The organism is Nocardia sp. NPDC002869 (assembly GCF_046764065.1).
Classification (GTDB): Bacteria; Actinomycetota; Actinomycetes; order Mycobacteriales; family Mycobacteriaceae; genus Nocardia; species Nocardia rhamnosiphila.
On sequence record NZ_JBKOOL010000011.1, the window covers coordinates 1 to 57,671 of the forward strand.

Here is a 57,671-nt window from a genome sequence, read left to right on the forward strand (position 1 = left end):
CAAACCACCACGAGCCACCGCACCGAACCGCAGATGCACACCCTCCACCCGCGGCGAATACACGAAGATCTCGTACTTCGGCCGCGGCTGCGGCAACAGGGTGATCGACTGCGGATCGAATTTGAGGGAGAGGTGCGCGGGCGGTTCGCCCTCACCGTCGCGCCGGAAATAGTTCGTGCGCAGGGTGGCGGTGACCACATTGAGCACCGCGCGCAGCACCCGGTCGGTGTCGAGACTGACCACCGCGTCGATTTCGGCTTCCAGCCATTCCGCGATACCTGCGGCCGAATCGGCGTCGCCGTCCGGATCGAAATACGCCTCGAACAGGCGCACGAAACCACGGGCCATATCCGGATTGGCCAGCAGCACCCGGGTGATACCGGCGGCGCCGTAGGAGAATCCGGCCTGCTTCAGATATTTCGCGTAGGCACGCAGCACCACGACCTGACGCCAGTGCAGGCCGGCTCGCAGAATCAATTCGTTGAGCGTATCGACCTCGGCGACACCGAACCACATGGCTTCGAATGCCGCGGTGAATCGCTGTGCGATTCCCTGGGCGCCGTGGCTTTCGGGCTGATCGAGGTCTGCCTCCAGCTCGGGATCCAATTGAGTCCGTAGCACGGCCGAGACCACGCGTAAGCGGAAGTCATAGATCCAGTCCGAACGGTCACCGTCGGATTCCAGCTGATAGGGCCGTTCGTCCACGACCTCGACGCCGAGGCTGTGCAGCACCGGGAGTACCCGGCTCAGCGAAACACCCTCGCCCGCGGCGTAGAGCGTGAATCGCCACTCACCCGGCGGCGCCTCGGCCATGCGGTACAGCGCGGTCCGGAAACGCGCCGACCCCAGTTCGTCCGGATCAATCCGGAATCGCATCGGCGAAACTGTGTCCTGCATTGTCGTCACCGTGATCCGCGCCTTTCCGCTTCGGTTTCGAACTTCTTCACCAGGCACTCTACGCGTTTATTGTGCCGTTGTATAGCGGTACGTTACGCGTGTGTAAACGGTCACCGAATCCGGCGCGCCGGTAAGAAAGCACACCGATGAGATGTTCGCCACGACACGGCTGCTGGATGGCCGCACTACGGATGCAGCAACCCGGACCGGATCAAAAAGGTACGCGCGCCCGCGCTGTCGGTGAACGCACCGGTGTCCACCCGCAGGCCCGACTGCGTGTCGGCGTACCAGATCGCCGCGGAGGCGCTGATCGCCGCGAACACCTCACCGTCGGCCACGACGGTGCCGCCGGCGGAACGCCATTGCGCCACCGCCTGGGCGAGAGCACCGGGTGCGGCGGTCTGCACCTGGAACGCCAGCTGACGCCCCCCGGTGATCTCCCCCATCAACAACGGGCTCCCCGCGTCGAGCACGCAGCTCTGGACACCGTCGGTCTCGTCGTGCGGACGGCAGGACGCGGTGCGCAACGGGCCGGGCAGGGCCGATACGGCGTCGGTCGCCGCCACGGGACCGCCCCCACCGAAACTCGACGGCCCGGTGAGCGGCGGACCCGCCAGAGTGCAGGATTTCACCATCAGGAAAGCGAGCACCAGCAGAACCGCCACCGCTATACCGCCGGCCGCGCGCCATTGCCATTTCGGATGGTGTTTCTCGACTACGGTTTCCGCTTCGTCGACCAGATGGGAACGGATGAATCCGAGCACCCCGTGAAGGTGCCGGTCGCGCCGAGTGTGAGCGTGGTACTCGGGGTCCCGATGCTCCGGCCCGGCCGTCCCGTGGTTGCCGTGGTGCCCGTGCCTGTCCGGTATTGCCTGCGCCCCGGACCAGCCACTCATCTCGGCCAGATGTCCGGCTGCCATACCGTGCTGGGCCACCGGCGCCGCGGGACGGTCGTGCCCGGCCGCTGATACGGGGAGAGGCGCACCGCAATTTGTGCACGCCGAGACCCCGGCGGCCGCGGAATGACCGCAGTATTGGCATCGCGCCGTCACCATCGCGCCCCGTCTCCCATGACCGGCCTCACTGCCCGGTGATGACGATCGAGGAGATGGCCACGGTGTTGGCCGAGGTGTCACCACTGGATTTCAATACGGTGAGCGTGATCTCCGACGCTTCGATCGGCGGCTCGATCTGCGTCACCACCAGTGACCGCTGGTCCAGCGTCTCCTGGGTGTAGGTGGTCTTGTCGTCGTCGTTCAACTGGTAGGACACACGGCTCACGGTGCGGAATTTCGTCCACTGGTCGGTGCCGTCGGTGCCCACATGGTCCCAGCCGGGCACGATGGCGATCGAATCGATCTTGTACTTCTTGCCCAGATCGATCCGCAAAACCTGCCCGTCGATCTTGTACGCGCGGGGGCACGACCAGGCCTTGTCCGGTTCGCCGGAGAAGGCGTCCATACCGTCGGTGCCGCCGGCCGGGCACTTCGACTCCGCCGACTCCGGTTCGATGGTGCCGCCGCCGGGCGGCGCGGTGGCCTGGGGCACCGGCTGGGTGGGCGCCGGCGTGACGGCCAGCGGCTGGGTGTCCGCCTCCTCCTTGCCCCCCGTCACCACCAGCAGCACCACGATCAGCAGCGCGACCACCGCCGCGACCGCCAGCACGACCCGCGGTTTGCGCAGCTGCTCGACGACCTCGCGGGCCATTTCCTGCGGCGACTGCCGTTCGGGACGGGCGGGTTCTGGGGCGGCCGCCTGCTGGGCCTCGGCCTCGGGCGGGGCCGCCGAGTTCAATCGGTCCGCCACCCGCTCGGCGTTGTCCGAGGCGAACGACGAGTCCCGGGTATCGGGCAACTGCCCGCTGAGCAGTGCGTTGATCCGTTCGCTCGCCGAAGGTCCGGCCGTCGACCGACGCGGCCGCGATACCGCGGGACCGGAATCGGGTTCGACCGGAGTCGAGCGGACCCCCACCGGCGGTGGCGTCTCATCCATAGGAGCCGACGCCTCACGTGCCCGGGGCGCCGGGGCGAGTAGAGATTCGTCGAAGGCAATTTCGGAAGCAGGCAGGCTGGAAACCGGCGCCGGTTCGGGCGCGGGGGACGCCGTTTCGGGCGCGTTCCCCGTGAGCCCGAAAGCCGGATCCGACAGCAGCGCATCCAGAATCGCACCTCGATTGCGGAGAAATACGTCTCCGGAATCCGCATCGGGCATAGCCGGAATGGTATCGGCTATGAACCCGCGGACGACGCCATCATTCCCACCATTGGGGACCCGATCGAGCCCTGCGAACTGCCCGCGCGGCGTTCTCCTCGATCCGGCTCAGCGAGTCTTCTCCGCCGTCACGAAATACTCGGGCGGCACGTCGAAGACCCGCGCCAGCGCGATGATCAGGTCGAGTCGGGGAATGGCATCGCCGTGGATCAACCGGTACAGACCGGACTGCGAGACCGGCACATCCGGATAGGCGAGTTCCAGGTGCTGGGCAAGCGAATACAAGGTCAGCCCACGGGTCGAGCCGTCTTCGGTGGACACGACAGATTCGGCGATCAGTTCCGACAGTCGGCTGGAGAAGATCGCCGCGGCGGCCTGCCGTGGTGTCTGCTCCTGCGCGCCGTCCGGGTTGTCGAATCTGCCACTGTCAAATTCGGGATCCGCTACCACGGTCATCGAGATTACCTGCTCTGTCCTACTCACCGGGCCGGATATCCCTGAGGCCGGGTCACCGGGACGGTCCGTTCGGAATTACCGGACGGCGGGGCCACCGTCGGCGGTCGATCGCTGTGATCGAAAAAGCGGGTCTCGCCGCGTGGTTCGACCAGGTTCACCCGGACGGTGCGCATCGGGATCCGTACATCCAGTTGAGCTTCGCCGACCTGTTCGATCGACAGATCCACCGACCCGCGACGCGGGCTTCCCGGATCGCTGATCGAGACGGTGGTCGGCGCCGCGGATGCCTGCGGCGGCAGCTGGTCGAAGACCGTGATGGTGGCGCCCGCGCCCGGCTCCTCCTCACCCGCCTCCACCAGCCGCAGCGATCTGGCGTCGCCGACCGCGCTCACCAGATGCTGCCAGCGCTGCGGTCGGCTGGTATGGACCTCGACATCGGCCCCGACCACGGTCGCGCGCAGCACCAGCTGCTGCGCGACGGGCAGCAGCGCCTGCACATCGACCGTGCGGCGACGCGGATTATAGGGGGCGGGATCGAAGAGCGGCATCGCGAGCTGATGGCGCGTCTGGCCGCTGATCGCGCCCAGGATCTGGCCGTTGGGCCCGATCGGCACGGCGAGCACGGCACTCAACTCCTCGGGCGCCTCCTCGAGAGTGTTCTCGTCGCGGGTCAACTCACGCAGCGAGTCTCCGGTGGGCAGGGTCGAACGGAGCGCCACCGACTGACGGCCGGGCAATCGGCGTAGATAGTCGGGCAGTGCTTCGGTCATGGCCGGGCCGATATAGCGTACGACGGCCCTGGGCCGGCCCGCCCCGGAAAGGCTGACCACGAGCGTGGTGCGCCCACTGTTCCAGGTCCAGCAGTCGTCCAGGCCGGAATCGTCGAGCTGCTTCCAGTCGATTCCGAAACTCGTGACGAACCGTCCGGGCACCGAGGTCTTCAGACGGTCCCACTGTTCGGTCAGATCACCGAGCTCCGCTCCGGAGTGCAGCAGCCGGGTCGCATCCAGCAGGGCAGCCGCCGGGAGCGGATGGGCCGCCACGCCCCGCTCACGCAACCGGCCCGCGATCCGGTGCGCCGCAGTGGCCAGGGTGCGCGGCGCGACCACCGCACACGGTCCGCGTTTGGCCAGAGCCCGTAGATTGCGTTCCTGATCCAGCCGGAGGACCAGCCAGGTCAGCCGGTTTCCGACCACGGGATGAGACCCGATCAGCTGGTCGTACAGCATGCTGTAGCTGCCGGCCGCCCGCACCCGTTGACCGGTGGTCACAATGTCGATATCGATACCGACGCCGTAATGGTCGAGCATCGGTAGCAGGCTCTCCACCGAGACGGTGTCCTCGGTGTAGATGGTCTGTTCGGCGATCACCGTCGGCAGGTCGAGGTTCGGCGCCAGCTGGATCATGGCGACGAGCACGTCACCGTCCTCCGCGATACCGCAGAGTCCGGCGGCGACATCGATATCGCGTACCGGAAGCGGCGCGGTGAGCAGCTTCGCGCGGCCCGATCTACCGGTCCGGAAGTCGAGCCAATCGATGAACCATCGCACCGGTGTCCGGCCCCGGATCCGTACGACCACCGTGAGCAGCAACCCGGCGACGATCGATGCGGCACCCCACAGCGGTAGATACGAGGACAATCCGGCCATCACCACACTGCCTCCGATCGCCATCACTGCGAACGGGCCACGTTCCACCCCGGCGACCCGGCGGTCCGGGGCACGGACGGCCCGTTCCGCGGTAATCGTCACTGCCGCTGCCTCCGCCACGAGTTCACGCCGTAGGTTGTCGCCGCGCCGATCAGCACCGCCGCGATGATCACGATCGCCGCGGTGATACCGGGTTTGGCGTCCGGTGCCCGGGGCGGCGGCGGCAATTCCAGCGGCCCGGCCTGGAACAGGCCCTCCGGTGGTTCGGGTGGCGTCCGGTAGCTGAGGGCCGCGACCGGATCGATGATGCCCGCGCCCACCGTGTTGTCGATACCGCGTGCCGGGGCGTGCGCGCTCGCGGTGAGCCGGGCGGTGATTTCCGCAGGGGTTTCGTTGGGGTACCGCGAGCGCACCAGTGCCGCGACACCGGCGGTATACGCCGCGGCGAAGGAGGAACCACCGACGGGACCGAGTTTGTCGGGTTGCCCGACGCCGTTGATCAGGCCGGCCGACCCCGGCCCCAGCGATTCGATGCCGGTACCGGGCGCGGCGACGGTCACCCATGGACCCATCAGGGATCCATCGGTGACCCCGCCGTAGGCGGTCGTGTACCCCACCGTCAGCACGGACTCGCTGAAGACCCCCGGAAGCGAGGCCGTTTTGACGTACTTCCAGTTTCTCGGGTCGCCGGGCCGTCCGGGATCGAAGCCGGGATTTTGGGAGCAGCCACTGCTCTCGGCGTTTCCGGCACCGGCCACGATGAGTGATCCTCGGGTGTGCACGGCGTACCCGACCGCCTCGGCCAGGACCCCCAGATCGACACCCGAATCCACCGCCAGGCATATCGGCAGTGGTACCGCGATAATGCCCGCACCCAGATTCGCGGCGTGGGTGATCGCACGCGAAAGAGTCCGCACTTCCAGCGCCTGGCGTTCCCTCTGATCGGACATGCCACGCTCCACCCGGAACGCCGCGGACCGATAGCGAATGGAAATGATCCGCGCGTCGGGCGCCACACCGGTGAAGCCGTCCGCGGGATCGGCCGTGCTGCCGATTATCCCGGCGATCAGCGTGCCGTGCGCGTCGCAATCCTGAAGCCCGTCGCCGCCGGCCGCGACATAGTCACCACCGGCCACCACATTGGGCAGCCGCGGATGCGGAGAAACGCCGGTATCCACGACGGCGACGGTGACCCCGAGACCACGACTGAGGGTCCTGGCGTCGGCCAGGTTCAGGGCCAGCTCCGACGGCGGTGTCCGGGAGATATCCGTATCCTGCAGGACACCGGTGGCCAGGCAACCGCTTTCCTGCTTGGTCGGCGCTTCCGGGGCCGGCGGGCCATCCGGCGGCGCGACGCCGACCACCACCTCCGGTGGCACCAGGGCAGCCGCCGGGGCGGCGGTGGCGCCCAGCACCACGGCGGCCAGGGCTGCCGCGGCAGCCCTGTTCAGGCGAAGGGCCATCAGATTCCCCGCATGGCGGTGTACACGCCCATGATCCAGAAGGCGATCACCGGCACCACGAGGATCAACGCGTACTCGATGAGGTCGGTGATCCGGCGGGTGACCGGAGTCAGCCGCTTTCCGGGCAGGCGCAGCGCCGCGGCCAGCGCGCCACATGCGATCAGCGCGACCACCAGCACGACGGTGAGCCGCGCGAGCGATGTCTCGTACGCCGTCACGAGCACGGCCGTCACACCGAGCACGGTGACCGCGGACCCGAGCACCAAGGCGATCGCCTGAACACGGTCGGGGTACCACCGGGATCGCATAGCCAGAATTCCGGCCACCGCTGCCGCCATCACGATCTCCCGGATCCCGCCCGGGCTCACCGCCGCGCAGATCACCGTGGCCACCGACAGCAGACCGGACACGGCCACGATGAGTCCGCGCAGGCTGGTGACCGCGAGCCGCGCCCGGCTCTCGATGCCCGCCTCCGCGGTGCGGCGCGTCTCTTCGGCAGCCGCGGCAACCGCGGCATCCTGCTCCACATCGCGGTGGGTTTCCGCGTCGAAGATATCGGTCAGGGTGGCCGGGTTCACCTCGTTGCCCGGGTCGGGCAGATCCGGTGGGCGGATCTTGGCAATCACCACCGCGATCCGGGGCGCTGTGGTGAGCACTATCAGTCCCACGAAGACTGCGGCGCCCGCCACCTGGCGAGTCACCAGGTCGAAGTAGGCCAGCGGCAGCACGACGGCGGTCACCACGATGCCGAGCACAGCAATGCTCATCAGGGTGGCGATCCCACTGCCCGTCAACCGCATCATGGCCATGGCGGCAACAGCGGTGACGACCGCGCCGGCCACGATATTGGCCGGCGCGAAGGGTCCCGGCTCGCCGTAGGCGGGCGGAACCAGCATGGCGCTACCCGCGAAGAGAAGCGGGATCGCGGCCAGTCCCGCACCCAGCGAAATCCGGCGCGCCGCACCACTACCGCGGATCGCCACCGCTGCCGCCCAGCACAGCGCGCCGAGCAGCAGCGCGGGCAATCCGCACCACAGCAGCGAGCCGGACTGGGTCCATGCCCAAGACAGCATGGTCGCCATCCCGATCGCGCCGGCACCGAAAACACCCAACCCCACGATCGCGGCGGTATCGGGATCGAACTCGGCGAATTCGCGTTCGTTGATCAGCGCCAGCGCGTCGGTGATGTCCTCGACCACCGGGGTGAAGACCTCCGACGACTCCACCGGTGCCAGCATGAGCACCGTCCCGTCGACGATGTCGTGGTCGGCGAGGCTGCGCCAGCGCGGAATCGGCGGTTCGCCCGGCCGCGCGAGACTCCACTGGCCGTGAGGCGGAGTGAAATCGACTTCCTCGTCACCGATCGCATTGGCGAGTACCGCGACCAGGTCGTCGATGAACGTCTCGACGGTGAACTTGGTCGGCACGACCACATCCACCTGGTAGGTGGCGACCATGACGGCGATACGCGCTCGCGCCACCTCCGCAGGTGCGGCGTCGCCGGACGGAGCTGCCGGCGCCGTCTGCACAGATGTCACCGCATACCTCCGCGGTCGCCGCCGGAGGGCTCCGCGACATAACCGGGGAAGTCGTCGGCCAGGCCGGCCGCCAGATTCTCGAAGGCCAGCGCGGTCTCCCTGTCCAACATGCGCAGATCGATCTCGCCGCCTTCGGCGAGATGAGGATCGAACGGGATCTGAACGGTGGGCCGTTGCGCCGAAGCGAACAGTTTCTCGATGGCCTCGATATCCACGGTGGGTTTCACGGGATGCTGCCGCACGATGGCCACCATGGAGGCCGCGATCAGATGATCGAAGCCGTGCGAACTCAACCAGTTCAGGGTCGCGACGGCTCCGGTCACCCCGCCGACGGTCGCGGGTGTCACGACCACCACGGCGTCGCTGGTACGCAGCACAGTGTTGGTCGACGAATCGAGCACACCGGTTCCACAGTCGACCACGAGCAGATTGTAATGGCGACGCAGAATTTCCACACCGGTCTGATATTCGGTACCGGTCAGCGCCTCCCCCGCGTCCGTACTCCAGGGCGACGCCACCACGGCGAGGTCGGCTGTATTGACAGCTGTGTAGGAGTGCACGGCAGAGAAGGAGTCCAGACGACCGCCGGCCTGAGCGAGATCGCGCAGCGTCAAACCGAACTGATGACGCGTGGTGCGGCTGGACAGATCACCGAAATCCGGGTTCGCGTCGATGGCGATCACCCGGTCCGGCCGAAGCTTGGCGAAGGTGGAACCGAGACCGGCCGCGGTCGTGGTCCTGCCGACGCCGCCCTTCACGCTCACCACCGCGATCTGGTACGGCACGCTGAGCTGACGTCGGATCCGGGTACGCCGGTTCTCGGCCTCCTGTTCGGCCGGTGAGAGGCCGAGGTTGAAACCGACTTTGTTCAGCGCACCACGGACACCCTTGTTCGAACGCAGATGTGCCTGGCGCACCGCGGCGATCTCGGCGAGCAGTTCCGCGGAGGCCAGGGCGGGCGGAAGCACCTCGATACGCCCGGTGGTGTCATAGGCCGGTCGATGGATCCGGTCCGGCACCCGGGATGCGTCGGCGGCCTGCTGCGGAGCCGCCGGTTGGGCGCCCGGGGCCGAGGAGTAGCCGGTGTAGGACTGCTGTGGCCCGGCGTACCCGGCAGGAGTGGTGGAGTATCCGCTCGTAGGCGCGGACTGCGTGGGAGCGGTGTACGGCGGCGCGGCCGGGGATGGCCCCGCGACCGCCGGTGACGTCCAGGTATCCGACGCGCCCGCACTCTGTTCCGGCGCCGCGACCGGGGGGCCGGCGGGGGGCGGCGGCGCTACGCCCTGGGTACCCTGCTGCTGCCGCCGCGCGATGGCCTGCTGTTCCTCGGCGGCCGCCTGCTGGTGAGCCGTGGCCGCGCGCTGCCGCAGATCGGCGAGTTCGCCGTCGTCCACGACCGGCGCCTCGGGCGCCGAGGGTGGGGGGCCGGTGAGTTGTGGCGGCGATACCGCGGCCTGCGGGGCACCGGCCGACGGCGATTCCGCCGACGGCCCGGGCGCCGGAGGATGCGGTATCGCCGAACTCATCTGATCGGTCCCCGTTTCCGGTGCTGTGGTCGGCACGGCCCCGACAGCCGTGGATGAGATCTCGGGAGGGCCGGAAGTGGTCGCCGCCGTGGCCGCTCCACTGCCGGGATGTTCATCGAGCTGCGCGAAGTAGGCGTCGTAACCACCTCTGGCGAGCGCGGAGGTCGCGTCGCCGTTCGTTGTCGGTGCCCGGTTCATCTCACCGTCCTCTCATCCAGCACTGGAACGTCAACCGGTACGTGCGGTATCGAACCAGCTACGGCCGGGCAGCAGCTCGGCCAGAGTGTTGATACCACTGCGCAGGGCAGTGTGGTCGCCCGGCCGGAAGGTCGACCGGGTCCGGCCGTCCAACGTTACGCTTGGTGTGATCATGAACCGCCCTGAAAACGTGTCCAGTACGTTCATACAGATTGTGAAGTCGGGTGTTTCAGGTCCGCCATCTCGATGCTCCATCATGAGGACCTCGGTCTGGCGGACGATTTCGCCCAGAGCTCGGGTGAGCACGTTCGCGGTCCGCGGGGAGGCGCCCAGTTCACGCAGGCCGGCTCGCACGCCGTCCGCGTCCTCGGGCGGCGGCTCGGAATCTGCCGGATCGCTGTCGGCGCGGGTGAACGGTTCGAAATCGAGGACCGGGTAGTCACCGAGGATCGATCCCAGTACCGCGGTGAGCGTATCCAGCTGCCGGCCCTGGTGGAAGACCGGCTGGATGACGATCTCGTCGTCACATCGGACGGCAAGAACGTGCTGCTCCCCGCTGCGAACCAGCGAGGCGCGCAGCATGGTCGGGGTTTCCCCTCCACGGCCGTTGTCGAGCACTCGGATGGCCAGCTCGGTATCCGGACGGTTCAGGCACCGGAGCCAACCGGCGACCACCGGATCCACCTCACCACCGGAAATGATCCCGTCCGCGGCGAGCTGTTCGGCGACAACCGCCCGGACCCGGTCGCGGTCGGAGACTCGGTAGATGTTCGGCATGATCGCCAGGACCAACGGATAAGCGTCGATGCCGACCATGTCTTTCAGGACAAGGGCGGCATCGACGTTCAGATCCACCGATACCGGATCGCCGGATTCCACCTCCGCCGATGTTGTGGCCATCGACGTATGATCGGTCAAACCAGCAATCTCCTCAGAGAAGGTTGGAGAACATATTGGCGACAGCTTGGTCTGCCTCGCCGATAAGCCGCGCGGCATGCTCCGTCGAATTGTCGAGCGCAGTAATGCTCTCATCGAAACTGGTGAGCCGCCTCCCCAGTTGATCCGCCACATCCTTGTAGATCTGGGCGCCCCCACCGTTGAAGGTGTTCAACAGTTCGGTCTGCATATTGGTCAGCTCTGTCTTACTCTCCTGCAAACCTTGAACCACGCTCTTCGACCGAGTCAGCGATTCTTCGATCTCGGCCTTGTTTGTATAGATTGGCATGCTCATTGAAATCGAACCTTTCGAATATTATGTACGAACGCATCCAGGACGCTGGGTCAGCGCCCCCCTGTCACACCCAATCGACCTTCGCCTTCGGCGGACCAACGGTGCTTTCCTGCGCATCGCTCTGCCAGCCGCCATCCTTGACACCCGTGTTGAAACTCCCATCGGCCGCATCGCCCATCGCAGTCTTCACCTGCTGGAAAGCAGCCCGATCGTCCTCATCGAACTTCGAACTTGCCTGGTTGATCTGCGCCATGATGTCTTCCAGGTATCGCGCGATGCCGGTACCGGTGGAGTGCACATTGCCGAATGCGTTGTAGACCGCTTGACCGGCATTGCCTTTGAACGCGGTCTCGAGGGTACCCTGAATGCTGGTAAGGTCTTTGAGGTGCCTTTCCAGGTTCTGCAGTGGGCCATTCATCTTCTTCGCGATCGCGATCAGATCATCCGGATTCGCCTGAAATATTGCTGGATTGGCGCTGACCATGGTGTTCTTCCTTTCGATGTTCAGTGAACCCGGTCAACTCACCGGGCGTTGTATCCATTCTCCGACTCGTTCTCTTCGTCGAGCCGGTCCAGTACTCCCACGAGTGAGGAGTCCACGAGCAGTTCGGTCTCGGGCTCGTCATCCTCGTATTCGATGACACCGATCACCGGCGGCCGCTCGAGCTCCGGGACCTCGAACTGCTCGCCCGGGGTGAAGACCTTCCCCGTTCGCGTTTCCTCCTCCCGGCGGCGACGCCGCATCCGCGCGGTGGGCGCCGATACCCGCCGTGCCGCACCGCGAGCCGGCGCCGCCGAAGACGCGGCGGGGTTGGATGCGCCGAAAGCGGTGCCCGAGGCGGGGTTCCAATTACCCGGCAACCGGAAACCCGTCGCGGCACCGGCCATAGAACCGATACCCCCGCGGGCGATGCCGAAGCCGGCCAGCGCACCACCACCACCGAGGGCGACCAGCGTCGAGGACTCCGAGGAAACACCCGGCAGTGGACTCGAATACGACGACTCCGTGCCGTAGCCGGTGGACCCGGAATCGAGGCCGGATTCGGATCCGACCGCCTGTTGCGGATCGGTGAGCGACTGTTGTTCCGGACCCGAGGGCCCCGGATCCGTCCCGTCCCCACCGCTGCCCGGATCGGAACCACCCGAATCGGAACCGCCTGAATTCGAATCACCCGCCGAGTCCGACCCGTTACCGGTGTGCTGCCCGGTATCGGTCGTCGTCGGTTTGTTTCCGGGATAGTACGAACTGTCGGGCCCCTTGGTGATCAGGTCCTGTAGCGGGGCCACCGCGTCGTGCCCCACCGGTGGCGGCGACCCGGCACTCGGTAGGACGATCGGCGGAGGTGGCGTGAACGAGCCCGCCACCCCGACCAGGTTGACGAGCAGACCCAGGGCTCCGATCTCGTAGCCCATCATCGTCGCGGCGGCCTGGACCTTGAGGCGGTTGTACTCGATCTCGGCCATGGCGTGCCACGCGCTAGCTCCAGCGAAAACCAAAAGAGCTGCGGCGGAAGCGGGCCCGGCCCCCGCGGAGGCGACCGTGCCGGATGAGGTCATCAGAGCAGCGGATGCGGCCAACTGCGCGATGGCGGCTTCGATCTCGAACCGCGACGGCATCGCCCGGAGCGCGCTGTTGTGCAGATGCGCCCCTTGATCGGCCAATTGGGCGATCTTCGACGCGTTTCCTGCCTGCTGACGTACCCACTCGTTGTGCTTCCCGAATGCCGCCTGCGCGCGCTGGGAACTCACTCCACGCGGCCACGCGATGCCCATGTTCCTGATCAGGCCATCCGTATTGGCCGCCATGGATTCGAGCGCGCTGTCGATCGCCGAGTAAGCACGTGAAGCATTGGTCAGTGGTGCCGCACCGGCCCCGGAATCGATCAGCTCTCGATTCTGCAGCGGCTCCAGGGCGAAATATTCGAAAAACGGCATAGCATCCCTGCTCCGAACCAGTTATCGATCAGCTGCCGAACACCCGGCCCGCAATGGAATCTCCAACCGCCGCCACTCCCACGCCGCCGGCTACATCGGTGGACTCGAAGGTCACCGATACGGGGCCGAGACTGGACCCGAAGAGACCGCTTTCGGTGTTGCAGGCCGCGAGGTAAGCGTTCATCACGGCGTCGACGACGCCGAGACCTGCCGTCATGTAGAAACCCGGCGCACAGGCAACCGAGGGTTCCGGCACCGTATACGGCGCCACCGATTGCAGGAAGGAGGCCAGGCCGGCGCCCTGGGCATTCACCGCGGCGCCGATTGCCGGAAGCTCTCCAGGGTTGACTTCGAAGGGGATCATCGATAACTCCGATCGATAAACGTCCGTGCCCGTTGCCGGTCGTCGCAACAGAGCGGTACATGAAGTACGTTAGGCCATTCCCATCTATGGGGAATCCCCTCGAACGGCCGAGGGACGGAGCTCATTCGGGGATCCAGGCCGACTGTACGAGGTCCTTCGTCGAAGTCAGCGGCTCCACCAAAATCCCCCGGCCCGGCGGCTGTTTGGTGGGCTTCACATCGCCGATGAGCATGCCGTCCATTTTCGTCCCGTCCATGATCAAACCCGAGGAGTTCAGGTTCTTCACCTGGCCGAGGACGGTGTCGTACATGGCCGTATCGGCCTGTGCGATATTGCGGGCGGCGATCAGGTGGAAACCGGTGTCGCGGCCGTCGACGATCAGCTCCCGCAGCGGGTCGAGCGGGTTCATCTGCCCACGCTGAGCGACCATGTGGTAATCGTCCACCACCACGAAGATCTCCGGCCCACTCCACCAGGACCGCTCTTTGAGCTGCTGGGAGGTCACCCCGTCCGGGGCCCGGCGAGCACGGAGCTTCTCCGCGACGAACGGCAGATTGTCCACCACATCGCGGGCGCTGGTCAGGTATCCGATCGACTGTTCCTCGGGTACCGCGTCCATATGCTGGCGGCGGTAATCGATCAGCAGTACCCGGGCCTCATCCTTCGTGAACCGGGTGCGGATGGATTCCAGTAGTGCCCCCAACACGGTCGATTTTCCACAGCCGGTCGAACCGAGGATCACGAAATGGGTGGAGACACCGAAGTCGATGACGGCCGGCCCCAGATCGGATTCACGGACACCGAACGGAACCGCGAGCCGTTCGGCCAGATTCGTCGGCTGCGGAACCCGGGCCAGGATCTGCGGCATCGTCACCTGGGCCGGCAGCAACCGGACCTCGGGTGCCTGCCGGCCCGCGTAGGTCTGGCTTACCTGGGTTATCGCGGCACTCAACCCCGCGGCCGCGGTTTCCGCGTCACCGTTGCCGTCGGTACGAGGCAGCGCGGTGAGCATATGGAGGGCCTCGCTCGAAACGCAGCGGCCGGGACGGTTCGGCGGCACCGCGGCCACCACGGCACGGTGGGCGTTGAACACCGTATCGGTGAGGTCGCCGAGACGCATCTCCAGGCGGGTCTGGATCAGGTCCTTGAGCTGGGGCCGGATCGCGGCCCAGCGGGAACTGCTGACCACCAGGTGCACACCGTAGTTGAGGCCCTGCAGGGCGACGGACTCCATGGTCGGCATGTACTCGTCGTAGTACGGCCCGTTGATGGCGAACCCGATATCCCAGCCGTCCACGACAACGAAAACATCGCCGTGCTCATCGCCGTAGGACGACAACTCGGCCGAGCCCTCGGGGGTGTTCCGGCGCCGCCGGAATTCACGCATGGAATCAATACCGAGGTGATCGAACAGTGCCTGCCGGGATGTGATCAGATTGCGGATCAGCGCGAAAGTCCGCCGAATGCGGTCCACATCGCGCGCCGAGGCCACCGAGCCCACATGCGGCAGTGCGCGCATCGCGGACAGGCCGCCGGAGAAGTCGAAGCAGTAGAACTGCGCCTGCTCCGGCGTATGGGTCAGCGCGGCCGACAGGATGAGCGTCTGCAGCGCCGTGGATTTACCGGACTGCGGGCCGCCCACGACCGCGACATGGCCGCCCGCGCCCGAGAGATCCACCGACCAGACGTCCTGGCGCTGCTGGCGCGGTTTGTCGATGATCGCCCACGGCAGCACGAGCGTGCCGGGTTCGGCCGCGGCGGTCAGCCTGTCCAGCGTGGGCGGAACGCCCAGCGGCGGGAGCCACATCTTGTGGGCCGGACGGCCGTGCCGCGCGAACTGCTGCAGCACGGTCTCCATCACGCTGACCGGTTCGCTCTCGGTGTCCTCCGGTTCGGGCGCGCGCACAGCCACCGCCGCAACCGGCGCCGGGCGCGCTTCGGCGATGTAGTCGGCCGTGAACCGCTGCGGCGGTTTGTATCCACCGCCGGGCCGGCGGGCGCGCTGTGCACTGGAAGTGGAAGCCTGCGCGGGCGCGGTATACGGCCCACCGACATAGGCCGCTTGGAATCGCTGGAGATCGCCCGCGCCCACCCGTAGATACCCGGAACCCGGTTTCTTCGGCAGGTGGTACGCGTCCGCGGTGCCGATGGCGTCACGCGAGTCGCTGGTCTGGTTGGTGCGCAGCGCGATCCGGTAGGACAGATGCGCTTCCAGCTCACCCATGCGGTTGGCCGGGACCTTCTGCGAGGACAGCAACAGGTGGATCCGCAGCGAGCGGCCCAGACGGCCGATCGCGACGAACAGCTTCGAAAAGCTCGGATGCTGCTCCAGCAGTTCGGCGAATTCGTCGAGAATGATCATCAACGTGGGCAATGGCTCGAGCCGGGCGCCCTGCTCCCGCGCCTTCTCGTAGTCGGCGACGCTGGCGAAGTTCCCCGCGTCGCGCAGGATGCGCTGGCGACGGGCCATCTCGCCGTTGATCACGTCTTCCATACGGGTGACGAGATCTGCCTCCTCCTCCATGTTGGTGACGACCGCGGTCACATGGGAGAGTCGGTCGAAACCGAGGAAGGTCGCGCCACCTTTGAAGTCGACGAGCAGCAGGTTGAGTACATCGGGGGAATGCTCGGCGATCGCGGAGAGGACCAGGGTGCGCAGGAATTCCGATTTACCGGAACCGGTGGCGCCGATACACATCCCGTGCGGGCCCATGCCCTCCTCGGCGGATTCCTTGATGTCCAGGTGCACCACCTGACCGGTGGGGTCGTGGCCGAACGGGATGTTCAGCCGGTTGCGGTCGGCGTCGCGGCGTACCGGCCATTGCCGGTCCACCCGGATATTGCCCGGATCGGAAATGCCGACCAGGTCTTCCCACGAGGTGCTACCACTGGCCTGCTCGGCGGCCACCGCCTCCACCACGGTGGACAGTCGATAGGGGGACAGTGTCCGCGCCACCGCGGTGACCTGCGGGATCGACATATTGTCGGCGGTGCCGACCAACCGGCTACCGCGTGGGGTCAGTTCCTGGAGAGTACGGTCCGCCGCGACGGCGAACCTCAGCGACCGTGGCAGGGTCTGCTCGGACTCGCCGAGCCGCAACCAGGTGCAGCCGTCGATACCGGAGATATCGCGATCGGTGTTCGCACCACCGGGCTCCACGATCAGCACGTAGTGCGATTTGTCCAGCGCCGGCTCGTTGTTCGCCGAGAACGGGCCGCGGTTGAGCCCCGCGAGTACTTTCGTCCGCAGTTCGGCCACGGTCCGATACACCATGCGGCTCGATCCGACAGCGTCCGTTTCGGTGGGATGCTGGCTATGCGGCAGCCACTTCAACCAGGCCCATTGCGGGTCGTCCGGATTGTTGAGCACCGCCGCCACCGCGACCTGGTCCGGTCCGTGCAGGACAACGATCTCGGCCAGCATGGCCCGGATCAGACCCGCCACCGCGTCCGCGTCACCGTCGAGGCCGACCAGCGGCGCCGACAACAGATTGATCGCGACCGGCATTCCGCCGACCGTGGAATAGGCTTTCGCGAATCGGGTCAGCTCGACCACACCGACGGGGTCCAGATCCGAGGTGGGCGCCGCCTCCGGCACGATGACCCGGACCTGGTTGGCGATCCGTCCCCGCCCCATCCGCACACGCAGGAACTGGGGATTGGCGACCTGCACCTCCCACATCCGCTTACCGCCGACGAGACGGCCCAGACCGGCCGGGCCCGGGTGGGTGTAGGACAGATAGTCGTACAGTTCGGTTTCGGCCTCGTGCACCGTCTTCCGGTTGTCGGTGATCGAGCGCAGATAGTCCTTGCGTTCCTCGTTCAGCCCCGCCGCGGTGCTGTTGGTTCCCCCACCCCCACCCAACTGGCCGCCGAGCATGCCGACCATCGACACGATCATCATCATGGGGAACATCAGCATCATCGGCGACATGGCACGGCCGCCGGAGAACATCATCGCCATCATGCCGACCATGGCGCACGCCATGATCACGGGCATGATCATCTTGATCTTGGACATCGGCACCGGCCGGGGCAACTCGGTCGGCGGCTGCAGCCGGAGTTCGGTGACGGCGGGAGCCTTGGGCCCGCGCACCATACGGGCCGGCCGGACGAAACGGCGCGTCGCGGTCATCTGTTCCCCGTCATCTGCGCACCCGTCATGTTCGGCGGTATCCCGTCGTGTTGGATCATGGCGTCGCCGACCGAGAGCGCCGGGCCTACGGCGAACAGCGAGACGATGCTCCACGGCGCCGGGACGGGGTCACGCAGTGCCAGTGCGGTAAGCGACGGATCTTTCCCGTTACCGCCCTTCAGATCCGCATCGATGCCGTAGCGGACACCGCTGTCGGATATCCAGAACAGCGATTCGCGCAGCGGTGAGCCGGGTTCGGCACCGGTGACCTGCACGAATTTTCCCGAGGTTCGGGGCAGGTAGGCATAATCGGCGGTCATACCGCCCGAGTAGGGGGCGGTGACCAAGCCGACGGTGCGGCCCTGTTCCTGTTTCGTGAGCGGCAGCTGCCTGCCGAAGAGCAACCGGGTATGCGCATCCGGATCGGTACCTGTGCGCTCCCAGTGGTAGCAGGTGATCAGGTCACGAATGGGATCGAGGACTTCGACCGATTCGGCCGGATAGGTCGCGGTGCCCGGCCAATCACCGGGACGTAGGTTCGCCGCCGCCACGTCCGGCCCGATCGTTGTCGTAGCGACCGCACCGTGTGAGTTCGCGTTTCGCACGATGGACGCCAGCACCCCGCTGACCCGGACCAGGCCGGAATTGGACACCAGGTAATAGGCGGCCGGCTGATTCGGCGTGGCGACCGTGACGATGGACCCGACCACCGCATCGAGCGCCGGTTTCAGTGTCGTGGGGGTACCGGAGCCGGGGACATCCGGCACCCGGATCGGCGCAACTTCGGGTATCGCCCCCAAGAGCCCGGGCGACGCGGCGGCCACCTGTGCGTGGCTGTCGATTCCGAGAGCAAGCATCACCGGTGAATCGGCGAGATTGATCTCGGCGCGTACCACGCCCTGTTCCGGATCGGAATACACAAGCCAGGTCGCATCCTCACCGCGGAGCAGCCGGGCCTGGCGGCCGCTCAGTTCGTGCACGGCATCGCCGTCGACGGTGAGCGGCCCGGCGATGGCGGTGGTGAGCACCGCCGAACGCAACAGTGTCGGCAGGCCGGTCTCCTGGTCGACCGGTGCCGCGGCCCCGGTTCGGGCGGTATCACAGACCGTCCATTCGGAATCCTTCTCCGCCTCGTCGTTGATCTGCCCGGGCGCACCGGGTATCCCTACCCAGGGGCCACGCGGGTACTTCGCGAGCTCGGACTGCGAAACCTCCACCGGTTTGGCCGGCTGTCCCACGATCAGCCGGGCCGAGGTGAGATTGAGGGCGGGATGTAGGCGTTCACCGAGCTTGACATACAGCGCACCGCTGTCCTTCTCCGCGAGGATCGGTGAGTCTCCCACCGGTTTCGCGGGTTTGAAGAACGCCAGCACCGCGGCTCCGGCGATCCCCATGCAGGCCAGCGCGACCCCGACCGCCAGCGCGGTGGACCGGCCGCGGGAGGGGTCGTCGATCATCGAGGCGTCACGACGGACCAGGGCATGCTCGATCCGGTGTAACAGAAACCGCCAACCCGAAACCTGGTGCTTGGTCACCACCCGGAAGCGTGCCACCGGTAACCGTTCCTTCCGCCGACCTCGGCCACAACCTAACGCGCACGCCCGAACCGACCACTCCCCAGAATTGGGGATAGTCGGCCGGGCGGGAGGCGGGTGCTACTTTCCGACCGGCGCCAGCCCCTGCAGCGCGGCGGTGATATCGAAGGCGTCGATGGTCATCAGCTCTTCGTCGGTGAGCGCGGCGATATCGACATTGTCGCGGGTGAACCGGAAATCCCGTTCCGCCTCGGCGGCCTCCACGACATTGCGCACGAAGCGACCGTTACCGGCGAGGTCGATGAGGCGGCGGCCGTTCCTGCTCTCCTCCGACATCGTCGTGCAGCGGTCGCGCAGCACCTCCCGTGCCTGATCCGACAGGATCGAATCCTTCTTGCCGGCGATGTGATCGGCGATCTGGACGAGTTCGTCCGGATCGTAGCTGGGGAACCGGACCCGCTTGGTGAAACGTGACGACAGGCCTTCGTTCGACTGCAGGAACCTGTCGATCTCGGCCTCGTAGCCGGCGATGATCACAACCAGCTTGCTCCGGTCGTTCTCCATCCGGGCCAGCAGCGTATCGACCGCTTCCTTACCGAAGGCGTCACCACCGGACAGGCCCTCCTGGATCAGGGTGTAGGCCTCGTCGATGAAGAGCACGCCACCGAGCGCGGAGTCGATCAGCGCATTGGTCTTGGGTGCGGTATGGCCGAGATGGGTGCCGACCATATCGTTACGCGATGCCTCGATGACCTCGGCGTTCTCGACCACGCCGAGCCCGGCGAAGATCTTGGCGATAACCCGCGCGATGGTGGTCTTACCGGTACCGGGTGGCCCGGAGAAGATGAGGTGATTCGATCGTGAGTCGACCGCCAGGCCGCGCTTGGCCCGGACCTGGTCCATCAGCACACCGGATTTGAGCCGATCCACCTGCTCCTTGACCGAGTCCATGCCGATCTGCGACTGCAGCAGCTTGGATGCCTCTTCGAGCAGTTCGTCGCGCTCGGCCTTGGCCGCGCTCGCCGCCACTTCGGCGGGATCGTCACCGGATTTGGGATCCCAGATATCGGTCCGGGAGGCGATCACGGCCGGAGTGGTGACCTCGAGCCGGAAATTCTTGTCCCGCACCGCCTGCTGCCAGTCCGGCCGGTTGGGCCACAGGCCCGACCCCTGCAGGCCCTTGAGGATCTTGTCGGACGCGTCGTGCTCACCGTTGTGCCGCATGATCATGCCGAGCAGATAGTGCGCATCGGCCCAGATGTAGGACAGACTCCCGGACTGACTGTCCTCCACGATCCGCTGCGCACGCGGCAACGCCTCCCCGAACCTGCCGAGATGCGCGAGCGCAGTGGCCGCCATCAGTTCGGCGGCGATATCGAGCAGACCGTCCTCGAGTACGGTTTTCGCGGCACGGGCGGTGAGCACATCGGGCCAGCGCCCGGTCCGGTAGAACAGGGCGATCCGCGCGAAATCGGCGACATCGTCACCGCGCACCTCGTCCAGAATCGCGGCCGCTTCCTGCCATTCGCCCCCGTCTGCGTACGCACACGCCTGCGCGATGGCGATCTGATCGCGATCGGCCATCGCGACCCGCAGGCCGAAGACACCTATTTCGACCTGGCACCACAGTGCCCGGTCCACCAGGCCGGCACGCTGCTGATCGCGGTAGAGATTGTGCGAGGAGCGGTAAGCACCGTAGATGACCTCGGACGTGACCTCCCCTGCCATGGCTCGTCCCAGCCATGCGTCGCACATATCCGGATCGATATCCGTGGCCGCCGTGAACGCCGCGCGGGCGTGCTCTTCGTTGCGCACCCCACCGGCGACCAATCCCAAACTCTGCACGCCCGTGTAGAACGCGTCCTCGGCCGCTGACAACTCGGACTTCCCTTCCGCCGACCCTCGCCTGCTGGCAGGGTAAGCCACCTGGAGGCGACGGTAGGCGCCGGGTATTTCCCGACACTGGGAAGTAGGTCCGCGAAACGCGGCCGCCGGTCGAGTATTCGGCGCCCGAATCGGACGGGCGGGCCGATGCGAGCGGCAATACGGATGAAAGCCGCAAAACCCAAAAAGCGCACATTCCCATCAGGGAACGAGCCGTAAGCCAGCGATAAAGTACCAGCCGGTTTCGTGCCGGACCCAAGTACTCCACCGCCGAAAGCGGCCGAAAACCACATTTCGAGGACACTGTTCGGCGCATGAAATAGCTTGACAACACCTACTTTTGACGTCGGTCTGACAGCGAGGGCCCGGCCGCCCGCCCGCTGGCCAAACCGGGCAAAATTCCCTCTCCTGACAATAGTGCCGTTGTTGAACGGCACATCATTCGTAGCTATAGTCGGCGGCAGGTCACCAGTTCCCTCATCCCTGATGACCTACTTCGCGGCGGCCGATGGAAACAGCGAGCCATCGGCCGCCGCACCCGGAGGGGCTCGATCGAGCGAAGACCGATTGCGATCCGGGCTCAACCGGAGATACGCGGCAAGCGCCCGGCCGAAGCGGCTGCGGAGCTACGCGGTCTGTTCACCCGCGCGGCGGCGGACCTTCGTCCGTGCGAACCGGCGCGGACACCACCGGCCCGCCGGTATCCGGTGAGTGCGCCCGCTCCGCCGAGTCCCGTGCGGCGCCGTCTTTCCCTTCGGCGCCATCCTTCCGATCCCGGTCGGCCGGTACAACGGGCGGTGGCGCATCCCCCTCCGCCGCCACGGCGGGAACCGCAGGCTCGGTGCGCTCGGCCGGTTTACCCCACGGCGTACGCGCCGGTGTGGACGGCGCAGCCGGTCGAGCCGACCACGGGTTCTGCCGGGCGGCCCGACGACGCCGACCGCCCGCGGTACGGCCCGGCTTATCGCCATCGGCCCCGCGGCGGCGACCACGTCCCCCGGGCGCGGTGTTCCCGGATCCGGCGGCCGATCCGCCCGGCGCGGACGACTGACGATTCCACGGACTGACCGGGCCGCCGCCACTTCCGGTCGACGCGCCGCCGGGATCCCCGATCCGGCCGGGCGGAACACTCGTGGCTTCCACGCCCCGGGCCGAATCCGCACCACCCGCACCGGCCCCCTGCGCCGATTGCTCGGCCCGACCTGCCAGGTCGCCCGGGTTCGCGCCCGCCATATCGTCGCCGGACGCCGCCGATGTCCGGGTGGCCGCGGAACCCGGCTCCTGGCCGCCCACAACCGGTGACCGTTCCCCACGGGACTCCGTCGTTTGCGCGTCGACCGCGGGACTCTCGACGGTCGGGCCGCCCGGGGCCCGCAGGTCCCCGGTCTGCCCCGTTCCGGTTCCGGCGCTCGCACCCGGCACACCGCTCTGCCCGCCGGCGGCCGGCCCCGCTGCGGGAGAGCCCGGCGTACTCTGCGGCGGAGCCTCCGCCGCAGGGGACCTGTCGTCGGCACGCGCAGGCGCTCCCGCATCCTGGGCGGGCACTGCACCGACGGTGGACTCAGGTATCCAGTTCCGCGGCGTAGCAGCGACTTCCTGCGGCATCTGCCGAACCGGTGCGCTCGCAGCCGGGCTGTTCGGGGGTCCACCGTCCTGGGTCACCGGAGCACTCACAGCGGGTAGGCCGACCGGCGTCGTGAAATCGAGCGCGGCGACACCGTTGGCGAACTTCTCCGCGTGTTTCATGATGTCGTCCGCGTGGTCGTCGAGGACCTGGGCGTAGCGGCGCACCTCGTCGGGATCGATGTACACGACATCGTTGCCGCCGGTGTCGACGCCCAGCAGATCGGCAGTGGCGTTGTAGACCACGCCGTTGATCATGTCCGCGACCGCGTCCTCGAGCGGCTCGATGGCCTTACCCAGTACCTCGGCCATGATGTAGCCGATGAGCATCTCCTCCATGGCCTTGACCAGCCGCCGGGCGGCAAGTGAAATAGACTGACTCAGTGCCATAGAGGCCCCCGAAGTCACCACGGTGGCCGCCATCGACCCGGCATAGGCGGCAGCCAGCACCACGAGTTCGGTCAGTACCGCCACCTTCACCACGGTGATCACTTCGGCCGCGATCTCCAGAGCCGTCGCCACGGCCCGGCACAACTCGTCCAGCCTTTCCATATGTGACGAACTCATGTTCGCCCAAGACGCCACCAGCGCGCGATACGACTGCCCTTGGTAAACCGATCCCATATCGGTGATCGCACCGGTCGCCGCGCCATGGGTACCGGCGACCTCGTCGGCGAAAGTGCGGACGTGACCGGCCAGTTCCCGAACCTGGTCCTCGTTGATATCCGGATACGGGACGCCGATGAAGTTCAGGAACGTCGCCACTTCGTGTGGTATCTCGATAGCCAAAGGCGAGAGTTCCGCTCAGACGATTCAGACGACCCGTACCACGACAGCACTGGGCGGCATGGGCGAATAAGTAACCGTGGCACCGGAATAGGGCGCCTCGATCACCATACCGTTGCCGGCGGCGAGTTGAACGTGTTCCGGCCCACGAGAGCTGAACGACGAAGCCGGGAACACAAGATCCCCGGCGCGCACCTCACGGGGATCGATCCGTTCACCGGCGTAGATCTGATCGTAAGTGGTCCGCGGTAGGACCACCTCGCCGTTCGTGGCCTGCGCGATGGCGTACTGGGTCAGCCCGGAGCAATCGAAACCGCCCCCGCTGGGTCCGCCGGCGCCACCGCCACCCCAGATATAGGGCAGGCCGAGCGCGCCGTCGGCCGCCTGCGCGGCCCGTCCGCCTCGGGTCTTGTCCCAGTTGCGGCGTATACCGCGTCGGGTCGGCTGATTCGCGACCTGTTGCCCGGAGACCATGCGAGGTCGCCGCCGTCGCCTTTTCCGGGGCGGGGAGGACGCTTTTCGAGTGCGCTCGGCGAGCGCCACCGGCGGCATTATCTGAGCCGCCTGTCTGCGTGCCGCGTCGATATCGGCGTTCACCTGCCTGGTCGCGTTTGTGATGGTCTGCTGGGCCGAATCGAGTAGGGCCGGACCGCTGAACCGGGTGTCACCGATAGTGGTGATGGCCTGGATCCGCGCCTGGAGATCGGAGATCTGACTGCTCAGTACCCCGCGCCCGGTCAGCGTCCCGGCTCCCGACTCACCGACGGTCTTGGTGACGAGACCGTCCCGGCCGTACTGTGTATCGAGCACCGTACGCTGGATGCCCAGCGCGTCACCGTAGCCGCGAGCACCCCCGCCGGACAGCCGGGACAGGTCCGCCGCCATGGATTGCGCAAGCACCGTGGCCGCGCGTTCGGACGGCTGCCCGGCCCCGTACAGCCCGAGCAGCTCGCGCAACACACCGTGCACATCGTCGGTCAGTGCCGGCATGCGATCAGCTCATCATCGCTCATCGCACCGACTTACCTCTCTGCCCCAGCACCCCGGGCAATTCCTCGGCAATCAAGCCTATGTTGTCCGTTCGACTATGCGACAACACACGGATGAACGGCATTCCTCCTATTCCCATCTCTAGGAAGACAACACAATGAAGAAGACATCACGGGAGGCGGCGACAGCGGATGAAAACAGCGACAGCAGACGCGGATATCGACACCCCCGGAACGAAACCGGACGATCGGCGGCCGCCCGGCGGCCTCCGGCCGGCTGACCCACGCCTCGGGCAGCCGGTTCCCGATGCCCCGGCGGACCGGCCGGCCACCCTGATGAGCCGCACGGACCCCGCCACCGGCAAACCCGTCGCGGCGAGCGCCAACGATCCGGCCGTCGAGCACCAGTTACCGGCCACCGGCCGATCGGGCCCCGCGAAACCCTTGCACAAGGTCAAGCTGGTTCGGATGAAGGTGGGCTCCGAAACCAACAGTATCGTGAACAATTTCATAGCCGACGCCGAGGACACGATGCAGAAATCGGTGGACGTGCTCGGGTTCGGCCGGTCCGACCCCCCGCCCCCGCCGCGCGGCGGCAGAACGCCGATCAAGGTCCAGGCCGCGAACATGCCCGGCTGGGGTAAGGGCGTCGAGCTGTACAAGCAGCAGGTGTCCTCGGCGAGCGCGCGACAGGATTCGCTTGTCGATATGGATGCGCAGGTGGACGGAACCTCGCAGGTGGTCGCCGCCGAACAGGCACAGACCCTGTTGAAGATCGTGCATATCGAGGGGGACCTGAACGCCGCCTTGCTGACGGTCGCTTCGAAGAAGCTCAGTTCCGCCGAGGCGGCCGCGGTGATGGACCATATCGCCACCGCGGTGGTGAAAGTGAACGAAGTGGTCACGGCCGCACAGGACGTGAACGTCGGCGCCGCCGGCGGCGGATCCGGTTCGGGTAGATCCGGTTCGGGTGGATCCGCCGGTGGCGCCACCGGTGCCGCGGGAGCGGCGGGCGGTCTCGGTTCCATGCTGCCGATGCTGGCCATGCTGCCGATGGCGCTCATGCCCATGCTCGGTCAGCTGCCCGAGCTCCTCGGCCAGAAGGAAGACAAAGACAAGGACGGGGAGGACGAGCCCGAAGGGCGGCCCGCCCCCTCGGCACCGGGCCCGGCCTCCGACCCGACGGCCCCACTTCCGCCCGGCGGCGCGACGCCCACACCGGGCGAGAATCCAGCGCCGAATCCGGGTTCGACCGATCCGCAGAACAATATTCCGTACGGCCCGACAACTCCCAGCAAACAGGTCTAGGGCATACGCCGTAGCCGGTTCCCCCGGCTGTCCCGGGAACAAGCGCACCCCGGTCTTCCATGTGCCGCCGCGGCGACGACTCGGGCAGCATCCTGCCCACAGTACGGACGACCCTGATCTGGAGGCGGGCGATACTCCACACCGGCCGACAGTGCATGACCGGCCCGCTCATCGGCCCACGTCTCCGGTGGCATCTCCGTGCGCCAAATCCGAGGTTCCCGGACGGCCGCGCGGGCGTGTCGACCACTGTCTCCGGGCCGGCGGCGACCACCTACCAGTTGGGCAATAACCGGCCACGCCTGCCGTAAGAGGTATTCGGCACGCATTTCGTCAAGGGCCCGGTCCACTCAGCCCGGGGCATCGACTACTCGCGCGGCGCGGTTTCCCGCAGGCAGACCTTCCGCATGACACGAACCGGAGATCTGCCATCGGGATCTCAGAACGAGGAGTCCCGCGTCTCGGGCGGCGGTGTCACCGACGGCGGCAGTACGCCGCGCGGTGGCCCACCGGTTTCGGGAGCGGCGACTGCGCCGGTCGGCGGGCTGGTCGCACTCGGTGGCGCCGCCTCCGTGGCGGCGCCGGCCTGTTCCGCCGGGGCCGAAACCCCGGACCCGCCGGCGACCGGCCGCGCCCCCTGCTCCTCGGTACCTGTGGCCACGGCCGCCGGAGCAGCCACGAAGGAGGGATGGGCGAGGATCTCCTGATGCGCGTATACCGCATCGCGCAGGACTTGCCGGTCCGCCTCCTCCGCCAGGAGCGCCACCAGCTCGTTGCAGCGCCGATCCCACACCATGGCCCGCAGTGCGCTCACCTCGTCGTCCACGCGGATGGCGCCGAGATCGACCCGGCCCACATCGAGCCGCTGCGAAACCATTTCCGCGGCAAGGAGATCGTCCGCGTCGCGGAGTTCGTCCCACCAGGACGCGGGCACATCCTCGCCGGCCTCCACCTTCGCCAGGATCCGATCCCGGATCGCACGTGAACCGGAGCTGTCGAAATGCTGCGAAACGGAGCGGCCGAGCTGAGCATGGGCGTCCAGGGCGAGTTCCACAACGCGCCTGCGCACCTGGGCGTCCGGCACCGCGGCCACCGATTCCAGCGCCGGCACGGAACCGGTGAGGCCGAGCCGGTCGGTGGTATCGGGAGTGAGCACCCGGAGATCGAGATCGGACCCGGGCTCGACGAGACCCTGCATAGCGACCTCGCTCAGCCGGCTCCGCAGGACGGGGTCGATCGGACCGGAGGAGGCGATCGCGGAAAGCACCGCATTGGCTTTCGCGCCCCAGGCCCGGCCGAATTCGACCAGGGTCCGCGCCGGATCCGAAATCCCCTCCCACGGTGCGGCGACCTCACCGTCGGCACCGAGCAGTTCGTCCCACAGCCACGGTGTCGACACCTGGCGCGGCAAGAACAGACCGGCGGGGAGCCAGCCCCGGCCCTCGTTGGAGGTGATGAACAGACCCGCACCGGCAGGACCGCGCAATACCGCCACCGCCCAGGTTATTCCAACCGCCTCGTCGGTAGCGGCCAGAACCGCCCCGAGCAGGGTCTTGGCGATGAGGAGGTCCTCGTTCACCGTATCGCCGACGATGTAGGCGGGCTCGGCTTCCTTGTCCTTCGCCGAGGCCACCGCCGAGTTGAAAGGTGTCGGAGCCCCGGCCACCGGAACGGCGGTCCCGTCCTGTGCGTTCGCGCCGCCGGCCGGGGTCGTGGTCGTACCGCGGTCGTCACTGGAGCCGGTACCCGCGCCGAGAGGCCCGCCGACCAGCGAGCCACCGGGCGGCACCGTTCCGGCACCCGACGGGGCGCCGGAGACCGTATTGCCCGCCGGTGTGGCCCCCGCCCCCGCCGTGTGCTCGGCGGGCGGCACGGTGCCGGGCGTGGCGGTGACGCCGCCGGCGGCAACGCCGTTCTGGCTCTGTCCGGGCGGGGCACCGCTCGGGCCCTGCGCGGCGGCACCGTTTGCGGCGGCCGCCGGATCCATCTGTCCCGGGGGCGGCGTCGACGGGCCGGTACCCGTAGCGGCGCCGGGACCGGTGACCACAGGTGCACCCAGCGGGTTGTCGGGGGCTGTCGAATTGGGGGCGAACCCTGCCGTGACAGGATCGCCGAAGGCCCCGACGCGGCCGCCGGCGTCCTCACCCGAGCGGCCGACGCTCGCGGCGGCCTCCGCGTCGGTCCGCTCATAGGCGTTCGCGGATTCACGCAGTGAGGCGGCGGTTTGCTCGTGTTCCCTGGCCAGGGCCTCGCCGGCGCGTAGCCGAGCGTCGTAGTACCGTTCCAGCGCTTCCTTGACCGGATTGGCGATCTTGCCGTAGGTGGGTTCGAAGTTGGCGAGCCATTCGGATGGCGGCTGAGCCCATTCCCGCGTCTCCGCCGCTACTTGATCGTGCTGAAGTGCCAGCTGACGCAGTACCGCAGGGTCGATATCCAACCATTCCGGCATGCTCGATCAATCCTTTCCCACCAGCGATTCTCCTCATTGTCGATTCTTCCCAGCTATGGGGAGGCCCTGCGGTCGGGCAGCAGCGCTGTTTTCACCGTCGATCACCGGTGGTGACAGTCGACCGACGCGGGGCCGGTGGGGCCGTCGGCGGGGCCGCCAACAGCGGATGTCCCAGCACCTGGGCGTGCGCGTAGACCGAGTCGCGCAGTGTCTGGCGCGATTTCTCCTCCACCAAGAGCAGAACCAACTCGTTGCAGCGGCGTTGAAAAGTGAGGGCGCGCAATATCGACAACTCCGAGCCCGGATCGAGATCGGCCGCGCCGGAACGGAGTTCTCCGAGTCCGATTCGACTGGTGTCGGCCCGGTGTCCGAGCACGGTCGCGGCGATCAGATCGTCGGCATCCTGGAGTTCCTCCCACCAACTGTCGGCGAACTCGCGGCCGTCGCGCAGCGCGCGCAGGATCCGCAGCCTGATCTCCGGCGCCTCCATCGTGTCCACCGTCGCGAGTCCCGCGCGCTGAACCCGGATATGCGCGTCGACCGCCAGCTCCAGGCAGCGCAGCGCGATATCGCGATCGAGGACCTTGGCCGCGCGGTCGAGCAGGCGGGGCGAGGCCGTGATTCCCAGGCGATCCAGCATGCCCGGGGCGGGACTGCGCAGATCCATGGTGTCCGAGGCCGCCACCGACCCGGCCAGCGCCACGGTGCCCAGCCGCCCGCCCAGCACGGGATCCATGGGCTGCGACGAGGCCAGCGCGGACAATTTCGAACCGGACTTCGCACCCCAGGCGATCGCGAACTCCACCAGGATCCGCGCGGGGTCCGCCGTACCTTCCCACCCCGACCCCTCGGAGACAGCCCACAGCCACGGCAGCGACACTTCGGTGGGCAGGTGGAGCCGGGCAGGCAACCAGCCGCGGCCCTCGTTCGACGTGACGAACGCGCTGACCCCGCTGGAGTGGCGCAGAATCGCCACTGCCCAGTCCACACCGACAACCCAGGAATCGGTGGCCGCACGAATCCCGCCCAGTAGTGTGCGCGCGAGGACCAGGTCCCCGTCGACGCGTTCGCCGACCATGAAGGCCGGTGCGGAAGCCGAGGTCATGGCGGCGCCGACGGCCTCCTGTACGAGATCTCCCGGCCCGCGGGACTTCCCGGCGCCCGGATCACTGTCCGGCACCGGCACCGGCTGTTTTCCGCCGGGCGCCGCGCTGACCCCCTGCTGGGACGCGGAAGCGAGCGATTTACCGGTGGCGCCCGGCCCGCGCTGCGATTCGATCGGTCCCACCGCACTCCGGCCGGCCTGTGCCGATGTCACCGCCGCGGGACTGGTACCGGCGGGGCCGCTCACCGCCGGACTGCTGGTCGGAGCCGCGGTGCCCGCGCCGGTTGTCCCCGGTGCCGTGGTTGTTCCCGCGACCGGCCCCATCGCCGACGGCAGTACCGGCGGCACGGCACCCGGAGGCGCGCTCTCGGCGTCGGACTCCGGCGTGGCGTAGGTACCGGCGGACCGGGCAAGACCCAAGGTCTCCGACGTATCGGTACCGTCGTGGGCCGAGACCTCACGGTCGGGCCGCGCGGATTCGTCGGGCTCGCCACCGGTCTCGGCGCTCGACGATTCGCTGGATTCCGTGGATTCGGTGGATTCGCCGACAGCGGCCGTATCGGCGTCGGTCTCGGCACCGTCTCCACTGGTTTCGGCCGGTGGGGCCGCGTTCTGCACCTGGTCTCCCGGCTGCGGCACTCCGGTCCCCCCGGTGGCAGGGTTCGTTGCCACGGGCGCCGGACCAGTGGTATCGGTCTGCCCGCCCGGCTCCGTGAGCACGGGCGGCATATCCTCGGTGCCCACCGGCGGTTGCACGTCGAGGGTGGGCGGCGGCCCGGACACCGTCGGGCCCGGCTGCGGAGGTAGCAGGTCGTCGATCAGGTCTATGAGAATCTGCCCGAGATTCGGATCGGGTCGTACGGGCCGGTCGTGGCCGGGAACCCAGGGTCCCTGTTCGAAACCCGGCCCGTGGTGGCGCGGAACGTCCTGGTGCCGGCCGGGCCGACCGGGGGCGCCGGGTCTGCGGGGTCCGACACCGGGCACGCCGCCACCCTTGCGCCACGGTCCCGGTTGACCGAGAGCGTCGGCGATATCGTCCAGCCGGGGTAGCCCCTGCGGCCCGAGCGAACCCAATGCGGTGGCGACGATATCGCGCACATCTCCCCGGGCATCGTCCAGAATGGCCTCCGTCGCCTGACGATCGGCTTCGGCCTCGGCCGCGTCGCCTTCCTCACCGTCGTCGTTGTTGTCCCCCCGCGTGGCCTGCTCGATCCGTTCGGCCGCATCGGCGACCACGTCGAGAATCTGGTTACGGGTACGCCGGACCACATCGCCGAAGGTATCGAAGGTATCCGCGGCGGCGGACAGAGCGGCCGCGAACGCCCGGGGATTTTCCTCCAACGCCACGAGCGCCCGCCGGATCTCCGCCAGACCCACCGACTGCTGGACCGTCTGTTCGAACGCGCGCCGTGCCTGCTCCACATCGACCAGGTTCAGTGCCGCGGCGCCCTCACGAGCGTTGTCCGCCAAACCGTGCCAGGCCGACGGCGGTATCTGCGGCCAGCGGTCCCCCACGATCCGATCCCAGTACGGACTCGTCTGCTCCGGCGCCATCGTGTCCGATCAGACCGCGGCAGAACGCACGGTCGCCTGGCCGTCGATATCGGCGTTCGACAGTACGGTCGTGCCGTAACCGGTGGCCTCGACGGTGATTCCGGACTGTTCCGTGACATCGGCGGCCGCGGTGGCGAAGGTATCGCGAATCCAGTCCAGCTTGCCGGTCATATCGCGGTCCAGCGGCGAATCGGCTTTCGATTGCATCACCAGCGAATCCACGGTGGTGCCGACATCGTCGGTCATCACCGTGAGCGCCCCGGCGGCATCCCCGACGGTCGCCTTCACCGCGTCGAGGGAGAGAATGTGCACCATGGTCGTGTCCTGTCTGTCCGGTGCGGGGGTCAGGCCGGGCGGAGGCCGAATGCCTCGTCTTCCATGGTCCGATAGGTGGCCTCGGTCGGCAGGCCGAACGAGTCGATCGTGTAGGAGCGAGCGCCGTTGGACTCCATCTCCCGCCGCAGTCCGAGACGCGATTTGGCGTGGGCGAGCGCGGCGACCTTGAGTATCTCCGCACTCAACCAGCTGTCGCCGTTGTCCTGCGCCTCGTCGGTGATGTGCAACCCGACGATCTCACCGTCCCGGTCGCAGGCCACTCCGACGGTGTGATCGGGGTTGAACACCTCGTGTATCTGCGGGGCGGCCGCGGAGTTCGTGGCCGCACCTTCGTCCTGATCGTCTTCGATATCGTCGTAGTCGAAATCGTCGTTCATCTTCTTCTCCTGCGGATCTATCCGGCTGCCCGGTCCAAGGTTTCCGACAGCGCCGACCACGCGGCGTCGCCGATGGTCATCACCAGCCGCAGCGGCCATACCCGCGCTCCCAGGTACATTTCACCGGTACCGTCGCCGAGCAGGTCCAGATAGTCCGAACCTTCGACTTCGGAGTTCATCGATACCGTGGTCACCGGTGGGTTACCGTCGTCCACGCTGATGATCGAACCACCGCCGCCCGGTATGAAGCTCTTGCGGCACCGTGGACTGCTACCGATCGCCACGTCGGCGCTGTTGGTGGTCACGGTGATATCCGGGTTCAGCAGCAACTGCATCACCCAGGACCGTGCGGCCGATTCGGGCCGGTCACCGTTGATCCCGATGACCAGCGACCCGGCCAGGTCGACCACCAGTATCTGGTCGGAGCTGGTGATACCGACGACCACGAGCCGATTGGAGCTGTCCAGCGGAGCGGGCAGATCATCGGCTGCGACCGTGCTCGAATCGGCCCCGATACCGCCGTTGGCGGCCGGATATTTGGTGACGATACCGGTGGAGACATCGACGGAGAAGGCGACGGCCGGGTTCGGCGAGCCGGAACCCAGCGCGGCCAGCCGCGTGAGACCTTCCTCGTGCAGCCAGCCGATGGCATCGGCGGCCGAGACCGAATCGTCCGCCGCCTCCACGGCCTCGGTACCGGTCACCGCACCGCCTCGGTGATACCGGCGGACTCACGGCTGTCCACCGCGCCGTCCGCCGCGCTGTTCTCGGTGATCACAGTTTCCATGATCGCCTGGTACTGCCGGGCCGCATCACGGGTGCTCTCCCGGATGGCGGCCATGATCTCGGCCGCCAGTTCCTCACTGGTGAAGCGGCCCGCGGTACCCGGCGCGAGGTAGAGGCTGGTGAGCCGCCCCATCGCGTCCACCTCCGGGATGACGGTGCCGCTGGGCGAGGGCCGCCGGGCACGCACATCGTCGATACGCTCCCGCATATCGGCGATGCGATGCCGTAATTCGCGGGCCGCGTCCAGCGCGGCCTGCACGTCTGGGTGGATGCTCATGCGTTACCTCCGGAGCGGGTCGGGGCCTGATTGGCCGGCGTCGGGGTCGGCTGAGTGACCGTCGGCGCGATGGTGGGCCGTTCCCCGATAACGGGTTCGGTGTGCGGAGTGTCGTCGACGTACATCAAGCGGTCGGGATGCCAGGCGACCACTCGGTTGCGTTCGTTACCGCTACCACCGCCGGCACCGCCCATCCCCCCGCCCATGGGCCCCCCCATGGGCATCATGGGCGCGCCGGCGGCGGCACCGCGGCCATATGCGGTACCGGCTGCGCCTCCGCCGCCGTCACCGGTCGGCAACCGGGCCGGAGAGCCGGCGCTGCCGCCGGGCGCAGCGGCCAACGGCATCGCGGTGGTCGCCGACAGCGCCTGGACATCGGACGCACTGGGAATCGTACTGCCGGGCAATGAGGGCGAGAGCGACGGCGACCCACCGGACGGGCCTCCCAGCGACGGGATCCCGTAATCCCCGAGTCCGTAATCGTCGAAGGAATCGTCGTACCAGTCGTCGTCGGAAATGTCGTCGGCCTGGTTCAGGCCGTTGCCACCGAGCTGCATCATTTGCATCAGCATCGGCAGCATCTGGGAGAGCGAATCGCTGGAACCGCTGGAACCGCCGGAACCGCCGGAACCGGTTTGCGCCGCCGCGGCCGTACCCTCCGACGAATTCGCGATACTGGTGCCGGTTTCCGTGGCGTAAGATCCCGCGGCTTCGCCCGACCGCACGTTCAACTCGTTGTATTCCGCGGTAGCGGCGGCCAACGCGGCTTCGTTCTTCGCGCGTGCCGCGGCCAGCATTCGCTTTCGCGCGGCCAGGATCTCCTCCGGCGTGGGATGTTTGGCCTTGGCGCGGGAGAACGCGTTGCCGTAGTCCTCGGCCCCCTGCGCCAATTTCTCCATCGCGTCCCCCAAATGGTCCATCCAGCCGCGATACGTGACGAATCGCTGGGCGACCTCTGTTCCCACCGGCGTCCAATTCTGCAGGACCGAACTCGCACTGTCCATATCGGCGGATGCTTGGGTCCGCGAGCTCACATTGAACAGTCGTACGGAATCGGCGAATCGGTGCGCGGGCTCCGGCCCCGGGCCACTGTGCAGCTGCTTGGCGAGGGTCAACGGGTCTCCGGTGACCACCGGCATACTGCTCAGTCCCTCCGGCACCCGGCGGTACCCCACCGGTTCCACGGCCGGGACCGGGTTGGCGACCAGCTCCCCACCCGAAGCGTTGACGCGGCGGGCGCCCTCGTCGTCGGCCACCGAGTACTCGGTCGCCGCCGCACCGATGCGGTGAGCGTCACGCTGAATCCTGTTCAGCACCCCGATAGTGGCATTGAACAGCGTCGCGGCCTGCGCGTTGAGCTGCGGAACCGCCTGAGCCGAGATGGGATCGGCCCCTGCGGGCAGCACCCATTCACGTGGCATCGCGGCTCCGGTGACCCGCGCGAGGTCCGCCGATCGGCCCGCGACGGACACCAGTTCACCGAGATCGACATTCAATGGCATGTCTCATCTCCTCTCACCGTGGCTGCACATCCACTAGACCGGCATCGTGAGCGTCGGTATATCGGCCGTGGTCTGGTCTCCGGATGTCGCCATCGTCTCGCTGTCCTGGCCCTTGTCGCCCGCGGCCTCCACGCCCTTCGGGTGCTTGAACCCGGCGAACTCACCGAAGTCACCTTCAGTATCCGACATTTCCGCCTCGAACTGCCGAAGCTCCCCGTTCACTATCGCCTCCACGGTGCCACTCTCCCCTTCACCGAACACGACCAGGATGGCGGTCCGGTATTCCGGGTCCCCGCTCGAGCCGGTATCCGGCTCGTCTTTCTTCTCTCCGCTGTCGCCGCCGACGGTGACCATCGCGACGGGCTGGATCTGCCCTTCGCTGCCGGCCTGCGCGGGCACCGGCTCCGCCTGCTGCGACTCTTTCTTCGGCTGCCGGATGATCCAGGTGCCGATATCGCCGGTGGTCAGCTGGAACGGATCGACACCGGGACCGATATCCTTCGGATCCGTGAACGCCCCCGCGGTTCCCTGGTACGCGGCCTGGGCATCGGTACCGCTCTTGTTCGCGAACGCCTTGTCGCATGCCTGTGCCACGGCGAGCGGAACGCGCTGGGTCCCTTTCGGGAAGGCGTACGGCACCAGACCGTCATCCCCGGGCACCCGCTTCGGCACCGCGGTGCCGGGCTGAGTGGAGTTGGCGCCGTTGGGGGCACCGGCCGGGTGGTGCGCGGCGGGCTGGGCCGGGGTGGCGGCGGCATTGTTCGCGGCGGCCTGATTCGACCACGGCGTGGTCCCTGTCGGCGGCTGCGCCTGCGGCAGGGTCGGGACAGCGGCCTGGTCGTAACGGGACGGATCCAGGTCGTCCATCCGGTCGGACATATCGCTGTCCGCCTGCTCCCGCATGGCCCTCTGCTGGGCCATGAGTTGAAGCGGCAACATCATATCCATCAAGCCGCCCATTCCGCCCATCGCGCCCATCGCGCCCATCGATCCGGCGGACCCCAGTTGGGCAGCGCCCGGGTTGAAAGCGGCACCCGGGTCGTAGGAGGCAGGGTTGAGGTTCGAGGGAGTCTTCGCCGCACCCGCCAGGTTCTCGGCCTGGTTCCGGAACTTTTCGGCGGCGTCCTTCAGAGCCGAGGTGTCCGGCGTGGCGGCATTGCCGGTACCGAGGTTGCCCGGGTTCCAGGGGTTGTTCACCCCGATCTGCGAACTGTCGGGGGTGTAACCCCCACTGTTCATCCGGCCGGCATAATTACCGACCGAGTTGGCCAGGTTCCGGGCCGCGGCCGCGTCCTGCGCCGCGGTCGGGTTCTGGATGCCACCGGCCAGATTCTGGTTCGCCTGCGAGGCATTCTGGAGCTCGTTGGCGAGCTCGGTGAATCCCTGGCCCAGTACGACGAGAACTTCCTTGTCCGAGCCGGTCTGCAGACGTTCCACCATGAACCTGTTCACGCCGACAATGAGCTTGCCGACGTTCTCTTTGCCGCGCTTGCTGATCTCCTCCACGGTCGGCAGTACATTCACCACGCTCTGCTGCGTCTCGGTCAGCTTCTTGCCTGCCTCGTCGAGCGAGAGCGATAAGTCTTTATAGGTGGCGCCACCCTTGGCGCTGAAACCGGCGGGGTCCTGCACCGTTTTCGGCATCGCCGGAATCGGCGTGATCTTCAGGTCTTCCTTCTTCTTCAGATCGCCGAACATCTCATAGGCATCCACCAGCGAATACGCGAACGAATTGGATGGGCCGCCGTACCACAGGACAATACTGGGATTCAGTCCCTCCGGGCGGAGCAGGAAACCCTGTCCTTTCTGTGGAGACGAGCCCTGCTCGAACGGTGACCGGCCCATCAACCCCGCTGTCGCGGCGGGTTGGTAGCCGTCCCACATCAAGGGGACCCTGTTCACCGCTGCGCCGGGCTGATCTCCGCCGGACCCGTCGGAGGGCCAGGGCAGGCCGTGTTCACCGAGCAGCATTCCGATCCCCGAGCCCAGACCGATCAGCCCGCCACGGCGGAATTTGCCGAAGTTCTCGAGGTTCTCACCCGCCTTTTTGGCGGCCGCTTCAGCGTTCTCGAAGGCTTCTTCCGCAGCGCGCTTCGTGTCGTCCAACTTGTGCTCTTTGGCATGCAACTTGTCGTATTCTTCATCCGCCCGTTTGAACTCCTTCTGCGCCCCGTCGCGCCGGGTGCGGGCCGTACTGGCTTCAGCTTTCGCCTTCGTGAGTTCCTCGAGTTTGTGCTTCAAGACAAGATCGTCCGGATTGTTCCCGAAATCTGCGATGTGCTTGTCGACTTGGGCTTGGGCAGCTGCGACCTTGCCATCCGCTTGCCGAAGTGCGGTCTCGGCCTCGTTCATGTTGTCTAGAGCTCTGGTGCGGGTGCCTTCCGCGGTGTCGAGCGCCTTTCGCTCGGCGACCGCAGTCGCCTTGGCCTCGTCCGCTTTGTTCAATGCCTCATCGGCGGTGGTCTTTCCTTTTGTCAGGCTTTTTCCCCAGAGATGAGCGGCCCCCGACCCCAGGAAACCACCTATCGCACCGTCCTTTAAGCCGTTGACAACGTTACTGTTACTGTAACCGTCGGAAACCACCCTTCCCGCGGCGCCGCCCAATCCACCGGAGATCGCGCCGCCGACCAGTTCCTTTCCAAAGCCGCTTCCGGCGCCGAACTTGGTCAGTGACTTGTCGACTGCGAAACTCACACCTACGTCGACAGCGAATCCCAACGCATCCCGAAACTCGACCACTGCGCCTCCTACGCTGATACCACGAGACCGGGACCGGTCTGGTCGACCGGCGCGACGGTAACGGCAGCCCCGGCAGACTCATCTGCCGGCTTCTCGATACCGGGCGGATGGAAGATACCGACGAAACCACCGAACTCGCCCGCGTCGTCGCGCATCATCGACAGATCCGCGACTTTCACCAGCGCACCGTCGACCACCGCTTCGAGCGTATCCTGGCCGTCGAACTTAACCAGTAAGGCGGCCCGCTCCTTCCAAACGCCGACATCTCCGGTCATCGACTCGTTCGGGTCGATTCGGCGCCCGATCCGCTTCGGATCGGTCCACTCCGCGGGTGTGCCGGTGTACGCCGCGCGCGCATCGGTGCCCGAGGCGTTACCGAATGCCGCGTCCAGCCCACGTGCCACCACGGCGGAAACCTCCACGGTCCGGCCGTCGGGGACGGTGTAGACCACGGTGTCCTTGGCGTCGGGAGCGGTCGCGGGCACCGGGCTACCCGGCGGCCGACCGGAATCGGGACGAGCCACAGCAGGCCTGGTCTCGCCGTTCGGTGCGGTGGCTGCCGGGTTGCCCGACTGCTGTGCGGCGGGCACACCGTTGGCCGTCGGCGCGGGCGCGGGGGCCGCGAAGTCCTCGGGCCGTTCCCGCACAGCCCGGTGGTCCTTCTCCGGTTCCGTGCCGGGCCCTGGGCGGTTGCGGCCCAGGAATGCCTGCATCATCTGCGGGAGCATCATCGATTTCAGTGCAGATCCCATGTCGTTCCCGGCGGCGGACACCGCGGGTACCGGTGCGGGGGCAACCGACGAGGCATCGGGTGTGGTGGTTGCCGTGCCGAGTCCAGCGGCGGCACCGCCCACAGGATCATCGGTGACCTTGCGATGGGAGCCGGGCCCCGAACCGGTGTCACCAGTGAGATCCCAGGGGGTGGGCGCGGGAACCGTGGACGGGCTCGTCCGGGCGATCGGCGAGATCCGGTTGCGGGCGGCGGCCGCGGCGTCATAGTAGGGATCGTTGCCGTTGTTCGTGGGGGTGGTCGCTGTGGACGCCGGATTCTGTCCGCTCTGCTCGGCGGTCGGTTTCTCCGCGGTCGGTTTCTCGGACTCGGTTCTCGCACCGAGCGCCTCGAAAGCATCCGCGTACCACGACAGTATTGCCGCAGCACTCCCGTAAGCTGCGTCGACGAGCACCATCGCGTATACGTCCTCGCTCGGCGGGCCGGCACCCAGACTGGTCGGTTCGATCCGGAACACCGGTTGACCGGTGTACTCGCTCGTTTTTTGTGAGTAGTCGGAGAACAGTACGCCGATACGCTTCATATCCCGCGCGTCCAGTCCGGCAAATCCCGTGAGCGCCTTCACCGCCTGCGCGAAATCCCCGCGGCCGGCCGCACACAGCCGGCTGGTCTGCTCGCTCGCCTCCTCGACCTTCGCCGCCTTGGACCGCAGTTCCGCCAGCCGGTTCCGCATCTTCTCGACCTTCTGCGGATAGTTCGCGATCCCGGCCTTCTCTTCCCCGGAGATGTCACCGACCGCCAGTTCCTTCGGCGGGTCGAGTTTGCCCGGTTTCTCCCCGAAGCTGTTCCAGTAGCCCGCGTAGGCGGTGGGCAGGGTGCGATAGTTCTTCTCGACCGGCGCGGTCAGTTCCAATTCCTTCGGCAGGCGAGCCGGATCGGGCATCATGATATGGGGCATCTTGTCCGGGATGGCGGAAAGCTCCTCCTCACTGATATCTATCAGTGGAATGTCGGGATACCCCATGTACTTGTACCATTTATTCCGGATATCGTCCGGAGCATTCTCGATCTCGCCCATGTAATACGGAGTGAAGGCCGTATTCAGCAGACCCATATGGGTCTTCCAGGGCGACAGGTGTGCGCCCCCGAGTAACTCGGGAATCCGCTTCGCGAACAACCCGGAACGCTCGTACGCGATCGTGGGCACCCTTCCGCCCATCGCGCGGGCCAATTCCAGAGAGTGCTGCCGGCGAAGGAGACCGCCAACCATCCCTCTGGCCGGAGCTCTGAACGCGACGCCGGGCATGCCGCCGACCAGCCCACCCGCGACACCGAGACCGGCTCCCATCAGGATGTTCTCGTCTTTGAAACCAGCGGCGACCCCGCCGGCAACACCTCCGGCCACCGCTGCCCCGATGGGCCCACCAACGGCGAACCCGACCACGCTCACGGCGCCTACTGCGAAATCTTCGCTGGTGAGGAAGTCCCCTACCCCGTCCAGAAAGGACACAGCCTCACCTGCCGATGGTCTTGACGCTCGCGGCCGGCGTCATCCGGTCGTCATCAGCGCTGCGACAGGGCGCTCCGGACGGGCCGAACCGAGATCGCAGACACCGGCAGCCGACCATGCGCGCCTCTCCTTCCTGACAGACCCCATTGTCGGGGATTCCCACCGGAGGGAAGCGGTGACCTGGTACGACACGTCATCATCGAGTCAGCGACTCGTAAACTGATGTGCACCAAGATGCCCTCTTTCCAACGAGGCCCGGATTCAGGCGCAGGAGGAACAACCGGATGAACCTGCGTTTTTCCCGGTCGGCGAACAGCCGCCGGGAACTACTCGTGCGACAATTCCGCCGTATCGCCGGCCATCTCTCCACCACCGATGGAGCAGACGGGTATCCGGTGGTGAGTGCCGTATGACGGCGCCGGTCCGGCCTTCCCGGCACGCTCGCGAACTCCGATGTCGCCGCGTCGGCGACACCGGCTGGGACCCCGTGCGGTACTATCCCGATACCCTTGTCAGGAAGGCCCGGGACTGGCTCGCCGAGCATCCGTGGCATCGGCGAACACTGTGGGTCCTGGGTCTCCTGTTTCTCTTCGTCGTATTTCCGGGAATCGTCGGCGTTGTCGCGACTGCCCAGGTCAGCAGTGGTGTATCGCAGATCGACGGCCTGGGCTGGATGAACATCACCGACTCCAACGGCGTACCGCTGTCGAGTTACACTTTCGCCTCGAACCGCGGTGGTCTGCTCAATCCCGGCTACACCGTGCTGTGGACGCTGCTCGGCCTCGAGTTCGTCGGCTATATGGCCATCGTGACCACAGCCATCTGGATCGTCGGTTTCACTTTCGGTTTCACCTGGCTCGATATGTTCGCCAACGCGCTGAACGGTGTCGCCGCCGCGCTGTCCCATCAGATCGCCACCCCGATGATGCTGATCACCGCCGCGACGATCGGCACTTTCTTCGTGGCCTGGTTCATCGTCCGCGGTTTTCCCAGCAAGGCCACCATGCAGGTGATCACCATGCTGGGTGTCGCGATCATCGGTCCGGTCTTCCTCGCCGAACCCCTTGCCGATGTCCTGTCCTCCGACGGCCTGCTCACCCAGGGCAGGGATGTGGGCATCTCGGTCGCGGCCGGGCTCACCGGTGACAGCAACCCCAATCCGGTCCTGCTGGTGAAAACCATGCAGGAAGATCTGGCGGACAATTTCGCCCGGAAACCTGTACAGGTGTGGAACTTCGGCGAGGTTGTCGACAACTATGCGGCTTGCGAGTCGGCGTGGTCCTCGGGGGTGCTCTCGGGCAAGGACGACAATATTCTCAAGGGAATCAAGCAATGCGGTAACGGCTCCGCGTATTCCCGGGCCGATAATCCGTCGATGGGCCAGGTCGGTACCGGAATCATCCTGCTGGTGTGCGCGACGCTGTTGCTCGCCTTCGCTGTCTATCTCGGGCTGAAGGTCATGAAGGCAGCCATGAACACGATCTACCACGGCTTCATGTCCATATTCGGTTTCGCGGCAGGCGGTTTCATCTACGGACCGACGCAGACCTTCCTGGTGCGCAATGTTGTCGACGGACTGATCGCCGCCGCTCGCATGACCGTGTTCACGATCTTTCTCGGTGTCTACATCCTGTTCATGAGCAACCTCTTCGACCAGGCGCGGGGGCAGGTGATGTCGGTCATCGTCATCGCCTGTGTCGTGGAGATCGTGGCGATCTCGCAGATCCGGCGGCTCAACCGGAGCCTGTCCCGTGGCAACGACTGGGTCGCGAACCGGTTCTCCTTGGCCATCCAGGGCAGTCAGTCCGGCTCGGGGGGCGGTGGTGGTACCGCGCTCGGGATGGGTATGGGCGGCGGGGGCGGGGGCGGCGGCGGGGGCGGATCACTGAGCGGCCTCGCCGCCATGGCCGCCCTGAACACCGTCAACGCTTCGCCCGTCACCGCGTGGCTGATGGCCGCCACACCCAGCCCTTTCAGCCCGCTGGCACGGGGTAGGAGGCGCTCCGACCTGGCAAATATGATCACTGCCGAATCCCGGATGGATACCTACCAGTGGGGCGACCATGCCCGGGCGAACTGGCTGCTCAAGGCGAGAACCCGAGCGGATCCGCGCGGCGGTATGGGGTCTGCTGCCGGTATCGCCAACGCACTGGACGGCCTCGGTGACAGCCGGGTCCCGGACGGTAACATGGCCTCGGCGCTGGTGGCCGCCGGCGGGTCGGACGAGATGGTGATCCATGCGCTTCGCGCGGCAGCGGTCCAGAAGGCCAGTATGTCGTCGAACCCCTTCGGCTGGGCTCCGCTACAGAAGGCACTCGCTGCCTCCCGTGCGATCGAGAACCACATCCTGCCGACCGATTCGCTTCCGGTGCGCAACGCATTCGCTTCGCAGGCGGTCGTCGCGGCGGACAACTTCGCCCGGCACACCAGCACACCCCCGCCCGGTTCGGTTGTCGACCATGGATTCATCAATCGCGTCCGGCAGCATTGGGATTCCGACCGTGCTCTGCGCGCGGCGATCACACCGGAGGAGTGGAACGCGGTCGGCCGGGGCACGCGCTGGACCATTGCCACTGAAGTGGCGACAAGTTTCCAGCAGGCCGCGCACTCCTATGAGGCCAACCCGAGCGAAATGAACCGCCGACGGCTCATGCAGTGGTCGCACCGGGTCGCCAACCTGGACCACATGGACCCGGAATCGGGCCTCGATCCCTGGGATCCGTAAGGGCGGTCTGCGCCGCGGGAACCCGCGGCCGCCCCGCGGCTTCCGTATCGCCTGCACGAGGCGATCACGGGGCCGGAACGAATGTCGCCGTACTCGCCGGGTCGTCGCCGGCGATACGGGGGCCGAGCGCAGGGCGTGCCCGGGATTCGTTATCGGTCGCGAAGGGGCCCGGTGGATCCGACCACCGGGCCGCGCCCTCGTACTCAGGCGAAGCGGCGGGCCTCGTAGCTGCGCGGGAGGCTCGTGATCTTCACGTTCTCACCGGATCTCGGCGCATGGACCACCTGCCCGTTACCGATATACATCATCACGTGACCCATCTGACCGTTCTTCATGCTGGTCGACGGGAAGATCAGGTCACCGGGTTGGATATTGGCGGGATTCACCGCGGGCAGTTGCCGGTATTGATCATTGGCCACCCGCGGGATGTTCACGCCCGCCTGCCTGGCGGCGTATTGGGTGAGACCCGAACAGTCGAAACTGTTCGGGCCCACCGCGCCCCACACATAGGGGTCACCGATCTGGGCGAGCGCGGTCTTGACCGCGAATTGCGCCCGCTCCGAACCACCTCGGACGGCCGCGGCCGCCGCGGTGAACTTGACTCCCCCGGGCAACGGCTTACCGATGATGTTGTACAGATACTGGTTGGTGAGCTGATTGATCGCCGAGGCCGTATCACCGTTGTTCGCCGTACCCCCGGAAACGATCTTGTGCGCGGTCTGCAGCGCCGCGGTCAGGATCTGGCGGACCTTCTGCTGCCCCTCTTTCGTATAGGCCATCGGTCCCAGCTCGGCCAGCGCCTCGTTCGTCATCTTCAGCAAGCGCCGCACAGCGTTCTGGTCGACCTTGTTCGAGGTTCCGAGCGTGTTGAGGTAGTTGACGAACTGCTTGTCCAGGTTGTTGAAGGCGGCGCCGCGATTGGCCTGGAACAACCGCTTGGCCTTGACCATCTGCGGACCGTCACCACTGCCCTCGTCCGAACCGGTGACCTTCTCCCGCAGTTTCTTCATTCCGGGATCGGTCGGCTCCCCGTCACCGTAGACGGACTCCAGAGCCTTCAGTGCCTTCATGGCCTCCTGGGACTCCGGATCCATCGCCGGGCCGCCGGCCGCACCGGCGGGAGCCGCACCGGCGGGAGCCGCACCGGTGCCGGAACCGCCACCGAGTAGACCCGTCAGCGCCGAACCGATCATCGGCAGCAGAGCAGCGCCGGCCATCATCGCCATGGGCGCCATCTGGGCCACGGTCTCCGGGTCGACCAGCGGTTCGGGTTCCGGCCGGTCCTCGGCCCGGGCGGGCGCAGGTGCCGGCGCCGCTGGCGGCGGCGGCGCCGGAGCGGTAGTGGTCGCGGACAAGGGCACCGGGGCAGCGGGCGGCGTGGCCGAAGGAGGAGATACCGGACCGGGCGCGGGCTGGGGAGCCGAGGGTGGCGCAGCCGTGGAACCAGCTGCCGGGGGCGCGGTTCCGTTCGGAGGCTGCGTGCCGGGCGGTGGCGTGGGCGCCGCCGGCGCCGAGCCGTTCTTTCCGCCACCCCCGGTTCGACGCTCACCGGGTTTCCCCGGCTCCCCCGCCCGGGTGTCCCCGCCGTCCCGTTCCTCGCCGACGAGATCGATCTCTATCGAATACGGACCGATTTCCGCACTGGTCACGCGACATCCCCCAATACCCGTTTGATCTGCACCTCGGCGTCCTCGGGAAGGCGGAGCCGCACGAACCTACCGCTGTCCACCGTCACCAGCTCTCCCTGCCCGAGCGCGATGCCGACCCGGGTCGCGCGGCGGTCGATGTACTCCCAGAACACCAGGTCCCCGGGAGAGGCGGCTTTCGGGTCGACCAGTTGCCCGCAGTAACCCTGTTCGCCGACCGTTGCCGGCAGTATCACGGACGCCGCCACTTCGGTGGGGTCACCGCAGTTCTCCACCACGACCGGCGCCGGCGCCCGGGTCGGGGCGCACTGTCCGGTCGATCCGGCGATCGAGGCGCTGTAGATCACATCGCGCGCGTAGTCGGTCATTGTCGGCGTACCCCCTGCTTCCGGATAGCGCAGCGCCAGGTCTGCGGCGCACGAGACAGCAGGCCCGGTATTGGTCTCCTGCCACGGCTCGTCCTGTATCGGCGCCGTCTTCATAGCCGACGCGCAGGCCAGGTCACGATCGGTGACGTTCGGATCGGCGGGGTCGAAATCCAACTCCGCATAGGGGTTCTTCTCCGGCCGCTGCTGCCGCGCGACCGCATCCGGAACCGGCGTGGTGGTCGTGGTGGCGGTGGCCGACGTCGACGCGCCCGGCTCCGGCCCCAGCGCGATATCGCACTGCGACTCGTAGTGCCTCTTACCCACCGACATCATCTCCCCGAGTGGAACCCCAACAGCCGAGAGCGCGCCACCACAACAGCAGATCAACAGGACAGCGACCACGATGAACGCCCGCGCCGGCCCCTTGTAGCCGTCCGAATCCGATCCGCCTGCCATCGTCACGCCCCGGTCACCGCACCGCCTCCGGCTCTCGCCGCTCGGTCTTCGCAACGACGGTCGGGGTACTGGTGATGGCTTCGGCCCTGTCCGCACGGGCCGGGCCGAGTACTTTGCCGCGTCCGATCCGGCTCAACGCATCGCGCATGAACATCTCACCCCGGCGCTCCTCGGGGACCTGTCGTCCCGCGCCCACCGGTGGCGAGGTCTCCTCGCGCAGCGCCTGGAGCAGGAACGGCGCCTCCTCCAGATCGACCCCCAGCCATTCCAGACTGTTACGTGCCAGTGTCTCGTCGCGCTGACGGAAGACGAAGCGGTTGGGGATCAGGTTGTGCGCGGCGCCCTGGAAGTCGGTGGCCGGATCGTGCGACGCGAGGCCGATGGCGGCCAGGTGTTTACGTCCGTCACGGCTGAAATCGGAGGTCACCGCAGAACCCACTTGGGTCTGGGTGAAATGGTGCGCCTCATCACCGACCAGCAGACCGAACCGGCCGTTGTCGGAGAGGAACGCCTCCCGGGCGGTCACCCCCACCAATTCGTACAGCGCGGTGCCCAGCCGCTTGGTGAGCGGCAACCGGTTGTACAGATGGGGGGTGGTGAGTTCCTCGGCGGTGGGTAGCGCGAGCCGGTGGCTGCGGACCACCGTGGCCGCGGCGTCCAGCCGGATCGGCGCCAGACCGGGGTCGAACAGTACCGGGACCCGTTCCACGATGGTTCCCAGCCGAGATGCGAGGTCGGAGTACTCTTCGAGCGATCCCGGTTCGTCGCGCAGCCGGCAGACCACCCGGAACAGGTCCAGCAGGCTGGCGATCTTGTGTTCTTCGACCCCACGCGGTGACAGCAGATTGCTGATGACCGCGCCGGTACCCGAGGTCGGTGAGAGGTCCAGCAGCGGCAGCACGGAGTCCAGCGCGCGTTCCCCGGCCACCCGCGGATCGAACAGACGTAGCGGATCCAGCGATACTGTCGGATTTGCCAGGTCGATGACCACGGCATCATCGATCGCGGAGGCGAAATGCTCCCATTCCCCGACCTGGCTGCGGTCGATGGCGAGGAACTGTCCACCCATATCGTGGACGAGGACGGCCATCAGCTTCAGGAAATACGATTTACCCGAGCCGAGTTCGCCGGTCACCGCGAAGGAGGCGGACAGATCGTGCAGCGCCGCCTCCATGATTCCGAAATGGATCGGCTCGAAATGCCCGGACAGCAGATTGATACCGATGACCGGACCGCTGTCGTCACCGATCTGACTCGTGGTGAACGGTACGAATCCCGCCCACATATCCGAGGGCACGATATGCGCGAAATCGTCGAAGGCCCGCCGCGGCGGGCTACCCGGCACCAGCAGCGACCAGAGATCCACCTGCGCGCCCACCGGCGCGGTCATTTCCACCTGGAAACGCTTGTACCGGCGCCGTAGGGTGTTGACCGCGTCCATGGTCTCGTCCCGAGAAGGGCCTCCGATGGCGATGACCGTGGTGAAGGAGACCTCCGATTCGCCGCCGTTCACCTCGAAATGCTGGTTGTACTCGCTCAGCATCTGCGCCTTGGACATCAATGTGTTCTGCGCGAAGGAGATCTCCTGGTCGCGCTGGTCCATCTGCTCGCCGAGCCGCCGCAGGTTGATCTCGTTGGCCTTCAATACCTGGTCGGCGGGTTTGGTGGAGATCCGCATCCCCCAGTCGACGGTGACATCGCCGAGGCCGTCGATCACGTTGAGGAATTCGCTGCCCCCGGGGAACATCATGCCCGCGTACGGAAACGAACGCGGGGTGAGCATGGCCTGGTAGGACGGACGATAGCCGGTGTCCGGCTGTACCACCTTGATCACCGGGACGAAGGAGGGGCGTAGCCGGCGTTGTGAATCGGCTCGGGCGCCCTCGTCCAGCGCCGCGGATTTGAACACCGCCGCGGTCGCGTCGTCCAAGGCGCCGGCGCGGGTGGGGGCCACCGGATCACCCACCGCGCCGCGGGCCAGATAGTGCTCCCACAGCCACTGGAACATCGCCGCCGGCACGGGCACCGGATCGAAGTCGCCACCGATACGGGACAGGATCTCGTTCGCCTCGTTCTCGTAGGCGTCCAGTTCGGCCCGCGAGATGGCGGTGGCATCGATCGTGGTGGTACTACCCCGCCACATCCGCGAGAGCGCGGAGATACCGCTGGTGTTGGCAGTGCCCACCGGGATCGAAAGCAGGAATATCCGGGTCTGCGGGGCGATGGCGCGGACCCGTTCGTAGGAGGCGAACACCTCGTCGGCGTAATCGGCGCATTCGTCGAGATCCACGCCTTCGACCATTTTGCTCAATACATCGATAGTGTTCTGCCGGGCCTGGATACCGAGCAGCAGCGACCCGTTCGGCAGGTTGTTGACCAGGGAGTGATGAGCCAGTTTGACGTCGAATTTATCGCTGGCCTTACGCAATCCGTAGCCGAGCGGAGTGATGAAATAGTTCGCGGTGACAAGCCCGGTATGGGTGAACTGCAGATGCCCGCGAATCGCGGCCGTGGGTTGTAGATCCCGGTTGAACCCCATCAGCGTCCCTCTCCGCTCTTCGGTCGCCCCCCGTTACCGCCTATCATCGTCCGCCAATTCGAGGGGGTACCGGACGCGGTGGCAGGTTCGACCACCTCCACCGGTCGCAGGAAACGGTTCGTCCCCAGCATTTCCAGGATCTGACCGCCGCGGGCGGCGTTGCGCTTGCCGCGTTCCCTCGCCGACATGGAGGCGGCCGGTTCGTGCGGCAGGATCGCCACCACCGTCTCCTCGACGAACATGGTGATCCGAGCCGATTCCGGAGTGACCGGCATACCGGAGGCGAGCGCGGGTTTCGGGTAGAGAACGAGCCGGCCGAACCATACGACCCTGGACAACAGCCGTACTCCCGTATAAGGGATCAGGCCCAGCCCGAACCCGATCACTACGGTCAGCGCCACACCGACCAGAAAGGTGATCGCCGGATTCGCCGGCAGGGTCATCGCACCGAGTCCCGTGAGAATCAACCCCACGGCCACCCCCGCCACCTGTGGCAGGGTATAGGGCCCGAACGGCAACTTCTGGCCGTTCTGGGCCTTGCCGATCATGGTGGGGACACGTTTTACCGGCGTGAAGACCTTGATCACCTGGGTCACCTATAACCACCCACGGGGTGGTCCGGCACGATCATGTTGGCGTCACCGCGCGCGTAGTTCACCAGGGTCGGCAACATCCAGAACAACACCGCGGCCAGAATCGCCGAACCCGCCACTCCGAGGATCTTCGCCGGGGACAATTTGGATTTCGCTGCCTCCGAGATCATCACGCCCATCGAAATGATGGTGATCAGGATCAGGCCCGCCCAGCGGACGAAGACGAGAATTCCGTACAGGATATTGGATATGTTGCCCATGTGTTCGTCGCCTCACGTCAGTTCTGGGTGGCCCGTGGAATCTCTACGGTCGTAGTGGGCGCCCCGGTGGTGGCGCCCGGTGCCGGACCGGCCTTCTCCCCCTGGTTCACCACCGCGGTGAGCGGCTCTTTCAGGGCCGGCAACGTCTCGATGACCCGCACCTGCCACTGCCCGTCACCGCGCACCATCGTCAGCGGATAGGCCAGTGCCGGAACGGCCCCGGACTGTCCTTCGGGAGTGACTGTCGCCAGCACTCGCGCGGTGTCACCGGCGGCTCCGCAAGTGGTGTCCTCGGCGGTGACGGCCACAGTGGACAGTTCCGTGAACGGGGCCGGCCGCAGTGCCGCGATTCCGGAGTCGACGCTCACGTACCGCGCGACATCTCCGGAGCCGGTGAGGTAGGCGGTGAGGAATCCGGTGACGACCTGCGTAAACGGAGTCTCCTCACCGCACGGTGCCGAATAGGCCTGGGCCAGATCGGCTCCGATGCCCGGCGGCTGCACCGCGGCGGGCAGGGTGAGCGCCCGTAGGTTCCCCTCCGATATCGAGACCGGCACACGGTAGTACTGCCGAGCGCTGTCGGATTGGCTACGTCCCACATGTACCGAAACAGTGACCGACCAGACCTCCACGGTCCCGGCGGACAGCGTCCGACCGGTGTAGACGATGATCGGGTCGCGCACCTGCTGACCGGTTTTGGGGAGCGAAAGCTGCTGGGAACCGCCGACGTACCGTGACAGCGCCTCCTGTTGCCCGGTCCCCGCGCTCAGGTAGGCGACCACGAAGTCTTCGGCGAAAGAGCCGGCCAGACGGTCGTGACCGGCAACGATAACCATCTGGTCGTCGCCGGGGGGCTGCGGATCGGCGGCGAAGAAGTCGTAGACGGCGTGGCCACCACCCAATACGGCCAAGACCGCGAGGACGATCACGACGATATTGTCGCGGCGCCTGCGCGCGGCCATCCGGCGAAGCAGCGCTTCGCCGGAATCGGCACGTCCGGCAACCCCAGTCCTCACTCTCGAAATGGTAAAGAGCAGCCGGGCCACCAACCGGAGACGCCTTCCCACATGTGGGGACTCCGCTGCTCGGCCGCGGGCCCCGCGACACTCAGGACATCGCGCTGTGCCGCAGCCGGCCGGCAAGCCGATATCTGAGTTGGTCGTCGTATCCGATCGGCGTTCCCGGCGCGGCCAGATCCGTGGGTTCCGGTTCCACCATAGGAATATCGTCGGCAACCCGTACGAGCTGAGCGATGGCCAGTTCGCGATTGGAGAATCCGGGGTAGGGATACAGCAGCAGTGAGGTCGGGGTGTAGCCGCCGGCGTAGTTGAGCGCCCGCAACGTAACCCCGGCGCTGTCGCCACCGTTCACCCGGGAGCCCAGATCCATCAACCGAACCCGATCCTCGGGATGGAACACATCGACCGGCCGGAACAGGTAATCCCAGCGGATCCAGGGCGCGGGGTCGGTCAGCCAGTGGGAAATGCTGGCGTGCGCGAGCTGGACCACCGCCAGGTGGTTCCCCGCCCGCCGATGCGCTTCCCGCAACCCGACGCTCTCCAGCGTCGGCCAGATCGCCGGGTCGTGCTCGGAGGTGATGTCCTCTATGAGCCACCAGGCACCGCGCACGTACTCGTCGTTGCGCGCCCGCACCGTGATCCGCCACCGGGTGACACGGCCCGCGTTGCGCAGTACGGAGACCTCGAATTGCAGCTTGTCTCCAGGAACGGGCCGGTAGAGAAGATCGAGCACTTCGGCGTGCCGATCGAAGGCAGAGATCCGGTGGAAGAATTCCGCGATGGACATCCGCGGCACATATTCCTCGGGGGCGATCCCGGAGAGCGCGGTGATACCACTGGGTTGCGCGAGGGTCTGACTGTCCAGGTCCCAGACCACTCCGACCGCGCCGGGTAAGGGCGGTACCGGGCCGTTTCGGGGCCCGGCCCACCAGCGAACAGCGTGGACGTCGCCCCCGGGCCCGAAGACCGGACGCACGATCAGCCGGTGCGGACCCGAGCGGGTGGACACGGACTTGTCCACATCGACCGAACCTTCGATGGAGGCACGCAGAGCTTCGGTGATATCACGGGTGCTCAGCCCGTCGTACAAGGCCGGCGTGCGTGCGAGCTGCCGCTGCAGTACTCGTCGCCAGTCGGCGAACTCCCGTCCGGTATCCCCGACCGACGCGACCGAGAATCCTTCCGGCGCCAAAGTTTCGACCGTCACCCAGGGGATCACTGCGCCCTCTCATCGCGTGCGTCCTACTGTTGCGCGGTGGGTGCCTCAAACGAGACAACGGCCGCAAGAGATAATGTACCGTTGCGCAGCGGCACGTTCAATAGTGGACCTTGGACTACCACGAAGTGCACGTCCCGCAACCGGGCCGCACGCAACCCCGGTTGACCACCCCTCCGGCGCGCCGACTCGGGAATTCTACGGAAACCCTTGGCAACACGAGCCGTTCGGGTCCGGGAGCGGCTCCCACACCGCCTGTGACCCGCACCGGAGCCGGGAAGGAAACCTCATCGGAGACTTCGGCTAAACATCGGCAAACCGGCCGATGCCGACCGGCTGCCCCTCCGCGGGGGATGCGGAGCCGCCGCGGCACGGCACCCTCTCGGCGCACCGCCCCGAACGAGCCGGTCCCTTCGGAGCCGCGGTTTCCGACAGGGAAATTCACTCACCCTGCGAGGTCAGGGCGATAACGCCCGCGCCGGCCAACAGGCCGAGATCCTCCAACTCCGACCCAACCACCCGCAGCCCGGTGAGGAACGGTAGCCGCGCGTGCATCGCGACGGCGTTGTGCAGTGGTTTCCACAGGGCCGATCCCGGCGTGGCGATCGGCCCGCCGATCACCACCCGGTCGATGTCGAGCAGGGGAGCCACCGAGGCGATCGCCCGGCCCAGCGCGGTACCGGCCCGCTCCAGCGCCGCGACCGCGGTCCGGTCGGACGCCTGCGCGTCGGCCGCCAGAGCCTGCAGCGAGTCCCCCTCCCAGCCCTGCTCGCGCGCCCATTTCGTCAGCGCCGCACCACCGGCCACCGATTCCAGGCATCCGCGCCCTCCGCATGCGCATCGCCCGTCGTAGCCGGGCACCAGCACATGACCGATCTGGCCCGCGTTGCCGGTACGCCCGACCACCACGAAGCCGCCGACCATCACACCGCCGACGATCGTGTCCGAGACATAGATCGACAGCGAGTCCATTACGTCTTGGGTGGCGCCGAAATGCCGTTCGGCCAGTGCCAGGCACACACCGTCGAGGGCCATCGCGACCGTCGCGGCGGGGAACAGCTTCTGCACCGCTTCCACCAGCGGGAAGCCGGATTGCCATTCCTTCACCTGATCCGGCGCCACCACACCGGAGGCCATATCGATCGGTCCGTTCGAGGCGATGCCGACCGCGGTGACATCTCGCCCGGCGGCGATCCGGAGCAGCAGCTCCCGAACCCGATCCCACGCCCCGGCACGCGGGATCGAAATCCGCTGGACCCGGTCGGCCCCGACGTCGTCGGCGATCTCGATCGCCGCGAACCGGGTCGGACCGATCTCCAACGCCAGGATTGTCATCTACGCACCACCAGAGCTAGAGCCGTGTTTGCCCCCGGAGCATAGTTCAGACAGCCGCCGACTCCGTCGGCCGAAGTGGGCGGCCCAGCACGATATGCCGTTTCGGAGCACCGGCGACCGCCGCGCCGTGCGTGGGGCGTGGGCCGTTGCGGATGATGCGCATCGGGCGTTTGTGGTCGATGGGCACGGTCCGGTGCCGGTCGAGATTCTCGATGACGTTGCCCGAGTTGTCGTAGGCGACGCCTGCCCAGATCATGGCTCGCGGTGCATCGCCCCGCTCGATGAGCGTCTGCGCCAACCGGCTGCACTGTACGAAAAGTGGGCACCCATAGCAGATGCGCACCGCTGAATGCCAGGCTTCCGGAGTCCCGGAGTCGAGGTCCCAGCTGTCCGGTACCTCCGCGCACGGCGGCCGCTGCGCCGATTTCGCAGGCGCCGGCAGCGGCGTCGCGGGAAGCCGGGAAGTAGTGGTGGCGCGGGGTGTAACCACGCTCAGGGAACGAACTCGCGTTGTGCTCATAGCCGTCTCCGGAACTGCCGAGGGCACGCCGGGGGAAACCGATACGTGTCCCGTTGGTCGGGCGGAACGTCAGGGCTGCTCAACAGTCCCCGGAAACCAGCTGATGTCAGCTGTATCACGCACGTTAGAGCACGGAAGGCCCTTCAGGCAAGGTCTCATGCCGTTAGGTAACGGGACGTTGACCTGTTTTTCACATCTTTTAGCCGCTGCTCAGCGGTTCGTTTGGTTACGGACCGTTTAACTACGGGCCCGATTATGGTTTCCTATACGTATGGCTGGCGAATCCGAGTACACGATCGACGAGCTGGCGCGGGCTGCCGAAACCACCGTGCGCAGTGTCCGCGTGTACCACGAGCGTGGGCTGCTGCCCTCCCCCGACGTCCGGGGCCGGATCGGCTACTACGGCTCGGACCACCTCAACCGGTTGCAGACAATCAGCCGTCTGCTCGGCCGGGGGATGAAACTGAACGGTATCCGGGAACTCCTGGCCGCCTGGGACCGCGGCGACGGCCTCGGGGACGTGCTGGGTGTCACCGATCAGACCGTCAGCACACCCGGACGGCAGGCCCCGGCCCCGGCGAAGCCCGAGCCCGAAGAGCCGGTCCATGAACTTCCCGAATACGTCCAGCAGGCACTGGCCGCCAGTGACGACCCCTTCGACGTGTACCGGGTCACCAACCCGCGCTGCAGTGATCTGGCCACCCGGCTCACCGACGCCGGTCTGCCCGCGGCCGCCACCTTCCATCTGGTCGAACGTATGCGCTCGGACTGCGACCGCATCGCCGACCGCTACGCCGCCGAGATCTTCTACGTACTGGCGAGCCGCGCCTACGAGCTATCGGAACGAAACCCCAAGGACCGCACCAAACTGGAAACCGACCTGGCCATCGCGCGGCTGATCGTCACCCGGGCCGCGTCCGAATTGATCGACCAGGCCTTCGGGCGCCGTGCGGAACTCCCGGCGCCCGATGTGGAGATCGGGCTTCCCCGCGCCGGTCAGCCGAGCGCGGTGAACGACGGGAAACAGCCGTCCCGGTCGCGAATCTGAGGGGCGGATCAGCGGCGCACGGCGGTGCGAACGAACATTTGTCGGGGTGACAGGATTTGAACCTGCGACCACCCGCTCCCAAAGCGGGTGCGCTACCAAGCTGCGCCACACCCCGTACTCTCCCCGGAGGGAAACGAGCACCGGTCCGGAACGGGTGACGGAAATCCAACCCGCACCATCAGCCCTCGGACGACGGCTCTTCAGTAGTACGGGACCTGCCCATATGCCAGAAAACCGCTGGTCGAACCGACTCTCGCTCCGCTCGATCGTACCCGATCGGGCCCGTGTGACCGAACCGATGTCCATACCGGCCGGATCTCACGATGTTCTCCCGTCCCCGTCGCCCGGGACGTTCGAACGAGAACAAGATGCCACGCATTCACGACGAAGGCAAACCACGCAACGGCGCTGCATCGACACGGTCGGCCGGGGAAGACCGTGGGCGCAAGGCCGGGCGGGCCCGTCCGGTGGCACCGGCACCCGGTCCGGGTGCGCTCACCGCTCGGCGGTGACCACAACTTCAGGGGCACAGCAATTCCGGCCTGCCCGGCCGACGGCCGTCTTCCCGGCATCCGGTGGGTAGGAAATGTCCGATCCGCTCCGGCGGTCGACGAAGAGGAACAACAGATACGCAACGTGTACCGGCCTCCGGCGCCCGGCGCCCTCGCGGCCGCAACCGGCGCTCGGTTCGGTTGCCGGCGCGGCCACCATGCCGGCGGCTTCCCCGCGAACCGGCGGTACCCGCCCTGATGGCAGGACCTTTTCGTGTGAGCGGGTGACGGGAATCGAACCCGCACCATCAGCTTGGAAGGCTGAGGTTCTACCATTGAACTACACCCGCATGCATACGACATCCATGGGATCGCCACGATATCGTGTGCACAGCGACTCTACCCAATCGTGGTTTCATTTCGCCAATCAGCCCCTCACCGGTACAGAGATCACCGGTGGCGCCGGGCCCGGCCGGGCTCTCACCGACTTACCAATAGCGGGAAAAGCAAATTCCGGGGCCCACCGGGCCGATCGCCGGACCGGGCACGGCACGGATATCTCTGCAAAGGTGTGTAACGCAAGCGATTCCGCGACGATAGGGGCAGAGATAACTGTTGTACCGGGCCCGGAACCTGTTCTAGAACGCAGGTCGGCGGGTTCCACCATCTTGCTACGATCTTCTTGCCGGACGGGGTATCTGGAAAGGGGGCGGTAGCGTGCACCCGACAAGGTGGACCATCCGCATAGCAGTACGACAGAGCCGGCTCAGCCCGGTACCGACGCGGCGGACCCTGATCCGCGGCGTGAGCTCCACCGCCGCCGGTGGTCGATATGACCACTGAGAGCCGGCCACCCGTCCGTTCCACGGCCCGGGAGTGGGCGCTGGCCGCCGGCGCCCAGCCCGACGCCGATATCACCGCCGCCGATATCGAACCCGTACTCGTCGAAATCCTCGAGCAACTTCTGGACCTCACCGTTTCCGATCCTTTCCCGATTCGTGCGGCCCGCCGGCTCGGCGCCCGGCTCTGTGCCGAACCGCTCCAGCAGGTCCGGATGCTCGCGCTGGTCACGCGCACCCTGCTCGGCTTTCCGGCCGGCCCGCGCGGCTCCCTGGTGGCGACCCGGTGGCCGTTGGTGGCCAGCCAGGCCATCGACAGCTATGCCCAGGCGCTCCAAGAGCTGGCCCTGGCCCAGCAGAAGAAGAACCTCTCCGACGAGGCCACCCAGCGGGTCCGCGAATTCGCCGCACTGCAGCAGCGGCTCGAACACGAGGCCACCCATGACGCGCTGACCGGGCTGGCCAACCGCACCCTGCTGCGCAAGCGGGTACGCATGATGGCCGAACAGGCCGACCGCGGGGTGGGTCTGCTGGTGGTGGATCTGGACCGGTTCAAGCAGATCAACGACAGCTACGGTCACGCGGTGGGCGACGAGGTGCTGGTCGAACTGGCCAAGCGGCTGCGGGAGGTGGCGCCACCGGGAGCGGTGGTGTGCCGCTACGGCGGGGACGAATTCGTGCTGGCGGCGGGGATGGCCGATAACCGCGTCACCGAACTGGCTCACGCCATCGTGCACGCGCTGAACGATTCGGTGTGGTCGTCGGTGGGGCCGGTACCGGTCTCGGCCAGCGTCGGCACCACCTATGCCCCGCCACAGGACCGCAGCGAACTGGCCGAACTGCTGCGCCGGGCCGATCGGGCGATGTACTCGGCGAAGACCGCGGGCGGGCGCCGCTACGCCGGGGCCGAAACGCTCGATACCGGTACGGCCGTCGCGGGCTGAACGGCGCGGTTCAGGCGGGTTGGCACTGCGCGCACCAGAACAGGTTCCGGCCCTCCAGCACCGTATGCCGCACCGGCCCGCTACAGCATCGGCAGGGTTCACCTGCCCGGCGGTAGACATAGGTGCGCGGCCGGTCCGCGGCGTAGGAGGGCGCCCCGTGATCGTGCTCCGGCCGCACGACGTGCATCTTCCCGCGGCGCACGCCCACCCGCATCAGGTCGACCAGGTCGGCCCACAGCGCCGACCACTGCGCGGCGGTCAGTTCCGCGCCCGGGCGTTGCGGGGAGATACCGTGCCGGAAAAGTACTTCCGCTCGATACACATTGCCTACTCCGGCGATCACCCGCTGATCCATCAGCAGGGATCCGATACTGCGCCGTGAGCGGCGGATCCGCACCCACGCCCGGTCCGGGTCGGCGTCCGGGCGCAGCGGGTCGGGTCCGAGGCGGGCGATGAGCGCCTCGGTCTCCGGCGGGGTGAGGATCTCGCAGGCGGTGGGCCCGCGCAGGTCGGTGCCGAACCCGCGGCCGTCGCGGCCCGGTCCGGTCAGCCGCATCCGGACCTGCCCCACCGGCTCGGGCATCGGCAGCTCCGATTCGCTGAAGGCGCCGTACAACCCCAGGTGGATGTGCACGTACAGCTCACCCTCGTATTCGTGGAGCAGATGTTTGCCCCACGCCTGGGAGCGGACGAGAACCCGGCCGTCGACCCGGCCGGCTCCCGTCGCGAACTTCCCCTGCGGGCTCGTCACCCGCACCACCGCGCCGGCCAGCCGCTGTTCGTGCCGGCGGGCGAGGCGGTGCAGGGTGTGACCTTCCGGCACCCGACTACTCGCCTGCCCGAAGGATCAGTGGGCGGGCAGCGCCGGCGGTTCGCCGGACTTCTCGTAGGCGGCGAGGATATCGATCCGGCGCTGATGCCGCTCCTCGCCGGACCACGGGGTCTCGATGAAGGCGTCCACGATCGCCAGGGCCTCGTCGCGCGAGTGCATCCGGCCACCGATACCGATCAACTGCGCGTTGTTGTGTTCGCGGGCCAAACGGGCGGTTTCGACGCTCCAGGCCAGGGCGCACCGCGCACCCGGCACCTTGTTCGCGGCGATCTGCTCGCCATTACCGCTCCCCCCGAAGACCAGCCCAAGGCTGCCCGGGTCGGCGACGGTGCGGCGGGCCGCCTCGATGCAGAAGGCGGGATAGTCGTCGAGCGCGTCGTAGACGAGGGCGCCGCAGTCGACGACCTCGTGACCGGCCTTTTCCAGGTGGTCCTTGACGGCGTTCTTCAATTCGAAACCAGCGTGATCGGCACCCAGGTATACGCGCATGGCTGCGATTCTGTCAGGCCCGTTACCGGGCGCCGACGGCGGGCGGGGTCACCGGGTCACTGCTTATTGTCGTGGGTATGCAGCCGCACGACCCTCAGCAGCCGTCCGGATCCGGCCCCGGCGCCGCCTGGTCCGCGAGTACACCGGAGCCCGGGCCCTACCCGTGGCTCACCGACCGCCCCGCCTCCTCCGTCCCGCTCCCGGGCGGGTATCCCCCACCGCCGGTGCCGCGGCACGAGCCCCGCGGGCTGTCGCCGTTCGGGATGCCCGCCCGGCACAGCTGGGAGATCCCGCTGCTGGTCGTGGTGATACTGCTCACCGTCGGCTCGTATCTGCTGGCTTTCCTGCTGCTGCTCCTCGGGCTGGTCAACCAGTACATCCTGCTCCTGGTGGCGGCCCCGCTCCTCCTCTGGTTCGGTCGGGGCGTCAACCTGTCGTCCCAGCGGGTGAACGGGGTGAAGATGTCGCCCTCCCAGTTCCCCGAGGGCTACCGGATGGTGCAGGAGGCCGCGGCCCGCTTCGGTATGGCCAGTGCCCCGGATGCCTACGTCGTGCTGGGCAACGGCCGGATCAACGCCTTCGCCTCGGGACACGGTTTCCGCCGTTACGTGGTGGTCTACAGCGATCTGTTCGAGATCAGCGGCGCCGCCCGGGAACCGGACGCCCTGGCGTTCATCATCGGTCACGAAGTGGGCCATATCACGGCCGGCCACGCCTCATACTGGCGGCAGCTCGGCATGTTCCTGGTGCCGTTCCTGCCGGTGCTGGGCAACTCGCTGATCCGCGCCCAGGAGTACACCGCCGACAACCACGGTTACTGCCATAGGCCGCAGGGGGCACCCGCCGCGATGGGCACCCTGGCGGCCGGAAAGTACCTGAACTCGGTGGTGGGGTTCGACGAGATGGCCGACCGCGCGGCCCAGGAACGCGGGTTCTTCGTCTGGCTGGTCAATGCGATGGCCTCGCATCCGGTGCTCACCTGGCGCATGTGGGCGCTGCGTGACCGCAGCCGGCACGGGAAGCTGTTCTGGCGGCCCGACCCGGCCCCGCCGCGGTTCGGCCCGCTGCCCGGGCAGCCACCGCCTCCCGGGCACGGCGGCGACGCGGTCGCGCTGTCGAAAGCGCCGCGCTGACCCGGGTGGGTTGCGGCTTCCGAGCGGAAACCGCAACCCCGCGGCTCAGTCGAATTCCGGGCTCTCGTCCCGGGTGCGCTTGAGTTCGAAGAAGTGCGGGTAGGCCGCCAGCGTCACCACGGCGTCCC

44 protein-coding genes and 2 tRNA genes (1 of these 46 running past the window's edge) are annotated in these 57,671 nt (G+C 67.1%); 5 read left to right on the top strand and 41 right to left on the bottom strand.

The annotated features are described in order from the left end of the window. The 18 genes from ACLML9_RS03260 to ACLML9_RS03345 all read right to left on the bottom strand — a co-directional run. Positions 1 to 876 (bottom strand): NAD-glutamate dehydrogenase domain-containing protein (locus ACLML9_RS03260; RefSeq protein ID WP_411944056.1); only part of this gene is annotated, 876 nt, incomplete at its 3' end. A 206-nt stretch (positions 877 to 1,082) separates the two neighbouring features. Further along, entirely contained in the window at positions 1,083 to 1,661 is a 579-nt protein-coding gene (locus ACLML9_RS03265) for a hypothetical protein (RefSeq protein ID WP_411944057.1), read from the bottom strand. 316 nt (positions 1,662 to 1,977) lie between these two features. Further along, the gene (locus ACLML9_RS03270) at positions 1,978 to 2,889 is read right to left on the bottom strand and encodes a discoidin domain-containing protein (RefSeq protein WP_411944058.1); all 912 of its coding nucleotides are present in this window, start codon (positions 2,887 to 2,889) and stop codon (positions 1,978 to 1,980) included. 327 nt (positions 2,890 to 3,216) lie between these two features. Beyond that, a complete protein-coding gene (locus ACLML9_RS03275) occupies positions 3,217 to 3,564 on the bottom strand; it encodes a helix-turn-helix domain-containing protein (RefSeq protein ID WP_030525335.1) in 348 nt (115 codons plus the stop codon). A gap of 23 nt (positions 3,565 to 3,587) precedes the next feature. Further along, entirely contained in the window at positions 3,588 to 5,315 is a 1,728-nt protein-coding gene (gene eccE / locus ACLML9_RS03280; RefSeq protein WP_411944059.1) for a type VII secretion protein EccE, read from the bottom strand. Further along, positions 5,312 to 6,676, bottom strand: coding sequence for a type VII secretion-associated serine protease mycosin (gene mycP, locus ACLML9_RS03285; protein ID WP_411944060.1), 1,365 nt, complete (start codon positions 6,674 to 6,676; stop codon positions 5,312 to 5,314). Before mycP ends, eccE begins: the two co-directional genes overlap by 4 nt. Further along, on the bottom strand, positions 6,676 to 8,214 hold the full coding sequence (gene eccD, locus ACLML9_RS03290) for a type VII secretion integral membrane protein EccD (RefSeq protein WP_411944061.1): 1,539 nt from the start codon (positions 8,212 to 8,214) through the stop codon (positions 6,676 to 6,678). The genes mycP and eccD overlap by 1 nt, the downstream gene beginning before the upstream one ends. Then, positions 8,211 to 9,938, bottom strand: a complete 1,728-nt coding sequence (locus ACLML9_RS03295; RefSeq protein ID WP_411944062.1) for an AAA family ATPase — start codon at positions 9,936 to 9,938, stop codon at positions 8,211 to 8,213. Before ACLML9_RS03295 ends, eccD begins: the two co-directional genes overlap by 4 nt. A gap of 30 nt (positions 9,939 to 9,968) precedes the next feature. Further along, positions 9,969 to 10,838: an ESX secretion-associated protein EspG gene (locus tag ACLML9_RS03300; protein ID WP_411944063.1), complete on the bottom strand. Its 870-nt coding sequence runs from the start codon at positions 10,836 to 10,838 to the stop codon at positions 9,969 to 9,971. Positions 10,839 to 10,869: 31 nt separating this feature from the next. After that, positions 10,870 to 11,169, bottom strand: a complete 300-nt coding sequence (locus ACLML9_RS03305; protein WP_411944064.1) for a WXG100 family type VII secretion target — start codon at positions 11,167 to 11,169, stop codon at positions 10,870 to 10,872. A 64-nt stretch (positions 11,170 to 11,233) separates the two neighbouring features. Beyond that, on the bottom strand, positions 11,234 to 11,653 hold the full coding sequence (locus ACLML9_RS03310) for a WXG100 family type VII secretion target (protein ID WP_411944065.1): 420 nt from the start codon (positions 11,651 to 11,653) through the stop codon (positions 11,234 to 11,236). 38 nt (positions 11,654 to 11,691) lie between these two features. Next, positions 11,692 to 13,104, bottom strand: coding sequence for a PPE domain-containing protein (locus ACLML9_RS03315; protein WP_411944066.1), 1,413 nt, complete (start codon positions 13,102 to 13,104; stop codon positions 11,692 to 11,694). Positions 13,105 to 13,132: 28 nt separating this feature from the next. Next, entirely contained in the window at positions 13,133 to 13,468 is a 336-nt protein-coding gene (locus ACLML9_RS03320) for a hypothetical protein (protein ID WP_411944067.1), read from the bottom strand. A gap of 121 nt (positions 13,469 to 13,589) precedes the next feature. Continuing rightward, positions 13,590 to 17,603, bottom strand: coding sequence for a type VII secretion protein EccCa (gene eccCa, locus ACLML9_RS03325; protein ID WP_411944068.1), 4,014 nt, complete (start codon positions 17,601 to 17,603; stop codon positions 13,590 to 13,592). Continuing rightward, the gene (eccB, locus tag ACLML9_RS03330; RefSeq protein WP_411944069.1) at positions 17,600 to 19,156 is read right to left on the bottom strand and encodes a type VII secretion protein EccB; all 1,557 of its coding nucleotides are present in this window, start codon (positions 19,154 to 19,156) and stop codon (positions 17,600 to 17,602) included. Before eccB ends, eccCa begins: the two co-directional genes overlap by 4 nt. Before the next feature lie 102 nt (positions 19,157 to 19,258). Further along, the gene (gene eccA / locus ACLML9_RS03335; protein ID WP_411944070.1) at positions 19,259 to 21,016 is read right to left on the bottom strand and encodes a type VII secretion AAA-ATPase EccA; all 1,758 of its coding nucleotides are present in this window, start codon (positions 21,014 to 21,016) and stop codon (positions 19,259 to 19,261) included. A 645-nt stretch (positions 21,017 to 21,661) separates the two neighbouring features. Further along, on the bottom strand, positions 21,662 to 23,410 hold the full coding sequence (locus ACLML9_RS03340) for a hypothetical protein (protein WP_411944071.1): 1,749 nt from the start codon (positions 23,408 to 23,410) through the stop codon (positions 21,662 to 21,664). 48 nt (positions 23,411 to 23,458) lie between these two features. Continuing rightward, complete coding sequence (locus ACLML9_RS03345) at positions 23,459 to 24,421, bottom strand: C40 family peptidase (RefSeq protein WP_411944072.1); 963 nt, start codon at positions 24,419 to 24,421, stop codon at positions 23,459 to 23,461. A 191-nt stretch (positions 24,422 to 24,612) separates the two neighbouring features. Between ACLML9_RS03345 and ACLML9_RS03350 the strand changes: the two genes are divergently transcribed. Further along, positions 24,613 to 25,728, top strand: a complete 1,116-nt coding sequence (locus tag ACLML9_RS03350; RefSeq protein ID WP_411944073.1) for a hypothetical protein — start codon at positions 24,613 to 24,615, stop codon at positions 25,726 to 25,728. Positions 25,729 to 26,164: 436 nt separating this feature from the next. On the opposite strand, the gene ACLML9_RS03355 is transcribed toward ACLML9_RS03350, so the two are convergent. The 9 genes from ACLML9_RS03355 to ACLML9_RS03395 all read right to left on the bottom strand — a co-directional run bounded on the left by ACLML9_RS03355 (position 26,165) and on the right by ACLML9_RS03395 (position 39,090). Continuing rightward, positions 26,165 to 28,174: a type VII secretion target gene (locus ACLML9_RS03355; RefSeq protein WP_411944074.1), complete on the bottom strand. Its 2,010-nt coding sequence runs from the start codon at positions 28,172 to 28,174 to the stop codon at positions 26,165 to 26,167. A gap of 91 nt (positions 28,175 to 28,265) precedes the next feature. Then, positions 28,266 to 30,833, bottom strand: coding sequence for a hypothetical protein (locus ACLML9_RS03360; protein WP_411944075.1), 2,568 nt, complete (start codon positions 30,831 to 30,833; stop codon positions 28,266 to 28,268). A gap of 9 nt (positions 30,834 to 30,842) precedes the next feature. Next, complete coding sequence (locus ACLML9_RS03365) at positions 30,843 to 31,148, bottom strand: hypothetical protein (protein ID WP_411944076.1); 306 nt, start codon at positions 31,146 to 31,148, stop codon at positions 30,843 to 30,845. Between the two features lie 29 nt (positions 31,149 to 31,177). After that, positions 31,178 to 31,546, bottom strand: coding sequence for a hypothetical protein (locus ACLML9_RS03370; protein ID WP_411944077.1), 369 nt, complete (start codon positions 31,544 to 31,546; stop codon positions 31,178 to 31,180). A 17-nt stretch (positions 31,547 to 31,563) separates the two neighbouring features. Further along, positions 31,564 to 32,250 (bottom strand): hypothetical protein, encoded by a 687-nt coding sequence (locus ACLML9_RS03375; protein ID WP_411944078.1) that lies wholly within the window; start codon positions 32,248 to 32,250, stop codon positions 31,564 to 31,566. Further along, positions 32,247 to 32,609: a YbaB/EbfC family nucleoid-associated protein gene (locus tag ACLML9_RS03380; protein WP_411944079.1), complete on the bottom strand. Its 363-nt coding sequence runs from the start codon at positions 32,607 to 32,609 to the stop codon at positions 32,247 to 32,249. The genes ACLML9_RS03375 and ACLML9_RS03380 overlap by 4 nt, the downstream gene beginning before the upstream one ends. Continuing rightward, on the bottom strand, positions 32,606 to 34,111 hold the full coding sequence (locus ACLML9_RS03385) for a PPE domain-containing protein (protein ID WP_411944080.1): 1,506 nt from the start codon (positions 34,109 to 34,111) through the stop codon (positions 32,606 to 32,608). The genes ACLML9_RS03380 and ACLML9_RS03385 overlap by 4 nt, the downstream gene beginning before the upstream one ends. Before the next feature lie 33 nt (positions 34,112 to 34,144). Further along, positions 34,145 to 36,850, bottom strand: a complete 2,706-nt coding sequence (locus ACLML9_RS03390; protein WP_411944081.1) for a hypothetical protein — start codon at positions 36,848 to 36,850, stop codon at positions 34,145 to 34,147. An 8-nt stretch (positions 36,851 to 36,858) separates the two neighbouring features. Continuing rightward, positions 36,859 to 39,090 carry a hypothetical protein gene (locus ACLML9_RS03395; protein WP_411944082.1) on the bottom strand — a complete coding sequence of 744 codons (2,232 nt, stop codon included), beginning with the start codon at positions 39,088 to 39,090 and terminating at the stop codon, positions 36,859 to 36,861. A gap of 487 nt (positions 39,091 to 39,577) precedes the next feature. On the opposite strand from ACLML9_RS03395, the gene ACLML9_RS03400 reads away from it, so the two are divergent. Beyond that, positions 39,578 to 41,815, top strand: a complete 2,238-nt coding sequence (locus tag ACLML9_RS03400) for a hypothetical protein (protein ID WP_411944083.1) — start codon at positions 39,578 to 39,580, stop codon at positions 41,813 to 41,815. Positions 41,816 to 42,018: 203 nt separating this feature from the next. On the opposite strand, the gene ACLML9_RS03405 is transcribed toward ACLML9_RS03400, so the two are convergent. From ACLML9_RS03405 to ACLML9_RS03445, 9 genes are all read right to left on the bottom strand, one after another. After that, a complete protein-coding gene (locus tag ACLML9_RS03405) occupies positions 42,019 to 43,170 on the bottom strand; it encodes a C40 family peptidase (RefSeq protein ID WP_411944084.1) in 1,152 nt (383 codons plus the stop codon). Between the two features lie 290 nt (positions 43,171 to 43,460). Continuing rightward, positions 43,461 to 44,291, bottom strand: a complete 831-nt coding sequence (locus tag ACLML9_RS03410) for a hypothetical protein (protein ID WP_411944085.1) — start codon at positions 44,289 to 44,291, stop codon at positions 43,461 to 43,463. 7 nt (positions 44,292 to 44,298) lie between these two features. Further along, complete coding sequence (locus tag ACLML9_RS03415; protein ID WP_411944086.1) at positions 44,299 to 46,824, bottom strand: ATP-binding protein; 2,526 nt, start codon at positions 46,822 to 46,824, stop codon at positions 44,299 to 44,301. Further along, a complete protein-coding gene (locus ACLML9_RS03420; protein WP_411944087.1) occupies positions 46,824 to 47,420 on the bottom strand; it encodes a hypothetical protein in 597 nt (198 codons plus the stop codon). Before ACLML9_RS03420 ends, ACLML9_RS03415 begins: the two co-directional genes overlap by 1 nt. Then, a complete protein-coding gene (locus ACLML9_RS03425; protein ID WP_411944088.1) occupies positions 47,417 to 47,677 on the bottom strand; it encodes a hypothetical protein in 261 nt (86 codons plus the stop codon). Before ACLML9_RS03425 ends, ACLML9_RS03420 begins: the two co-directional genes overlap by 4 nt. A gap of 17 nt (positions 47,678 to 47,694) precedes the next feature. After that, complete coding sequence (locus tag ACLML9_RS03430) at positions 47,695 to 48,693, bottom strand: conjugal transfer protein (protein WP_411944089.1); 999 nt, start codon at positions 48,691 to 48,693, stop codon at positions 47,695 to 47,697. Between the two features lie 91 nt (positions 48,694 to 48,784). Continuing rightward, complete coding sequence (locus ACLML9_RS03435; RefSeq protein WP_411944090.1) at positions 48,785 to 49,903, bottom strand: GAF domain-containing protein; 1,119 nt, start codon at positions 49,901 to 49,903, stop codon at positions 48,785 to 48,787. Between the two features lie 450 nt (positions 49,904 to 50,353). Then, positions 50,354 to 51,247 (bottom strand): ROK family protein, encoded by an 894-nt coding sequence (locus ACLML9_RS03440; protein WP_411944091.1) that lies wholly within the window; start codon positions 51,245 to 51,247, stop codon positions 50,354 to 50,356. A gap of 46 nt (positions 51,248 to 51,293) precedes the next feature. Beyond that, a complete protein-coding gene (locus ACLML9_RS03445; protein WP_411944092.1) occupies positions 51,294 to 51,545 on the bottom strand; it encodes a hypothetical protein in 252 nt (83 codons plus the stop codon). A gap of 493 nt (positions 51,546 to 52,038) precedes the next feature. On the opposite strand from ACLML9_RS03445, the gene ACLML9_RS03450 reads away from it, so the two are divergent. After that, complete coding sequence (locus tag ACLML9_RS03450; protein ID WP_411944093.1) at positions 52,039 to 52,815, top strand: MerR family transcriptional regulator; 777 nt, start codon at positions 52,039 to 52,041, stop codon at positions 52,813 to 52,815. A 41-nt stretch (positions 52,816 to 52,856) separates the two neighbouring features. Here ACLML9_RS03450 and ACLML9_RS03455 read toward each other — a convergent pair. Together ACLML9_RS03455 and ACLML9_RS03460 are read right to left on the bottom strand one after the other, a co-directional pair. Then, a tRNA-Pro gene (locus ACLML9_RS03455) sits at positions 52,857 to 52,930 on the bottom strand. Positions 52,931 to 53,585: 655 nt separating this feature from the next. After that, a tRNA-Gly gene (locus tag ACLML9_RS03460) sits at positions 53,586 to 53,656 on the bottom strand. A 482-nt stretch (positions 53,657 to 54,138) separates the two neighbouring features. Between ACLML9_RS03460 and ACLML9_RS03465 the strand changes: the two genes are divergently transcribed. Continuing rightward, complete coding sequence (locus tag ACLML9_RS03465) at positions 54,139 to 55,089, top strand: diguanylate cyclase domain-containing protein (protein WP_411944094.1); 951 nt, start codon at positions 54,139 to 54,141, stop codon at positions 55,087 to 55,089. Positions 55,090 to 55,099: 10 nt separating this feature from the next. Here ACLML9_RS03465 and ACLML9_RS03470 read toward each other — a convergent pair whose 3' ends face one another. Both ACLML9_RS03470 and ACLML9_RS03475 read right to left on the bottom strand, forming a co-directional pair. Beyond that, the gene (locus tag ACLML9_RS03470) at positions 55,100 to 55,912 is read right to left on the bottom strand and encodes an Fpg/Nei family DNA glycosylase (protein WP_411944095.1); all 813 of its coding nucleotides are present in this window, start codon (positions 55,910 to 55,912) and stop codon (positions 55,100 to 55,102) included. A 24-nt stretch (positions 55,913 to 55,936) separates the two neighbouring features. Next, positions 55,937 to 56,410, bottom strand: a complete 474-nt coding sequence (locus ACLML9_RS03475; RefSeq protein WP_411944096.1) for a ribose-5-phosphate isomerase — start codon at positions 56,408 to 56,410, stop codon at positions 55,937 to 55,939. A gap of 248 nt (positions 56,411 to 56,658) precedes the next feature. Here ACLML9_RS03475 and ACLML9_RS03480 point away from each other — a divergent pair, with 248 nt between their 5' ends. Next, entirely contained in the window at positions 56,659 to 57,543 is an 885-nt protein-coding gene (locus ACLML9_RS03480; protein ID WP_411944100.1) for a M48 family metallopeptidase, read from the top strand. Between the two features lie 45 nt (positions 57,544 to 57,588). Here the strand turns inward: ACLML9_RS03480 and ACLML9_RS03485 are convergent, their stop codons facing one another. After that, a protein-coding gene (locus ACLML9_RS03485) for a DsbA family protein (protein WP_411944097.1) crosses the window boundary here: on the bottom strand, positions 57,589 to 57,671 show its 3' end. The gene runs 565 nt beyond the window's last position; the window shows 83 of its 648 coding nt (coding positions 566–648); its start codon lies beyond the right edge, outside the window; the stop codon is at positions 57,589 to 57,591.

Coding starts and splice junctions, on each gene's coding strand:
- ACLML9_RS03370 (WP_411944077.1), bottom strand. CDS start 31,546: ATGAACGACGATTTCGACTACGACGATATCGAAGACGATCAGGACGAA.
- ACLML9_RS03475 (WP_411944096.1), bottom strand. CDS start 56,410: ATGCGCGTATACCTGGGTGCCGATCACGCTGGTTTCGAATTGAAGAAC.
- ACLML9_RS03315 (WP_411944066.1), bottom strand. CDS start 13,104: ATGCCGTTTTTCGAATATTTCGCCCTGGAGCCGCTGCAGAATCGAGAG.
- ACLML9_RS03320 (WP_411944067.1), bottom strand. CDS start 13,468: ATGATCCCCTTCGAAGTCAACCCTGGAGAGCTTCCGGCAATCGGCGCC.
- ACLML9_RS03465 (WP_411944094.1), top strand. CDS start 54,139: ATGACCACTGAGAGCCGGCCACCCGTCCGTTCCACGGCCCGGGAGTGG.
- ACLML9_RS03300 (WP_411944063.1), bottom strand. CDS start 10,838: ATGGCCACAACATCGGCGGAGGTGGAATCCGGCGATCCGGTATCGGTG.
- ACLML9_RS03380 (WP_411944079.1), bottom strand. CDS start 32,609: ATGAGCATCCACCCAGACGTGCAGGCCGCGCTGGACGCGGCCCGCGAA.
- ACLML9_RS03310 (WP_411944065.1), bottom strand. CDS start 11,653: ATGGTCAGCGCCAATCCAGCAATATTTCAGGCGAATCCGGATGATCTG.
- ACLML9_RS03305 (WP_411944064.1), bottom strand. CDS start 11,169: ATGAGCATGCCAATCTATACAAACAAGGCCGAGATCGAAGAATCGCTG.
- ACLML9_RS03385 (WP_411944080.1), bottom strand. CDS start 34,111: ATGCCATTGAATGTCGATCTCGGTGAACTGGTGTCCGTCGCGGGCCGA.
- mycP (WP_411944060.1), bottom strand. CDS start 6,676: ATGGCCCTTCGCCTGAACAGGGCTGCCGCGGCAGCCCTGGCCGCCGTG.
- ACLML9_RS03440 (WP_411944091.1), bottom strand. CDS start 51,247: ATGACAATCCTGGCGTTGGAGATCGGTCCGACCCGGTTCGCGGCGATC.
- ACLML9_RS03450 (WP_411944093.1), top strand. CDS start 52,039: ATGGCTGGCGAATCCGAGTACACGATCGACGAGCTGGCGCGGGCTGCC.
- eccCa (WP_411944068.1), bottom strand. CDS start 17,603: ATGACCGCGACGCGCCGTTTCGTCCGGCCGGCCCGTATGGTGCGCGGG.
- ACLML9_RS03275 (WP_030525335.1), bottom strand. CDS start 3,564: ATGACCGTGGTAGCGGATCCCGAATTTGACAGTGGCAGATTCGACAAC.
- ACLML9_RS03350 (WP_411944073.1), top strand. CDS start 24,613: ATGAAAACAGCGACAGCAGACGCGGATATCGACACCCCCGGAACGAAA.
- ACLML9_RS03415 (WP_411944086.1), bottom strand. CDS start 46,824: ATGGGGTTCAACCGGGATCTACAACCCACGGCCGCGATTCGCGGGCAT.
- ACLML9_RS03360 (WP_411944075.1), bottom strand. CDS start 30,833: ATGGCGCCGGAGCAGACGAGTCCGTACTGGGATCGGATCGTGGGGGAC.
- ACLML9_RS03355 (WP_411944074.1), bottom strand. CDS start 28,174: ATGCCGGAATGGTTGGATATCGACCCTGCGGTACTGCGTCAGCTGGCA.
- ACLML9_RS03365 (WP_411944076.1), bottom strand. CDS start 31,148: ATGGTGCACATTCTCTCCCTCGACGCGGTGAAGGCGACCGTCGGGGAT.
- ACLML9_RS03345 (WP_411944072.1), bottom strand. CDS start 24,421: ATGCCGGCACTGACCGACGATGTGCACGGTGTGTTGCGCGAGCTGCTC.
- ACLML9_RS03295 (WP_411944062.1), bottom strand. CDS start 9,938: ATGAACCGGGCACCGACAACGAACGGCGACGCGACCTCCGCGCTCGCC.
- ACLML9_RS03270 (WP_411944058.1), bottom strand. CDS start 2,889: ATGGATGAGACGCCACCGCCGGTGGGGGTCCGCTCGACTCCGGTCGAA.
- ACLML9_RS03425 (WP_411944088.1), bottom strand. CDS start 47,677: ATGGGCAACATATCCAATATCCTGTACGGAATTCTCGTCTTCGTCCGC.